Genomic DNA, 55,463 nt, shown 5'->3' on the forward strand with positions numbered 1-55,463 from the left:
GCCGTGCGCGGCGGCCCGTGCCGGCCACGCCCTCGTCCCCCGCAGCGGAGCGCGCGCGCCTGGTGATGGAGCCGCTCGATGTCTGGCTCGAGGCGCCGCTGCCCCTGCGCAATTCCGTCGAGCTCTCGCCCGCGTCCGCGGCGGCGCCGGCATCCGCCGAGCAGCGCGCCGAAGCCGCCGCGCTGTGGAAGGCCCTCAACACCCCGGTGGAGGACGTCCAGCGCGCCGCGGCGCGCACGGCCCAGCTCGAAGGCACCGTGGCGACCGAGCGTGCCCGCGCGGCATCCGAGCGCGCGGCCGCCGCCGACCTGCGCCAGCGCCTCGACAGCGCCGAATCCGACAGCTTCCCGGCCCTGGTCGTGTATGCACTCCTGGGCCTCGTCGTGCTGCTGCTCGCGCTCGCCGCCTGGCTGTGGGCCCGGGCGCGCCGCGAACGCGAAGCGGCCTGGACGCAGGTCGTGGTGAACCATGGCCAGCCGCCCCTGTCCGAAGGTGCCGCGCCCGCAGCCACGGCCACGGCCACGGCCGCGGCGGCGGACGACGCGGGGGCGGACACCCGGCCGCAAGGTGCGGACGTGCCGGCCGGCAAGCCCCGGCGCCTGCCGGTGCTGCCGCGCGGCGGCAAGGCCAAGACGCCGCCCGCAGCGCCCGCGGTGGCCCCGGCGCCCGTTCCGGCACCGGCCGGCCCGGCGCTGCGGCGGGACGACGGCCTCCACCTTCCGGCCTTCGCGGATTCGCTCTCGAGCGCCGTGCTGGTCGAAGGCCCTGCCTTCACGCGCAACGCTCCGCTGCAGCCGACGGATGCCGCGGCCCAGCCGCCGGCTCCGCCGCCGGTCCCGGCAGCGCCGCCGGCCTTCGCGCCGTCGGGCGCCGCGTCTCTGGCGTCCGCCGCGCCGGCCCGTGCCGCGGGCCCGCTTCCCGAGGACCTGTTCGACATCCAGCAGCAGGCGGAATTCTTTGTCTCGGTGGGCGAGCACGACCAGGCCATCGACGTGCTCCAGCAGCATATCGCCGCGCACGGCGACACCTCGGCCTTCGCCTACCTGGAGCTGCTGCGGCTCTACCACACGCTCGGCCGCGTGGAGCGCTTCCAGCAGCTGCGGGAGCAGTTCCGCACGCAGTTCAACGTGTTCGTGCCCGAGTTCGGCGCCTTCCACCGCGCCGGACGCAGCCTGCAGGGCTTCCCCGATGCCCTGGCCGCCATCGAGGCCGAATGGTCCTCGCCGGCCGTGGTCGGCACCATCGAGAGCCTGCTGTTCCGCCAGTCCGATGCGCTCCTGGCCACCCAGTTCGATCTGGCTGCCTTCGACGATCTGCTGCTGCTCCTGGCCATCGCCCAGACGACGCCGGCCAGCGCGCGGGGCGCGGCCCCGCCACGCCCCCGCACCACGCCGGCCGAACCGCCGGACGACGAAGTGCTGGCCGCCCAGTACCCCGCGCCCGCGCCGAGCCACGAACCCTCGCTGGAAGAGGAGCTGCGCTCGTTCGACACGCTGTCCGGGGGCCTGACCTGGGAATCGCTGCCGGCGCCGCTGCCGCCTTCGCCCCCGGCCGCGCCCGAGGCATCCCGGCCCGCCACCGCTTCGATGTCCACCGTGCCGCTGCACCTGGATCTGCACTCCGACCCGGATGCGATGCTCGATCTCGACCTGTCGGACCCGCCCCACCTGACGCTCAGCGACCTGCCGCCCCTGCCGGTCACGGAGCCGCCTGCGCCCGGGCAGCCCGTGGGTTTCGGGATGGACAACGACCGGATGGAGCTGCGGCTGGAACTCGACCAACTGCAGCGCAAGCGCCCGATCGATCCCCAGTGAGGCTCCGGCGCGGGGCGACGGGCGGTTCGCCGGGTCAGCGGCCGGCGCTGCCGCCCGCGGTGGCCGCAGCGGCCATGGGCGCACCGGGCTGCGCCGGCCGCAGGGCCATGCGCTGCATCAGGTCGCGCGCAGCCGCCTCCGGATCGGGGGCGTTCACCAGCGCGCGCACCACCGCGATCGAGCCGACGCCGGTCGCCAGCACCGCGCTGAACTGCTCCGCGCCGATCCCGCCGATGGCGACCTGCGGATAGCCGCGCATCAGGCGCGCGTAGCCGGTCAGCCGGGCCAGTCCCTGCGGCACGGTGGCCATTTTCTTCAGCGTCGTGGGAAAGACCGCGCCCATCGCCACATAGCTGGGCGAGGCCGCGTCGGCGCGCACCATCTCGGCGTAGCCGTGCGTGCTCACGCCCAGGCGCACGCCCGCGCCGCGCAGCGCCTGCAGCGCGCCGGGCGCCAGCGCGTCGAGGTCTTCCTGACCCAGGTGGACGCCGTAGGCGCCCGCATCGAGCGCCTCCTGCCAGTGGTCGTTGATGAACAGCAGCGCGCCGGTGCCGCGCACGGCGCGGGCCGCCGCCGCCACTTCGCGCCGAATGGCCGCCGCGTCGCCCGACTTGAAGCGCAATTGCACCGTCGGCACGCCGGCGCGGGCCATGCGCCCGACCCAGTCCGCGTCCGGCAGCACCGCATAGAGGCCCAGATCCGTGGGGCAGGGCGGGAAGGGCTGCGCGTGGGACCGCGCCTGCAGGCCGAAATCCTCCGGGGCGTCCGGCCACTGCACGGGGTCGAACGCGCCGGTGCGGTCCGTGCGGCCCTGCCAGGCGCGCGCGAGGCAGTCCGCGTCCACGGCGATGAAACCCAGCGCGCTGCAGGCCTGCAGCGCCGCGCGGTACACGCTGCCGCCCTGCGCGGGCGCCGGTGCGGGTTGCGGCGGGAAGTCGGCGAACGCGGCGGCATGCGCCTGCGTGATGGCATCGGCCATCGCCTGGATCGGTGCTTCAGCCATGGTCGTGGTGCCAGAAAGGGGTGCCGAGCACCGGCGTGCTCGGCTGGGCCGCGTCCTGCGCGGACATGGCGCCGGCATGGCGTGCCGCGCGGCCGGCCTGCACCGCGTCGGCGAACGCGCCGGCCATGGCCACCGGGTCCTGGGCGAGCGCCACGGCCGTGTTCAGCAGCACGCCGTCGTAACCCCATTCCATCACCTGGCAGGCATGCGAGGGCAGGCCCAGGCCGGCGTCCACCAGCAGCGGCACGTCCAGCCGTTCGCGCAGCGTGCGCAGCGCATACGGGTTCACGGGGCCGCGGCCGGTGCCGATGGGCGCGGCCCAGGGCATGACGGCCTGGCAGCCGATGTCCACCAGGCGCTGGCACAGCACCAGGTCTTCCGTGCAGTACGGCAGGACGTGGAAGCCGTCGCGCACCAGCTGCGAGGCAGCCTCCACGAGGTTGAGGGTGTCGGGCTGCAGCGTGTAGTCGTCGCCGATCAGTTCCAGCTTGATCCACGGCGTGCCGAACACCTCGCGCGCCATCTGGGCGGTGGTCACCGCTTCCAGGATGCTGTGGCAGCCGGCCGTGTTGGGCAGCACCGGCACGCCGAGCCGGCGCAGCAGTTCCCAGAAGCCGCTGCCGGACTCCGCGGGGTCGCTGCCCTGGCGGCGCAGCGAGGCGGTCACCATTGCGGGGCGTGCGCGCCGCACGGCGGCCTCCAGGATGGCGGGCGAGGGGTAGCGCGCGGTTCCGAGCAGGAGCCGGCTCTCGAAGCGCTGGCCGTAGAGGACCAGGGCGTCATCGGATGCGGAGGTGGACATGGCAGGCAAAAAGGGCAGGGGGCCGGACGGAGCCGGCGGCACGGTGAGGGACGGTGGTTGCGGGAGCGGCGCGGGTGCGTTCAGCCGCCCGTCACGGGCGCGATGATCTCGACGCGGTCGCCGGGCTGCAGCGCATGCTGCGCATGGCGGGCCTGGGGCACGAACACGGTGTTCACGGCGACGGCGAAGGGAGGGCGCGCCGCGATGGCCGCGACGGCGTGGGCCACGGTGGCGCCCTCCGGCAGTTCGGTGGCGTTCTGGTTGATGACGACGTTCATGGATGGATGGCGGCGGGTTCGGTCTCGGGCCGGGAAGGCATTGCGCCCAGCTCCAGCGCCAGGTCGAAGCGGGGGGCGAGGCGCGATTGTCCCTCGTTCAGCAATTCCATCACCACGTCGAGGATGGCCGGCGAGATCATGAAGCCGTGGCGGTACAGGCCGTTGACCTGCAGCACGCGCGGCGCCAGCTGCCGGACGGCGGGCAGGTTGTCGGGCAGGGTGGGTCGGCACTGCGTGGCGATCTCCAGGATGCGCGCCTCCGCGAAGCCCGGATGCACGGCGTAGGCGGCGCTCAGCAGCTCCAGGGTGGAGCGCACGCTGGCGGGCGAGAGGTCGTCGGATTCGATCTCGGTCGCCCCGATCACGAACACGTGGTCCTGCTTGGGCGCGATGTAGATCGGGTAGCGCGGGTGCACCAGCCGCGTGGGCCGGCGCAGGGTGACGCCGGGCGCGTGCAGCCGCACGACTTCGCCGCGCACGCCGCGCAACTGCTGCCACTGCGCGCGCGCGCCCAGGCCGCGGCAGTCCAGCACCCAGTCGGGCTGGCCCGGCGCGCCGGGCGTGAAGTCTTCCGGAGCGCGCGGGCTGTTCCAGTGCACGCGCACGCCGCGCGCCCGCATCGCCTGCTCCAGGGCGGCCAGCAGCTGGCGGTTGTCGAGCTGGCCTTCGCCCGGCAGGTAGAGCCCCTGGTGGAAGCGCCCGCCCACCGCCGGCTCCGCCTCACCGACCCCTTGCGCGTCGAGCGCCTGCAGGGCCGGCAGTTCCGGGACCGTGCGGGCCGTGCGCTCGAGCACGCCACGCAGCCGGACGGCCTCGGCGGCGTCCTGCCGGTGCCAGAGGATGAGGGTGCCTTCCTGCTGGAAGAAGACGGGCCAGTCGAGCCCGGCCAGCAATTGCGGCCAGCGCGTGAGCGCATGGTGGCCCATGCGTACCACGCCGGGCTCGGTGATGGCCGATTCCGCCAGGGGCGCGAGCATGGCGGCGGCGATGCGCGCCGCGGCGCCCTGGGCGTCGGGCCCCTGGGCCTCGTGCACCTCCACCGCGTGGCCCTGGCGTGCCAGCTCGGCAGCCAGCAGCCGGCCCACGAGGCCGGCGCCGAGGACAGTGATCGAGGAATGGGGGGAGAGCAGAGCGGACATGGGGCAGGTGGCGTGCGTTCTCATCGGAGGCGCCGGCCCGGGAGGGGCGCGGCGGATCGGCAGCGGAGGAGAACAGGCGGCGGTCCACCGTCGAAACTCCCCACGCCAGCATGACCTGGATCGGGTGCCGAGGGTTTTTCTCAGCCACGCCGGACGGCGCGGCACCCCTGTTTCGTCCGTGACGGGATTACAGCACAGGGTTGATAGCGAGGTTTTTGATGCCGCGCATGCGCCATAATTTTTGCCATGAATTCCAAGCCTCTTGATCCTCGGGCGCCGGCGGGCCCCGCGGACGGCCCCCGCTACGTGCGTGTGCTATCGATTGCAGGGTCCGACAGCGGCGGGGGAGCCGGCATCCAGGCCGACCTGAAGACCTTCGCGGCGCTCGGCTGCTTCGGCATGACCGCCATCACCGCCATCACCGCCCAGAACACCCAGGGCGTGCGCTCCATCCACGGCATCCCCCCCGCCATGCTGCGCGACCAGATCGACGCGGTGGTCGAGGACATCGGCGTGGACGCCGTCAAGATCGGCATGCTCCATGCGCCCGATATCGCCGAAGTGGTCGCCGACGCGATCCGCCGCCACGCGCTGCCGCACGTCGTGCTCGACCCCGTCATGGTGGCCACCAGCGGCGACCGCCTCATCGCGCCGGACACCGTGGCCGTGCTGGTGGAGGAGCTCTTCCCCCTGGCGGCCGTGGTGACGCCCAACCTCGACGAGGCCGGCATGCTGCTGGGCCGCGGCATCGCCGACGAGGCCGCCATGGAGGCCGCTGCGCAGGACCTGCTTGGCCTGGGCGCGAACGCGGTGCTGATCAAGGGCGGCCACCTGCCCGGCGACGCGCTGGTGGATTTGCTCGCGCGGCAGGGCGGCGAGCCGCCGCTGCGCCTGCGCGCCGCGCGCGTGGACACCCGCAACGGCCACGGCACGGGCTGCACCCTGTCGTCCGCGATCGCGGCCCACCTGGCGATCGGGCTGGCATTGCCGGAGGCCGTCTCGGCCGCGCACGCCTACGTGCAGGCCGCGATCCAGGCCGGCGCCGGCGTGCGCACCGGCCGCGGCTCCGGTCCGCTGGACCATGGCCACGCACCCGTGGTGCAGCGCATTGCGGAGCACGCATGGGCATGAGCTTCCGACCTCCCGATCCCGGCCAGATCCAGCAGGCGTTCACCGCCGACGCCGCGCTCGTGCAGCGCTATGCGCTGCAGGAGGTGATCGGCACCGGCTCCTACGGCATCGTCTTCTCCGCGCTGCAACAGCCCACCGGCCAGAAGGTGGTGCTGAAATTCGTCCGCATCGACGAGGACGAGCGGCTGTTCAAGCGCTTCCGCCGCGAGATCGGGGCCTGCGCGCGGCTGCACCATCCGCACGTCGTGCAACTGCTCGACGAAGGCGTCTGCGGCCCGTTCGTCTTCGCGGTCTTCGAGTTCGTGCCGGGCATGACCCTGCGGCAGTTGCTGCAGCAGCAGGGGGCGCTGTCCGCGGGCGAGGCCGGCCGCCTGATGCTGCAGGTGCTGGACGCGGTCGCCTGCGCGCACGACGCGGGCGTCGCGCACCGCGACCTGAAGCCCGAGAACATCATGATCAGCGCCTCGGGCCTGACGTCGCACGCCAAGGTGCTCGATTTCGGCATCAGCACGCTGCTGCCGGGCTTCGGCGACGCGCACGCGACGCAGCTCACGCGCGAAGGTGAATACGTCGGCACCCCGGCCTACAGCGCGCCCGAGCAGCTGCGCGGCGAGGTCGCCACGCCGCAGGCCGATCTGTACGCCTGGGGGCTCATCTTCCTGGAATGCCTCACCGGGCGGGTGGTGACGGGCGAGTCCACGGCCGAGATCTACCAGCGCCAGCTGTCGCCGCAGGAGTTCAGCCTGCCGCACGCGATCCAGGGCCACCCCCTGGCCGAGGTGCTGCGCAGCGCCCTGCGCAAGCGGCGCGAGGACCGGGCCACCTCCGCGCGGCAGCTTTGGGAGCGGTCCTCGGCCGTGCGCCTGGACGATCTGGTCGGCGTGCTGCGCACCCGGCCCGGTGCCGGCGCCGGCGGCATCGCTCCCACGGTGGCGGCGTTCGGCACGCCCCATGAGGAAAAGCGGCAGCTCACGCTCCTCTACTGCGGCGTGGTCTTCGCGCCCCCGCCGGACGGCGGCGACGAAGAGGCGGCCGAGCAGCAGGAGATGGCGCAACGCAACGTGCTGCGCCGCCTCATCGACGTGGCCGTGCAGCGCGGCGGGACGCTCGGCGGCACTCTGGGCACGCACTTCCTGGTGACGCTGGGCTATTCCGCCCACGCCGAGGCCGATGCGCGCCTCGCCGTGCAGATCGCGCAGGAACTGGTGCGATCCGCCGCGCAGCCGGTCGGCGACGTGCGCTGGGAGGTGCGCATCGGCCTGCACACGGGCTCGGTGCTGATCGAAAGCGGTGCCGTGGTTCCCTGCCGCGCGCTCAGCATCGCGATGGCGATGGAAGAGGCTGCGGCCGACGGGCAGGTGGTGGTCAGCGAGGCCGCGCGCCAGCGGCTGCGGCACCATGCCCAGTTCATCCCGCAGGGTGGCGTGCGCCTGCCCGGCGCCCCGGCCGAGCTGCCGTGCTTCGCCATGGCGCAGGACGGCGCCAGCGCGGTGCCGGCGCTGCCCCGCGAAGCGGTGGGCCGGTGGCGCGAGCTGCTGCTTCTGCGCCGCCGCTGGCGCGCGGCGTTGCTCGGCGAGGGCGGCGCGGTGCTGGTGCGCGGCGAGGCCGGGGTCGGCAAGTCGTGCCTGAGCGAAACCTTCCTGGCGCACGTGCAGGGCCGCGGCGGGCGGGTGCTGCGCGCCGCCTGCTGGCCCGAGCAGGAGAACAGCGCCCTGGCGCCCATGCTGGCGCTCATCCGCGCCCAGTGCGGCGGCCCGGACGAGGCGGATGCCGTGGTCGTGGAGCGCCTTGCGCGCATGCTCGGCGACGCCGGCTGCGACGTGGACCGCGTGCTGCCGATCTTCTGCGTCTGGCTGTCGCTGCAGGTGGGCATGCACCAGGTGGTGGACATCGCGCCCGCGCTGCAGAAGGCACTGCTGATGGAGGCCTCGCTCGGCTGGCTGCGCCACCAGTCCCGCGAGGCTCCCGTGCTGCTGTTCGTCGAAGACCTGCACTGGGCCGATTCGGCCACGCTGGAATGGCTCGCCGAACTGGCGGCGGCACTCGCCGGCGAGCGCTGCATGCTGCTGCTCACCGCCCGCCCCGAATGGGAGCCGCCGCTGCGCATGCAGGGCACGCTCGTGTCGCTGGAACTCGGCCGGCTCGGCGCGCGCCAGGCAGCCGCCATGGTGCGGCAGGTGCTGGCGCCGCGGCAGGTGTCGCAGGCCGTCGTGGACCACGTCGTCGCGCGCACGGACGGCGTCGCCCTGTTCATCCAGGAGCTGACCCGCACCCTGCTGGAGACCTGCCTGGAAGAGCGCGACGGCCAGTGGGACTTCCAGGAGGACGCCGACCTGAAGGGCATTCCGATCACGCTGCGCGATTCGCTGGAGAGCCGCTTCATGCAGCTCGGCCCGGCGCGCGAGGTGCTGCGCTGGGCGTCCATCTGGGGCCGGCGCTTCGACGGCGACTGGCTGCCCGACTGCGGCCTGCAGGACGTGCCTGCCGGACTGCGGTCGCTGGTGGACGTCGGGCTGCTCATGCCGGCGGATGCCGCGGGCCATTACCTGTTCCGCCATGCGCTGATCCGCGACGCCGCCTACGACAGCATGCTGGCGACCCAGCGCGCGCTGATGCACGGCGTGGCCGCGGAAGTCATCCTGCGCCGCCGTGCCCGGGTGCGCGACGAGGAGCCCGGCCTGCTCGCGCACCACTATGCGCTGGCCCGCGATTACGCGAACGCGGTGCCCGCCGGCCTGGCCCAGCTGCGCATGACGCAGCACCGCTCGCTGAACGACGAGACCATCACCTATGCCCGCACGGTCGAGGACTGGATCGACCGGCTGGACGAGCCCGCCCGCTGGGAGCCCCGGCTGGCGCTCAACGGCTACGTCATGCAGGCGCTGATGAACAAGCACGGCTGGGCGCATCCGCAGGTGGAGCAGCGCATCGAGCTCTCGCAGGGCCTGGTGGAGCGCGACATCTCCGTGGAGCTGCGCGTGCAGCACCTCTGGCTCGTGCTCACCTACCACCACGTGGCCAGCCACCGCGCGGAAGTGATGCGGCTGGCACTGCAGCTGGAAGAACTCGCGCGCCAGCGGGGCGATGCCGGCATCCTGGTGGCCGCCTGCACCTGGATCGGGCTGGCCCATTATTCCGAAGGCCGCTTCGATGCGGCGGAGCAGTACCTGTCGGAGGCCGTCGACGAGCGGCATGGCGACTTCTCCAGGCACCACCCGGCGCAGTTCGGGTTCGACACCGTCGCCTGGGCGCTGGCGGCGCGGGCCCTGGTGCGCTGGGGCGCCGGCCACGATGCGTTGGCGCGCGAGGATGCCGAACGCGCGGTGGAGCGCGCCCGCGCATTGGCGCACATTCCCTCGATCGGCATCACGCTGCTCTACCAGGCGCTGGGCTACCTGGGGCGGCAGGACGCCCCCCGCGCCGGCCAGGTCGTCGAAGAGCTGATCGAGCTGTCCGGACGCTACGGCCTGCCGGCGTTCCGCGGCTACGCGGAAGTGATCCGCGGCTGGGTGGCGGGGGAGCTGGCCAGCGCCGACGCCACCATCGAGGCGCTCTGGAGCATCGGCTGCAAGTACTGCCAGACCTACTACCGCGCCTTCTGCGCCGAGATCCTGGCACGCCAGGGCCGCTGGTCCGACGCCGTCGACCGCGTGTCGCACTGCCTGGAACTCACACACGAGCTCTCGGAGGGCATATACACTGCCGAGCTGTGGTTGCAGAAGGCCGAGTACCTGCTGCACGACGCGCGCACCGCCCATGACGCCCCGGCCTGTTTCCGCCAGGCCGCGGAAGTCGCGCGCGCGGGCGGCAAGCACCGTGTGGAAGCGCAGGCACTGTCACGCCTGCGCCATGTGGATCCTGCATCCTGCACCGTAGGCGACGCGTCGCGGCTGCAGGCCCTGCTGGGTATGCGCCCCGAACTCGGGGCATTTGTGTGTTGACCGATTGAAAGAGGGAGGACATCCGATGAGTTCCACTCACCAACAACCTTGCGACCCGCTGCTGGGATTCCGCCTGGCCTACCTGCGCGCCATCGCCAAGTCCTGGTACGAGCCGGAGTACCGCGACCACCTGCTCGCGCAGAAGGACATCCAGCCGCTGCTCGCCAAGGATTTCGGCCTGCAGACCATCTGGCCCTGGCTGGACGTGGCACTGGAGCGCAGCGACGACCCGAAAGACCTCACGCTGTGGAAGCCCGAGCTGACCGCCGGCTGGATCGGCCTCGACGACGGCTTCGAGATCGTCTTCCCCCAGGCCCCCGCCGACCACGCGGCCGAAGCGCTGGCCAGCTACTACCAGCTGTTCCCCACGCTGATGGGTGCGACCGCCGACGTGCCCGCCGAGGACGCACCGCAGCCGCACATGGTGGGCGGCGCGCTGCCCACGGGCCTGGGCATTCCCGGCGGTGACCCGGGCTCCCTGCTGGCCTTCGGCGGCGTGGTGCTGCGCGCCATCGCCCTGGCGTGGAAGTCGCAGGTGTTCCGCGACGAACTGCTGAACCCCGCGTGCGCCGATGCGGCCCCCCTGCTGAGCCAGTGGCTGGGCTACAACAACCCCTTCAACTTCTCCATCCGCTTCAAGACCGACCCGGCGCTGACCTGGGATGCGGACAAGGGCGCCTGGAACCAGTACGCCGCGGACGGCCAGCGGATCAAGAACCGCATCGTGCTGAACTATCCGAACGCGCCCGAGGCGAAGGATTTCTGGCCGATCTCCCTGACCTCCTACAACAACACCGGCAGCGCCTACCCGTTCACCTGCTGAAGCGCCCGCCGCAGTGCCTGAGCCGGAGCTTCCCGCGCCTGCGCGCACCGATGCCGCATGGCAGGCGCTGCGCGGCAGTTCGGCCACGCTGGCCCTGACCCTGGGCGCGCGCGCTTCGCCGCTCGCGCGCCAGGTCGATGCCGGCTGGGCCGATCCGTGGGCCGAACGCCTGCTGGCGCAGTGCCCCTGGGACCTGCGCCTCGCGGGCCAGGACGCATCGCTGGTGCGCGCCGTCGTGGTGCGCAGCCGCATCTTCGATGGCGCCGTGCGCGAGGCCTGTGCGCTGCAGGACGTGTTCGCGGTGGTGAGCATCGGCGTCGGCCTGTGCACGCGCCAGGGCCGCCTCGCGGCGGAAGGTCCAGGCGCGGATGGCAGCGGGCCGGCATGGATCGACGTGGACCTGCCCGACGTGATCGCACTGCGCCGGCGGCTGTTGCACCAGACGCTGGCTGCTGCGCCGTCCGCCAGCCTCCTGGTGGCCTGCGGCCTGCAGGACCCGGCATGGCTCGATGCCGTGCCGTGGCGGCGCGGGCAACGTTGCCTCGTGCTGGTCGAGGGGGTCGCGCCCTACGTGCCGGCGGCCGCCATGACCGGCATGCTGCGTGCGCTGGCCGCGCGGGCGCGTCGGGAAGGCTGCGCTTGCCGGGTGGTGATCGACTACCTGCACCGCGACTTCGTGCCGATCGCCGCCTTGCAGGCCGGGCCGGCCGTTCTGCCGGTGACCACCGGCTTCCAACGCGCCGAAGAGCTGGCGCCGGAAGACGCGGGGTTCCGCACGGTGCGGCAATGGGAGCCGTTCGGGGAGTTCTCCGAGGCGCACCGGCGGCTCGAGGGCGACTTCCGGACGCGCCACGGCCACGCGCCCTATGCCGTGGCCTGCTTCGATCTGCAGCAGCCCTGAAGCCGCTGAACCGGCCACCAAGCCCGGCGGCGCCGCCCGTGCCCCGGCCCCTGGTCCTTTTTCGATACGCTGATTTCCATGGACTGGTTCCACACCGTACCCCGCTGGCATCCCCGGTTCCGGCCCGTGCTGCGTGCGCCGCAGGCACCGCTGGCGCCGTCCTCGCTGCCCGAGCCTGTCCTGGTGGAAGACACCGGGGCGCTGCAGTTGCCTTTCGCCGAGGCCGGCGTGCTCGCCGGGCTGGTCGATGGCGGGCTCTCGCCCGCAGCCTGGTGCGCGGCCGGGGGGGACCCGCGCCATCTGCCCGGCCTGCTGATGGCCCTGGAATCGCTGTCGCGGCAGCGCTGCGTCGTTCCCTCGGGCCCGGAAGACCCGGGCCGGGGCTGGCGGATCCCGGACGTGCAGGCCGGCCCGGTGCGCATCGACGGCGCGACGGGCAGCCTCGGGCTGTTCTGCCGCCTGCCCGGCGCCCCGGAGGCGGGAAGCGGCGGGGACGGAGCGGGCAATGTGGCAAACCGCTGGGCGGAGATCGCGGAGGCGGGCGGCGCGGACGTGCTGCTCTGCAGCGACTATTTCGACCCGCGGCTGGCGGCGGCCTGGACGGAAGCCTGCCGCGCCGGCCGCGGGCGCTGGTGGCTGCCGGTGCGCCAGGCGGGGGCGCGGACCCTGGTCGGCCCGCTGCTGCGCCCGGGCGCCCCCGGTCCCTGCTGGCACTGCTTCATGCACCGGCTGCGCCGCAACAGCCCCGGTCGGAGCTGGCTGGAGCGGGAAGTGCCCGGCTCGCACGGCCTGGTGCCGCTCCGCGAGGAGGACCCGGGGTGGATGGCGCGGCACGAGAGGGCGCAGGAGGCCGCGCGCGAACTGCTGGCCGGCGCGGTGCCCGGCCGGTTTGCCGCCTGGGACGGCATGGAGCCGGACGCGGCGGTGCGGTGGGGCGCCGCGCCGCAGCGGCCGCAGTGCCCCCACTGCGGCGACCCGGACTGGATGGCCCGTCAGCTCCGCCGCCCGGTGCGCCCGGGCCCCGTGCAGGCGCTGCCGGGCGCCCGCGGGGGATCGCGCACCGTGCCGCCCGGCACCACGGTGCAGGCCCTGCTGCCCTGCGTCGACGGCGTGGCGGGCGTGGTGACGGAATGCACGCCGCTGCCCTTGCCGCAGGCCGGGGACATCACCGTCTACCGCAGCGGCTTCCATCCCCCGGGCGCGCCCGAAGGCATGCCGGCCTCGGCCCGGTGGTGCCTGGGCAAGGGCATGACCGCCGTGCAGGCGCAGGCCAGCGCGCTGTGCGAGGCGGTGGAGCGCTACGCAGCGGGCTGGCAGGGGGACGAGCCCTGCACGGTCGCACTCGAGGGCGACCTGCCCGGCCCGGCTTTCGGTCCGCAGGCGCTGGTGTTCATCAGCGAGGGGCAGCGGGCGCGCTCCGCCGCCGGGGCGGGGCCGCAGGACGACCGCGTGCGCCGCTTCGTGCCCCATGCCCCGCACGAGCCCCTGGCCTGGACGCCGGCCTGGTCGCTGACGCGCGATGCGCCGTGCTTTATTCCACTCGCCCAGTGCTACCTGGGCGTGCCGGATGCGTGGTCCCGCCACGGCGCCTGGAACTCCAACGGCTGCGCCGCCGGCAACTGCCCCGAGGAGGCGATCCTGCAGGGCCTGCTGGAGGTGGTCGAACGGGACGCGACGGCGATCTGGTGGTACAACGAACTGCCGAGGCCGGCCTTCGCCCCGGAGGCGGTGCCGGCCGGGCACGTCCGGCGCGTGCAGGGCACGCTGGGGCCCGACTGGACGTTCTGGCTGCTCGACCTGACCCACGATCTGGGCATTCCCGTGGCCGCGGCCGTCGGGCGGCACCGCGGCGGCGACTGGGCGCTCGGCTTCGGCTGCAGCTTCGATGCCGCGATGGCCTGCGAACGGGCGCTCACCGAGCTGGTGCAGCTCGTGGCGGTGGGCAAGACGTTGCCGTCACACTGGAATGGCCTGCGGGATGCATCCCCGGCGTTTCTGTGGCCCAATGGGCCCTACCGTGGATGGGCCGGGAGCGCCCGCCGGCCCCGGGAGGACGACCGCGGGAGTGGCGGCCTCCGGGCGGACATCGCGCAGTGCGTGGCGGCGGCCGGGAATTGCGGCATGGAAGTGGTGGTGCACGACTACACGCGGCCCGACATTCCGCTCCATACCATCAGGACCGTGGTGCCCGGCGCCTGCCACATCTGGCCCGAGTTCGCGAACCCCCGGCTGTACCGCGTGCCCGTCCAGATGGGCTGGCGCGAAACCCCGCAGAATGAGGGCCTTCTCAATCCATGGCCCCTGTACGTCTGATTTGAAAGCGTCCCGACGAGCACGATGGCGATCCTGCGAAATCTTCCGAGCGGCCGGAGCATCGTGCTCCGCCCCCTGCATACCTTCGGCCGGCATCCCGATTCCTGCCGCACGGTGCTGCAGGAGTCCGACGTGTCCAAGCTGCATGCGCTGGTCCGCTGGTCCGGCACGCAGTGGGAAATCAGCGACCAGAGCCGCAACGGCACCCTGATGGACGGCCGCCGCCTGGCGCCCGGGCACTGGCACGCGCTGGCGGTGGGAGCGGAGCTCCGCTTCGGCACCTCGACCTCGGCCGTCTGGCAGCTGGTGGATACCTCGTGCCCCAGGACGGGCCTCTGGCCGCTCGAGGGCGAGAAGGTGCTGCGGGTGCTCGACATGCAGGAAAACCTGCTGCCCGATCCGGCGGCGGCCGAGTCCAACGTGTTCCAGTCGGAGGGGCGCTGGTGGTGGGACCGCATGGACCACGTCGTTCCGCTGCTCGACGGCCACGTGGTGCAGGCGGGCGGGCGGCACTGGGAATTCGTGCTCTGCGAAGACCTCGGCGTCACGCAGGACCTGCCGCGCATGACCACCTCGCCCACCCTGGCGGCCCCGGTGTTCGATTTCGACCTGAGCCAGGACGAGGAGCACGTCTGCCTGGAGATCCACGTGGGTTCGCAGACGCTCACGCTCGGCGAGCGCATCCACCACTACACGCTGGTCACCCTGTCGCGCCAGCGCCTGCATGACGCGGAGCGGGGGCTGCCGCCCTCGAGCCAGGGCTGGCTGGGCATCGAGGCCCTGGCCCGCATGCTGGGCGTGGACGTTCCGTATCTGAACATCCAGCTCTTCCGGGCGCGGCGCCAGGTGCAGAACGCGCTCGGCTCGGCGCTGGCGGTGGTGGAGCGCCGCCGCGGCGAGGTGCGCTTCGGCGATTACTCGTTCCGCATCCGCAAATGCGGCCGGCCCGAAGGCGACTGGAAGGCCCCGGGGTTGTAATTCGATGTAATTGGCTGTTGCAGGCCGTCTCTTCAGATTACGGGTAACGCCGCAGAACGCGGATCACCCCGAACCCGATCGAGAGAGCCTGACCATGCAGCCCACCCCCATCTCGGCATCTGCCGGCGCACCCTTGCCGGAGGCCGCCGCCCCTGCAAGCGCCGGCAGTGCCCGGGGCCTGGGCTGCGCACCGTCCGGCGCCCTCGTCGCCCGGAGTCTGCCATGAGGTGCGTCACCGTGGCGTCCGACGCCGACCGGGCCGGCAGGCCCGCCACGTCCGGGGCCCTGTGGCAGCCGCAGTCCCTCTGGGAATCGTATTACCAGCACGTCATGGCTGCCGCCTCCGAAGAAGGCTATCTGTCGGCGTTCTGGCGGCACTACCACGGGGAGCCTGCCGAGATGCAGGTGGAGGGGCCCGACCTGCTGCGCTGGAGCACGGAGTGCGACTGCGTGATGCGCCGCCTGCCGTTCACGCCGCTGGGCGACTTCCTGCGCGATCTGGAACGGATGTGCATGCATGCCCACCGCGTGGGAGCTGCGCTGCGGGTGATCGCCGACTGATCAACGAAGACATGGCCGAGAGGCCAGGAGGAGAAGCGATTCCATCGCCTCGATGACAACAACAAGAAGAATCCGCGCCACCTCTGGGAGGGGGATGGCGCGGGGCAGCAAATCCCCCTGCGGACCTCGGACTGCAGGGGGATTTCGCCTTCTGGCGGCCCTCTCCCGACCCGCCGTGGCGTCAACTGTCGCCCGTCGCCCGTCGCCCGTCGCCCGTCGCCCGTCGCCCGTCAGGCCGCGGCCGGCCGGGCCGGCGCCACGCCGAGCCGCTCGTGCAGGCGGCTGCTGGTGGTCGTGTACTGCAGCGCGACCGGGGCGCCCGCCAGATGCTCGGCCGCGGCGAAGGCGGCCAGCGTGGCTTCATGGAAGCCGCAGAGGATGAGTTTGCGCTTGCCGGGATAGGTGTTGATGTCGCCCACGGCATACAGGCCCGGCACGCCGGCGGAGAACGTCGCCGTGTCCACCACGAGCTGCTTGCGCTCCAGCACCAGGCCCCAGTCGGCGATCGGCCCGAGGCGCGGGGAGACGCCGAGGCACAGCAGCAGCACGTCCGTGGGCAGGCGCTGCTCCGTTCCATCGGGAGTGAGAACGCGCAGGGCGGACAGCCGCGGCAGGGCGGAGCCGGTTCCCTCCGCCGCCTCCGCGCCCTCGATGCCCGTGGCCTGGCCCACCACGACGCGGATGCGGCCTTCCGCGCGCAGCGCCTGCAGCCGGGCGAGCGCCTGCGGCGGCGCCTGGAAGGCATCGCGGCGGTAGAGCAGCACCACGCTCGCGGCCGACTGCGGGCCGTGCTCGGCGCAGGCGATGGCGCGGGCCACGGCCGTGTCTTCGCCACCGTGCACCACCACATGGCGGCCGGCGGTGTCGGCCGGCGCATCGTGGTGGAACACCTGGGTGCCGTGGAAGCGTTCGATCCCCTCGATCTTGAGCGTGCGCGGCACGAAGGCGCCCACGCCCGCGGCGATGAACACGGTGCGTGCGTGAAGCGCCGTGCCGGCATCCGTGGACAGCAGGAAGCCGCCCTCGGGGCCCGGCTGCAGCGTCTCGACCCGCTGGGAGAGGTGCAGCTGCGGAGAGAACGGCGCGATCTGCCGGGCCAGCAGTTCCACCAGCCCGCGGCCGGTGCACATCGGCACGCCCGGAATGTCGTAGATGGGTTTGTCGGCGTAGAGCTCGGCGCACTGGCCGCCGACGTGGGGCAGGGCGTCGATCACGTGGGCGGCGATGCCCTGCAGGCCGAGCTGGAAGACCTGGAAGAGCCCCACGGGCCCCGCGCCGATGACCACGGCATCGGCTTCGATGGCGCGAGCGTTTTGCATCACATGTTCAAGAGAGGACTGCGGCGCTGGAACCCGCCACGGCCCAGGCGGGCAGACGCCGCGCAAGGGCCGCCCCGCCGCGCTGGCGTCGCCCCCCTTCCGGCCAGCGGAGCGCCGCCAGAGAAGGGGGGAGCGGCGCAGCCGCTCGGGGGGATGTGTTCATCTTTCAGCGGATGAGGTCGGCGACCTTGCCGGGCTTGCCGTTCCACTCGTCGGCGTCGGGCAGCGAGGCCTTGCGCTTGGTGATGCTCTTCCATTGCGGGGCGAGCTCGGCGTTGAGCTTGATGAAGGCCAACTGGTCGGCGGGCAGGTCTTCCTCGGCGTAGATCGCGTTGGCCGGGCACTCGGGAATGCACACGGCGCAGTCGATGCACTCGTCGGGGTCGATCACCAGGAAGTTCGGGCCCTCGCGGAAGCAGTCCACGGGGCACACGTCCACGCAATCGGTGTACTTGCACTTGATGCAGTTTTCGGAGACGACGTGAGTCATGAGAGGCAGTCTTTGGATCGGGGGTAACCCGCAATTTTAGGGCGGATCGGGCCGGAGGCGCCCGCCGCCCCTTGCGCCGTCGCAGGAAGGGGCGGCGCGGCCGGTCCGGATCAGTTCACGAGCACGGCCGCGGCGGTGCGGTGGCTCGCCGTATCCACGAGGATCAGGGAGCCCAGCACGCGGGCCTGCGTGAACGGCGCGGCGGGCAGGGCTTCCTGCAGCAGCAGGTCGACGTGGCCGATGGCATTGGGTTCGAGCTGCGTCGCTTCCTCTTCCTCCAGGGTGTGGATGTTCAGGCGGTGCACCACGCGCTGCACCTTGGCCTTGACCCAGCGGTGGCCGTGCAGTGCCCAGTAGACGCGGCCCGCCACCAGGGGCTCGTCGTCCATCCAGGCCACGGTGGCGCGCAGTTCGCGGCGCGCGGGCCAGGCGGGCACGGGGGCGGGCGTGTCGAAATCGTCCGCCGCGGCGGACGCAGCCGGTGCCGGGGCGGCCAGGATCCAGTCGCCGCGTGAGACGTCCACCTCGCGGTCGAGCACGATGCCGGCGCTCATGCCGGCCGGCACGTCCTGCGGCCTGCGCGCATGGTCCAGCACCTGCGCCACCTGGGCGAGCTGCCCGCTCGGGAAGATCCGCACGGCCGCGCCCGGCGCCACCTGCCCGGCGGCGACGCGGCCCCAGAACACGCGGCGGCCCTGCGTGGTGTCGGCCGACGACGAGAATTTCTCCACCCACTGTACGGGGAAAGCGAACGCCAGGCCCGTGTCGGCGGGCGTGTGGGGCAATTGCTCCAGGATCTGCAGCAGGCTGGGGCCTTCGTAGCCGCACCAGCCGGGCTTCGCATCCACCACGTTCCAGCCCTTGAGGGCCGAGACGGGCACCGTGGCGCGCACGGCGATGCCGGCGGCCCGGGCGAAGGTCTCCAGCGCGCCCTGGATGTGGCGCAGCGCGAGCGCCGGGTCTTCCACGGCGTCGAGCTTGTTCACGGCGAACACCAGCGAATGCACGCGCAGCAGGTGCACCAGCAGCGAGTGGCGGCGCGTCTGCGGCAGCAGGGTGAGCTGCGGGTCGCGCCAATCGAGCTTGGTGGCATCGACCAGCACCACGGCCGCATCGGCGCTGGAGGCGGCCGTCACCATGTTGCGCGTGTACTGCTCGTGGCCCGGCGCGTCGCCGATGATGAACTTGCGCGTCTCGGTGGCGAAGTAGCGGTAGGCCACGTCGATCGTGATGCCCTGCTCGCGCTCGGCCGAGAGGCCGTCCGTCAGCAGCGCCAGGTCGGTCTCGCCGCCGCGCGTCACGCCCGCGAGATGGTCCTGCAGCACCGCGCGGCTGTCCACCAGCAGGCGGCCGATCAGCGTGCTCTTGCCGTCGTCGACCGAGCCGCAGGTGATGAATTTCAGGGCAGAGCGGTGGTCTTCCTCGCCCTCGGCGTTCACTGAATGCGTGCCAGCAACTATCGAATCATTGGTGTGTGTCATGCAACTCTCTCCGTCACCCACGCGGGGCGTCAAAACTGGCGCGGTCCAGGCCAGAACCGCCGCGCAAGGGCCGCCCCGCCGCGCTGTCGGTGTCCCCCTTCCCGCTGGGCGCAGCCCGGCGAGAGAAGGGGGAAGGCGCGCAGCGCCACAGGGGGATGCCCATCAAAAATATCCGTCCTTCTTGCGCTTTTCCATGGAGGCATCGGACGTCTTGTCGTCCATGCGCGTCGCGCCGCGCTCGCTCACGTCGGCCGCCAGCGTCTCGATGACGATGTCGGCGGCGGTGGCGGCGGGGCTTTCGACCGGGCAGGTGCAGGTGATGTCGCCCACGGTGCGGAAGCGCACGTCGCGCGTTTCCACCGTCTCGCCCTCGCGCGGCGGCGTGAGTTCGGTCACGGGCACCAGCAGGCCCTTGCGCTCCACCACCTGGCGCTTGTGGGTGTAGTAGAGCGAGGGCAGGGCGATCTGCTCGCGCTCGATGTACTGCCACACGTCCAGCTCGGTCCAGTTGCTGATCGGGAACACGCGGAAGTGCTCGCCCGGGGCGAGGCGCGTGTTGAACAGCGTCCACAGCTCGGGGCGCTGCGCCTTGGGCTGCCACTGGCCGAAGCTGTCGCGGTGCGAGAAGATGCGCTCCTTGGCGCGGGCCTTCTCCTCGTCGCGGCGGGCGCCGCCGATCAGCGCATCGAAGCGGAATTCCTCGATCGCCTCCAGCAGCGTGACCGACTGGTGCACGTTGCGGCTCTCGCCCGGGTGCGCCAGCCGCACGGTGCCACGCGCCATCGAATCCTCCACGCTGCGCACGATCAGCTCGGCACCCAGCTCCCTCGCGCGGAAGTCGCGGAAGTCCGTGACTTCGGGGAAGTTGTGGCCGGTGTCGATCATCAGCAGCGGGTAGGGGATGCGGCCCCGGCTACCGGAGGGGCCCTTCGTGTCCATGAAGGCCTTCTCGGCGCACTTGAGCATCACCAGCGAATCCTTGCCGCCCGAAAACAGCAGGGCGGGGCGTTCGAAGGCGGCTGCCACCTCGCGCAGGATGAAGATGGTCTCTTCCTCCAGCGCGTCAAGGTGGCGGTTGCTGAGCTGGCTGAGCACGTGGGGTTCGGTGCGGGCGTTCATGCGATCGGTCTCTCGGTCGGTTCTCTTGTGCGGCGGCGCCTCAGGCGGCGTCCCGGAAATGCGGCAGCGGGTGGGCTACATCGCCCTGGTAGAAGGCGTGGAAGCGGTCGAACTGGCGCTGTGCGTCGGCCAGGTCCACGCCTTCGCGCAGCACGGCCACGTCGAAGCCGCAGCGCGCCATCTGCACGAGCTGGTCGATCAGCACGTCGCCCGTGGCGCGGATCTCGCCCTGGAACTTGCGGCGCTGGCGCAGCAGCCGTGCCTGGCTGAATGCGCGGCCGTCGGTGAACTTCGGGAAATGCAGGTCGATGCGGTCGATGCCGGCCAGGTCCTGCACGAGCGGGTCGGCGTCGTTCGGCATGTCGAGCACGGTCTGGCCGGCGGGCGCCGCCGTGTGGTCGTGGGAAGCGATGATTTTCATGGGGCTGATTTCGGTCGAAAGCGGATGCGGACTCAGGCGGACACGGCCTCGGACGGGTGCCGCGCGGCGTTCGCGGCGGCCTTGAAGGGCTCGATGCCGACGCGGCGCACCGTGTCGATGAAGTGCTCGTGCTTCTGGCCGCGCGCGCTGCCCGGGGCATCGGCCGGCAGCGCCTGGCGGTGCTCGCGGTAGGTGGCGAGCAGCGCCTCGATCACGCCGGGCACCTCGGCCGCGCTGAACGACGGCCCGATGATCTTGCCGGGCACGGCCGCGCCCGAGAGGTCGGTGCCGTCGGCGCCGCCCAGCGTGATCTGGTACCACTCCTTGCCGTCCTTGTCGACGCCCAGGATGCCGATGTGGCCGCTGTGGTGGTGGCCGCAGGAGTTGATGCAGCCGCTGATGTGCAGGTCGATCTCGCCCAGGTCCCAGAGCTCGTCCAGGTCCTGGTAGCGCTCGGTGATGGCTTCGGCGATCGGCAGCGAGCGCGCATTGGCGAGCGAGCAGAAGTCGCCGCCGGGGCAGGCGATCATGTCGGTCAGCAGGCCGATGTTGGGCTGCGCCAGGCCCAGCGCGCGCGCCTCCTCGTAGAGGGCCGGCAGCTGGTCGGCGCGCACCCAGGGCAGCAGCAGGTTCTGCTCGTGGGTCACGCGGGCTTCGCCGCACGAATAGCGGTCGGCGAGGTCGGCGGCGGCGTCCATCTGGTCGGCCGTGGCGTCGCCGGGCGCATGGCCGATGCGCTTGAACGACAGCACCACGGCGCGCAGCAGCGGGTGGCGGTGCGGCAGCACGTTGCGCGTGAGCCAGCGGCCGAAGCCCTGGTCCCCCTCGGCGGCCGCGCGCAGCAGCGACAGCGTCTGGCTCTCGGCGTCCGCGCCGCCCAGGTCGGGCACCGGGTCGTGGAAGCAGGCGGCCACGCGGTCGTATTCGGCCTGCGTGATGGTGTGGGGGCCGCCCTCCACCTCGACGATCTGGCGGAATTCCTCTTCCACCTGGTCCACGTAGGTCTGGCCTTCGGACTTCACGAGGATCTTGATGCGCGCCTTCCAGAGGTTGTCGCGGCGGCCGTAGCGGTTGTAGACGCGGATCACGGCCTCGAGGTAGTTCATGAGCTGGTTCCAGGGCAGGAACTCGCGCACCACCGGGCTGATGACCGGCGTGCGGCCCATGCCGCCGCCCACGCGCACCTGGAAGCCCAGCTCGCCGGCCTCGTTCTTCACGAGCTGCAGGCCCACGTCGTACCAGCCGAGCGCGGCGCGGTCTTCGCGGGCGCCGTTGAGCGACACCTTGAACTTGCGCGGCAGGAAGGCGAACTCGGGGTGCAGCGTGCTCCACTGGCGCAGGATCTCGGCGAAGGGCCGCGGATCGGCGATCTCGTCGGCGGCGATGCCCGCGAGCGCATCGCTCGTGATGTTGCGGATGCAGTTGCCGCTGGTCTGGATGCCGTGCATGTGCACGGACGCCAGCAGGTCCATCACCTCCGCGCTCTTGTCGAGCGGGATCCAGTTGTACTGCACGTTGGTGCGCGTGGTGAAGTGGCCGTAGCCGTACTTCAGGCGCGTGCCGATGCGGCGGCCGTCGGCGAGCGGGATGTCGCCGAGCTTTTCCTGCGTGGCCTGCGCTTCGGCCAGCAGCGAGGCCTCGGGCACGTCGTAGTCGCGGGCGATGCGCGCCAGCACGCGCAGCTGGCCGCTGGAGAGCTCGCCGTAGGGCACGGCCACGCGCAGCATTGGGGCGTAGCGCTGCACGTACCAGCCGTTCTGCAGCCGCAGCGGCTTGAACTCGTCGCCGGAGAGCTTGCCCGCCTGGAAGCGCTCCAGCTGGTCGCGGTACTGGTCCGCGCGCTGGCGGATGAACTGTTGGTCGAATTCTGTGTATTGGTACATGGTGGGGCGGTGCGCGTGGGACGCACTCAGATCAGAATCAGTTTGGCGCCCGCCCAGGCGAGCAGCACGGAAAGGGCGGAGCGGATCAGCCGCTCCGGCGCACGGGTGACGAGACGCGAGCCGAGCCAGATGCCCGGCAGCGAGCCCGCCAGCAATTGTGCGAGAAGCGGCCAATCCACGGAGCCGAGGGTGGCATGGCCCAGGCCCGCCACCAGCGTGAGCGGCACGGCGTAGGCGATGTCCGCCGCGACCACGCGCGGCAGCGGCAGCAGGGGGAAGAGCACCAGCAGCACCGTGACGCCGATCGCGCCGGCGCCCACGGAGGTGAAGGTGACCAGCGTGCCGATCAGCGCACCCAGCAGCACCGGCAGGCTCCAGTGGCGGGGCCGGTCGGCCCGCTCGCCCTGGCTCTGGCGGGCGGCGCGCTCGGCCGCCTGCCGGGCGGGCGAGAACACGAACGCCTTGTAGAGGGTGGCCGCCGCGGTGAGCAGCAGCGCGCCGCCCAGCGTGGTGGTCATGATCTGCTGGGCCACGGCGCTCGCCGGGCCGATGGCGCGCAGGGCCCAGAGCGCGGCGATGGACGCGGGCAGGCTGCCCGCGCACAGCAGGGCCACCACGCGCCAGGGAACGAGGCGCTGGCGGGCCAGGCTCACGGTGCCGCCCATCTTGGTGAAGGCCGCGAACAGCAGGTCGGTGCCGATCGCGAGGTGCGGCTTCACGCCGAAGAAAAAGATCAGCACGGGCGTCATGAGCGAGCCGCCACCGACCCCGGTGAGGCCGACGATCAGGCCCACCGCGAATCCCGCAAAAACGAACGCCAAGTCATGCATAGGCCGTGACTGTAGGGTTTCGCCTTATGGTTTCAAACTATTGTTTATTCCTTCATGTATATCGATATATGTATATGAACTGGCGCTGCGAAGACCTGCCGCCGTCCCATCCCGGCACGCGGACGGCGGCGCATCCGCGCTTCGCGTATCGTCGGCGGGGGGCATCGTTCCCCGCCATCGCCGCATGCCCATGACCGATTCCTCGTCTTCCGCCCCCCACACCTCTTCCGCCGCCGCTGGCGACGCCGCGTTCTCGTGGCGCCGGATCGCCCTGCCGGCCTTCGGGCCGTCGCTGCTGTTCGGGGTGGGCGAGGGCGCGATCCTGCCGATCGTTCCGCTGCTGGCGCGGGACCTGGGCGCCTCGGTGCCGATGGCGGCCTTCGTGGTGACGCTGATCGGGCTGGGATCGCTGCTGAACAACATCCCTGCCTCGGTGATCACGATCCGCTGGGGCGAGCGCTGGGCGATCGTCGCGGCGGGCGTGTGGAGCGCGCTGGGCATGGCCCTGGCCGTGCTGCTGCCCGGCGTGGTGCCGCTGGCGATCGGCTCCTGCATGGTCGGCATGTCGCAGGCCGTCTACAACCTCGCGCGGCAGAGCTACCTGACCGAGGCGGTGCCGCCCGCCTACCGTGCGCGGGCGCTCTCCACGCTGGGCGGCGTGATGCGCATCGGCATGTTCATCGGTCCCTTCCTCTCGGCGGCGGTGGTGCATGCCTTCGGGCTGCACGCCGCGTTCGCCGTCGGCATCGCGGGCGTGCTGGCGGCCGCGGCGATCGGCGCGCGCCTGCCGGACCTGCAGGCGCCGCCGCATCCCGAGGGCGCGCCGGCTCCGGCACCCGTGAGCCTGCGCTCCATCGTGGCGGACCACCGCAAGGTGTTCCTCACCCTCGGGCTGGGCGTGGCGCTCGTGAGCGCGGTGCGCGCGTCGCGCCAGGCGGTGATCCCGCTCTGGGCGGACCACCTGCTGCTGGCGCCCGCGGTCACGTCGGTGATCTACGGCATCGCGGGCGGCATCGAGATGCTGCTGTTCTATCCGGCCGGCCGCGTGATGGACTTGAAGGGCCGCCGCTGGGTGGCCGTGCCGTCGATGGCGATCATCGGCGTGGCGCTGCTGGCGATGCCGTTCACGGGCGGCTTCGTGACACTGCTGATCGCCGCGACCGCGATTGGTTTCGGCAACGGCATCGGCTCGGGCCTGATCATGACGCTGGGCGCGGATTTCGCGCCGCGCCACGGCCGGCCCTACTTTCTCGCGGTGTGGCGCTTTCTGTCGGACCTGGGCGGCTCCTGCGGGCCGGCGCTGCTGTCGGCGCTGGTGGCGACCGCATCGCTCGCGGGCGGGATCGCCGTCACCGGGCTGCTGTCGCTCGCGGCGGCGGCGCTGCTCGGCCTGTGGATTCCGGCGCGCAAGCCGAGCGCTCCGCAGGTCTGAGCGCTGGCGCTTCAGGCCCCCGGAAGCCGCTCGGCGGACAACGCCCTTGCCAGGCGCACCTCCACGGGCAGCGGCTCGCCCGTCATGCGGGCGGCCAGCAACTCCCCGCACAGCTGCGACAGCGTGAGACCGCGCGCGCCCATCGCCGCGCAGACCCAGAGCCCGGGCTGCGCAGCGGCATCCACCGGCCCCACGAACGGCAGCCGGTCGGGTGCGGTACAGCGCACGGCCGCCCAGTGGCCGGGCACGGCGCCCGGGCCGGCGATGGCGGGTGCGAGGCCCTGTGCCAGCGCCGGCAACAACTGCTGCAGCTTCGCGGCGTTGGTGGCATGGGCCTCGGCCTGTTCCTGCGGCGCAGGCGGCAACTCCGTCTGGCCGCGCTCGAAGGTCGAGCCCATCACCCAGATCGCTCCGCCCGCCGCGCCCGCGTGCGGAACGAGGTTGCCGTGGCCGTTGACGGGGAAGGGCGGCCAGGCGGCCTCCGGACCGTTCGCCCGCGTGCCCCAGCTCACCTGCCCGCGCAGGGGATGGATCGGGTAGCGGGCCGGCAGCCAGGGGCGGCTGCCGTAGCCGGCGGCCACCACCACATGGGGCGCTGCGGCGAGCAGCGTGCCGTCATTGCCGTACGCTTGCCAGCGCGTCGTGCCATCGGGGGCGGACACCGGCTCCAGCCGCGCCACGGCACTGCGGCCCTGCCACTGGATGGCAGGGTGCGCCAGCAGCGCGCGCACCAGCCGGGCGGGCCGCAGCCAGCCGCCGCGTGCGTGCCAGGTGCCGACGGTGGCATCGGGCAGGCCCGCGGCCTCCAGCGCCGCGGCATCGGCCGGCCGGCTCCATTCGGCGCCCGCCGTGGTGCCGCCGACCCAGGCGGCGGGCAGGCGGTTCTTGCCGTCCACCGCGTGCTCCAGCACGCCGCAGGCGCTCCAGTCCTCGCCCTCCGCCAGATCCGATGCCGCCAGGGCTTGCAGCGTGGCCCGCACGCCGCAGCGCGACAGGCGCGAGAGCAGGCTGTCGTCGGGCGACACGTGCGGCGCGAACACGCCCGCCGGCAGGCCCGAAGCGCCGGCCGCCGGTTCCGCGCCCTGGTCCAGCACCCGCACCTGCCAGCCGCGCCGCGCGAGGCTGGCCGCCACCGCGGCGCCCGACAGGCCGCCCCCGATCACCAGCGCGCGAGATGGCCCGCCCGCCACCTGCACGTCCGGCAGTTCCGGCTGCACCGGGCGCGGCTCCCAGGCCGGATCGAACACCGCCTGCAGGTTGCTGCGTTTGGGCGGCACGCCGGGCACCTTCCGCACCTGGAAGCCGCACTGCGCGAGCCCCTCGCGCACCGCGCCGGCCACGCTCCAGGTGGCCAGGCGCGTGCCGCGGCGGCAGCAGCGCGCGACCGCCTTGAGGGTGTGCACGTCCCAGAGTTCGGGGTTCGCCTGCGGGCTGAAGCCGTCGAGGTACACCGCGTCGGCCACGGGCTGCTGCTGGCGCAGCATGGCCTGCGCATCGCCGATGTAGAGCGTGAGCAGCACCTGGCCGCCCTCGAAGGCGAGCCGGTGCACGCCGGGCAGCAGGCCCCAGTACTGGGCGTGCAGGGCGCGGGCGAGCGGTTCCAGCTCGCCATGGCCTTGCAGGGAGCGCATCAGGTCGTCCGCGGAGACCGGGAACGCCTCGCACGAGACGAAATGCAGCAGGCGCGGCCGTGCAGGGTCGGCCCGCCACGCGGCCCAGGTGGTGAGGAAGTTCAGGCCGAAGCCGAAGCCGGTCTCCAGCACGCGCCACATCGCCTGGCCCGCCCATGCCTGCGGCAGCCCGCAGCCGTACAGGAAGACGTCGCGCGCCTGCGCGAGTCCGGTTTCGCTGTGGTAGCGGTCGCCGAAGCGCGGATTGAAGGGGGTGCCGTCGGGGAGCCAGTCGATGGGTTCGGACATGCGGCGATTGTCGGGGCGCCGGAGGGCGCGGCGGGTTGCGCCGCGTCAGCGACAGGGCGGGAGGGGCCGCCGGAACAGGGCCGGTCGATGCCCGGGCGGGGGGGCGGAGCGCAAAAAGGAAAGCCCGGCGGGGCCGGGCTTGCGGGGGGCGGGGGGGCGGCTTGCGCCGGAAGCGGCCCGGCACGGTGCCGGCCCGCCCTTGCGTCAGGCGCTGGGCGGTACGTAGCCCGCGGCGGCATCCGCGCCGCCGCCGAAGAAGTGCTGCTCCATCTGGCGTGCCAGGTACTGGCGGGCGCGCGCATCGGCGAGGTTCAGACGGTTCTCGTTCACGAGCATGGTCTGGTGCTTGAGCCAGCCGGCCCAGGCCTCCTTGCTCACGCTCTCGAAAATGCGCTTGCCCAGGTCGCCGGGGTAGGGAGGGAAGTCGAGGCCTTCGGCTTCCTTGCCGAGCTTGATGCACTGGACGGTACGTGCCATGGGGTGTTTCCTTGTTCTGACGGGATGGGAAATGGGGAGTCTCCGGGCGTTGCCGCAGGAGACAGGGTGAAGCGGTCCAGGTCCAAAGATGATTTGGAAATTTAAAACTGAAATTTCAGTAGTTTCAGTTTTGAGGGCGGGCTCACAGAATGCGCTGCATCGGTGCCGTGCTCTACCGCACCGTCCACGGATCTTCTCTGGAAAGCCCCTCATGAACCTTCGCCGCCACTTTATCAAGTTTCCCGCCGCCGCCGTCCTCGCGGGTTCCCTCGGCGCGCTGGCCCTGCCGGCCGTCGCCCAGCAGCCGGTGCAGCTGCTCAACGTGTCGTACGACCCGACGCGGGAGCTGTACGTGGACTACAACCAGGCATTCGCGAAGTACTGGAAAGGCAAGACGGGGCAGGACGTGCAGGTCAAGCAATCGCACGGCGGCTCCGGCAAGCAGGCGCGGTCGATCATCGACGGCATCGACGCCGACGTGGCCACGCTGGCGCTGGGCGGCGACATCGACGCGCTGGTGAAGAACGGCGGGCTGGTCAAGCCCGACTGGCAAAAGCGCCTGCCGCACAACTCGGCGCCCTACACCTCCACGATCGTATTCCTCGTGAAGAAGGGCAACCCCAAGGGCATCAAGGACTGGGACGACCTCGTCAAGCCCGGCGTGCAGGTGATCACGCCCAACCCCAAGACCTCCGGCGGCGCGCGCTGGAACTACCTGGCCGCCTGGGAATACGCCAAGCGCAAGTACGGCGGCGATGCGCAGGCCAGGGAGTTCGTCGGCAAGCTCTACAAGAACGTGCCGGTACTCGATACCGGTGCGCGCGGCTCCACCATCACCTTCGTGCAGCGCGGCGTGGGCGACGTGCTCCTCGCCTGGGAAAACGAAGCGTTCCTGGCGCTGAAGGAGTTCGGCGCCGAGAAGTTCCAGATCGTCGCCCCCTCGCTGTCCATCCTGGCCGAGCCCAGCGTGGCGGTGGTCGACAAGGTGGTGGACAAGAAGGGCACGCGCGCCGTGGCCGAGGAATACCTGAAATACCTCTATTCGGACGAGGGCCAGGACATCGCCGGCAAACACTTCTACCGCCCGACCGGCGAGAAGGCGAAGGCCAAGTACGAGGCGCAGTTCCCCCAGCTCACGCTGGTCACGATCGACCAGGCGTTCGGCGGCTGGGCGAAGGCCGACAAGGACCACTTCGCCGACGGCGCCAGCTTCGACCAGATCTACACGAAGAAGTGACCGCACCGGCCGCCCGATAACTACTCCAACGAAGGAAGCAGCCCATGTCCATCCTCCTGATCGCCGGAAGCCCCTCGGAGCGCTCGCGCTCGGCGGCCTTGCTGGATGCCGTGTCGCTGCGGCTCTCGGTGCGCGGCACGGCGGTGCACCGCCTGCACATCCGCGATCTCTCGCCGCAGGCGCTGCTGCTCGCCGATGCGGGCCACCGCTCCATCGCCCATGCGGTCGACCAGGTGGCCGAGGCCGATGCGCTGGTGGTGGCGACCCCGGTCTACAAGGCGGCCTACAGCGGCGTGCTCAAGGTGTTCCTGGACCTGCTGCCGCAGTCGGCGCTGCGGGGCAAGGCGGTGCTGCCGCTGGCCACGGGCGGCAGCCCGCACCACATGCTGGCGCTCGACTACGCCCTGCGGCCGGTGCTGCAGTCGCTCGGCGCCCGGCACATCCTGCCCGGCGTCTACGCCACCGATGCGCAGGTGGCACTGACGCCCGAAGGGGCCTATGCCATCGGCCCGGAGATTTCGCAGCGCCTCGACGAAGCGCTGGACCTGCTCGTGAACGACGCGTTGCGGCTGCCGGCCCATGCGGCGCGCTTCCCGCCCATCCCCTTCGACCAGGTGCGATGTAGCGTCTGACGGGGCAGGGGCCCGCACTGCTGGCGTGCCGCCGCCCCGCTTCCACCCTCCTTTTTTCCACGATTCGGTCCGTCCGTTTCCGCAGGGCAGGCGCATGCGCCCCCCGGCCGGGCGGAGCCCTGGCCGCCCGCATCCATTCATCGCATTTCTGGAGTCTCCGACATGGTCCCCTCGTCTCTTTCTTCCGCCGCCCATGCGTGGTCCCGCCGCCGCTGGCTGGCCGCTGGCGCAGGTGCCGCGGCGCTCGCCGCTTCCCCGGGCTGGGCGCAGTCCTCCGGCGCCGGCCGCACGCTGCGCGTGGGCCACCAGAAGGGCTGGCTGTCGCTGCTGAAGGCGCGCGGCACGCTGGAAAAACGGCTGGCGCCGCTGGGCGTGAAGGTGACCTGGACGGAGTTCAACGCCGGCCCGGTGCAACTAGAGGCGCTGAACGTCGGCTCCATCGATTTCGGCGACGTGGGCGAGGCCCCGCCGATCTTCGCCCAGGCCGCGGGTGCCCCGCTCGTGTACGCCGGAGCGACGGTCCCGCGCCCGCAACTGGAGGCGGTGGTGGTGCCCAAGGGGTCGGCCCTCCGCAGCGTCGCCGACCTGAAGGGCAAGCGCGTGGCCTACAACAAGGGCTCGAACGTGCATTACTTCCTGGCCAAATTGCTGGAGAAGAACGGCCTGCAGTACCGCGACGTGCAGTCGGTGTTCCTCGCGCCGCCCGATGCGCGGGCCGCGTTCGAGCGTGGCGCGGTGGATGCCTGGGTGATCTGGGACCCGTTCCTGGCCGCTGCCGAAAAGACCCTGGGCGCACGCATCCTGGCCGACGCCACGGGCGTGGTGAACAACCGCGCCTTCTATTTCACCTCGCGCGACTTCGCCACCCGCAACGCGGACGTGCTGCGCATCGCGATCGAGGAAGTGGACGGGGTCGACCAGTGGGTGTCGGGCCACAGGGCGGAAGCGGCCGCGGAACTCTCCCAGGTGCTGGGCCTGGACCGCGCCGTGACCGAGCTGTTCGTCGGCCGCGCGGGCTACGGCACGCGGGTCGTGAATCGCGAGATCCTGGCCGAGCAGCAGGCGATCGCCGACACCTTCTTCGATCTCAAGCTGATCCCGAAGAAGCTCAACGTGCTGCACGCCGCCCCGGTGGATCTCGCCTGACCGGCGGCCCGCTGCCCAGGAGCCACGCCATGCCCTTCGTCCCGTCCCCCTCGGTCCTCGCCCCCGGCGCCCGGCAGCTGCTGGCCGTGACGGCGCGCGCCTGGGGCCTGCGCCCCGCGGTGCGCGGGCCGCGGGCCACGCGCGCCCTGCGCTTCGCCATTTCCTACTGACCCTGCCGACTCTTTTCGAGAAAGCCCGCCATGCACGTTTTCTGGTTCATTCCCACCCACGGCGACAGCCGCTACCTCGGCACCTCCGAAGGTGCCCGCGCCGTCGATTACGACTACCTGCGCCAGATCGCCACCGCGGCCGACACGCTCGGCTACGAGGGCGTGCTGATCCCCACCGGCCGCTCCTGCGAAGACCCGTGGGTCGCCGCATCCGCGCTCGCGGCCGTCACCCGGCGCCTGAAGTTCCTCGTGGCGGTGCGGCCCGGGCTGCACCAGCCGGCCCTGGCCGCGCGCATGGCCGCGACCTTCGACCGGCTGTCGGGCGGGCGCCTGCTCATCAACCTGGTGACGGGCGGCGACCGCGTGGAGCTGGAGGGCGACGGCGTGTTCCTCGACCATGCGCAGCGCTATGCGCAGTCCGATGAGTTCATCCGCATCTGGCGCGAGATCCTGGCGCGCAGCCATGCGGGCGAGGCCTTCGATTACGACGGCGAGCACCTGTCCGTGAAGGGTGCGAAGCTGCTCTATCCTCCCGTGCAGACGCCGTACCCGCCGGTGTATTTCGGCGGATCGTCGGAGGCGGCGCACGACCTCGCGGCAGAGCATGTGGACGCCTACCTGACCTGGGGCGAGCCGCCGGCCGCCGTCGCGCAGAAGGTGGCCGACGTGCGCGCCCGGGCCGCCCGGCGGGGACGCACGGTGCGCTTCGGCATCCGGCTGCATGTGATCGTGCGCGAAACCGACGCGGCCGCCTGGGCCGCCGCCGAGGAACTCATCAGCCGCGTGAAGGACGAGACCGTGGCCCAGGCGCAGGCGGTGTTCGCGCGCATGGATTCCGAGGGGCAGCGCCGCATGGCCGCACTGCACGCCGGGGGCGCGAAGCGCAGCCGCGCCGACCTGGAGATCAGCCCCAACCTCTGGGCCGGCGTCGGCCTGGTGCGCGGCGGCGCCGGCACCGCGCTGGTCGGCGATCCGCAGACCGTGGCCGCGCGCATGCAGGAGTACGCGGACCTGGGCATCGATACCTTCGTGCTCTCCGGCTATCCGCACCTGGAAGAGGCCTACCGCTTCGCGGAGCTGGTGTTCCCGCTGCTGCCGCTGGACACCCGCGCGCGCATCGCCGGCGGGGGCGCTTCGTCGGGCCCGCTCACCGGCCCCTTCGGCGAGATCGTCGGCAACCAGTTCGTGCCGCGCGCCGCGCAGAGCTGAACCACCCCCGCAGGAGGAACACCGCATGGCCATCCATTCCATCAACCACGTGCAGTTGCCGTTCCCCGCGGGCGAAGAGGGCGCGATGCGCGCCTTCTACGCCGGGCTGCTCGGCCTTCCCGAAGTGGGGTACCCGGCGGAGGACGCCCTGCATTTCGCGGCCGGCCCCCAGCGCATCGCGCTGGTGCCCACCGCCCGCTGGCAGCCGGCGCCGGTGGCATCGCACCTGGCGTTCGAAGTCGACAACCTGCCCGAACTGCGGGGCCGCCTGCTGCAGGCCGAACTGCCGCTGGTGGAAAACCGCGCGCTGCCCGGCTACCTGCGCTTCTACGTGAAGGACCCGGCCGGCAACCAGCTCGAGTTCCTCGAACCCGACACGGAAGCGGGAGCCTTCGCATGACGAACCCCGCCGTGCCCTCCGCCGCATCGCCCACGGTGCGGGAACTGCAGGTGTCCGCCGCCACCGAAACGCCCGAAGCGCCCGGCGCGGGCCTGCCCGCCCCCGTGCGGCAATGGGCCGCCGCGGTGGGGCAGCGCCTGCTGCCCTGGCTCGTGCCGGTGGCGCTGATCGCGGCCTGGCAGGTGGCCTCGGCCCAGGGCTGGCTCTCCAGCCGGGTGCTGCCCGCGCCGTTCGACGTGCTCAAGGCGGCCTGGGCGCTCGCGGAATCGGGCGAACTCTGGACGCACGTCAAGGTGAGCGCCGGCCGTGCGCTGGCGGGGCTGGCGATCGGCGGCGGCCTGGGCCTGCTGCTGGGGCTGCTGACCGGCTCGCTGCGCTGGGCGGAAACGCTGCTGGATTCCACCGTACAGATGGTGCGCAACATTCCGGCGCTGGCGCTGATCCCGCTGGTGATCCTGTGGTTCGGCATCGACGAATCGGCCAAGGTGTTCCTGATCGCGGTGTCGGTGTTCTTCCCGATCTACCTCAACACCTTCCACGGCATCCGCAACGTCGATCCCGGACTGATCGAGATGGGCCGCACCTACGGGCTCTCGCGCCGGCAGCTCTACCGCGAGGTGATCCTGCCGGGCGCGATGTCCTCGATCCTCGTGGGCCTGCGTTTCTCGCTGGGGCTCATGTGGGTGATCCTGATCGTGGCGGAAACCATCTCCGCGCAGGCCGGCATCGGCTACCTCACGATGAACGCGCGCGAGTTCCTGCAGACCGACGTGGTGCTGGTGGGCATCCTGCTCTACGCGCTGCTCGGCAAGCTGGCCGACGTGTTCGCCCGCGGCCTGGAGCACTGGTGGCTGCGGTGGCACCCCGGCTACCAGGCCAAGGCATGAAGAAAGGACCTCGCCATGCCCCATGACACCCCATCTTCCAACGCGCACGGGCAGGCTGCCGGCGGCCTGCGCCTGCAGGCTCGGCGCCTGACCAAGCGCTACGGCGCGCGCGCCGTGCTGCGCGATGCGCAGATCGACATCGCGCCGGGCGAGTTCGTCGCCATCGTCGGCCGCAGCGGCTGCGGCAAGAGCACCCTGCTGCGCCTCGTGGCGGGGCTGGAGGCGCCCAGCTCCGGAGCGCTGGAAGTCGACGGCCATCCCGTCGCCGGTCTGCACGGCGACACGCGCATCATGTTCCAGGAGGCACGCCTGCTGCCCTGGCGCCGCGTACTGGACAACGTCACCCTGGGCCTGCCGGCCACCGAAGAGGAGCGCGGCCGCGAGGTGCTCGCCCAGGTGGGCCTGGCCGACCGCGCCGGCGAATGGCCCGCACGCCTCTCCGGTGGCCAGCGCCAGCGCGTGGCCCTGGCGCGCGCGCTGGTGCACCGGCCGCGCCTGCTGCTGCTGGACGAGCCGCTGGGCGCGCTGGATGCGCTCACGCGCATCGAGATGCACCGCCTCATCGAAGGCCTGTGGCAGCGCCACCGCTTCACCGCGCTGCTCGTGACCCACGACGTGCAGGAAGCCGTGGCCCTGGCCGACCGCGTGGTGCTCATCGAGGACGGCCGCATCGCCCTCGACGAGCGCATCCCACTGCCGCGGCCCCGATCGCATGGCGATGCGGCGTTCGCCGCCATCGAAAAACGCATCCTGGACCGCGTGCTGCAGAAGCCCGGGCAGCCCGAAGAGCCCGCCGGCGCGGGCGGCTGGCCCGGCGTGCCGGCGCACGGCCTGCGCTGGGCCGTCTGAGCGCTCCGCGCATCCGCACCAGGCCATCCGCACGTTCATCCATCCACCGTTCTCTTTTCTTTCACCACCACAGGAGCTACCCACCATGTCCATCCAGGCCATCAATGTGCGCAACCAGTTCAAGGGCAAAGTGCGCGAGATCATCCGCGGCGACGTCGTCTCGGAGGTCGATGTCGAGACGCCCTGGGGCATCGTCACCTCCGTCATCACCACCCGCTCGGTGGACGACCTGGGCCTGCAGGTCGGCTCGGACGTGGTGGCGCTGGTGAAATCGACCGAAGTGTCGATCGCCAAACTCTGAGGCGCGCGGCGGCGCATGAATTTCCAGCAACTGCGTTCCGTGCGCGAGGCCGTGCGCTCGGGTTTCAACCTCACCGACGTGGCCCGCACCCTCCACACCTCCCAGCCCGGCGTGAGCCGGCAGATCCGGGAGCTGGAGGAGGAACTGGGCCTGGAAATCTTCGTGCGCGCGGGCAAGCGGCTCACCGGGCTCACGCCACCGGGCACCACGCTGCTGCCGATCGTCGAGCGGCTGCTGCTGGAGGCCGCGAACCTGCAGCGCGCAGGCCAGGATTTCCGCGCCAGCGGGGAAGGGCGGCTGTCCATCGCCGCCACGCATTCGCAGGCCCGCTACGCACTGCCGCAGGTGGTGCGCGACTTCCGCGCGCTGTTTCCGCAGGTCACGCTGCACCTGCACCAGGGCTCGCCCCGGCAGGTGGCGGAGATGCTGCTCTCGGGCGAGGCCGACATCGGCGTGGCCACCGAAGCGCTCGCGGGCTACGGCGAGCTGGTCACCCTGCCGTGCTACCGCTGGTCCCACAGCATCGTGGTGCCGCCGGGGCATCCGCTGCTGGACCTTCCCGAGCCGCCCACGCTGCGGCAGCTGGCGCGCTTTCCCATCATCACCTACGAGCTGGGCTACACCGGCCGCGCGCACATCGACGAGGCCTTCGCGCGCGAAGGCCTGCAGGCCGACGTGGTGCTCACCGCCATGGACGCCGACGTGATCAAGACGTACGTCGAGCTGGACATGGGCGTGGGCATCGTCGCCTCGATCGCGCTGGATGCGGAGCGCGACCGCCATCTGCGCATGATCGACGCGCGGCATCTCTTCGAGGTCAACCTCACCCGGCTGGGCCTGCGGCGCGGCAGCTGGCTGCGCGGCTACGCCTACCGGTTCATCGAAACCTTCGTGCCCACCCTCACGCGCGAAGCGGTGGACGAGGCGCTGCGCAGCGAGCGCTGAACACAGGGGCCCGCCACCCCCGGTGCGCGGCGCTATCCCTTGTGGCGCTGCGCGAGGATCCACCGCGCCAGCGACCGCGCTTCCTCCTCGCCGATGCGCAGGTGCCGCGGCATCAGGGCCCGGCCCCATTCGCCCGCGCCACCGTTGCGGATGCGATCCGCCAGGTAGCTCTCGGCGTTCTTGTCGTCGCGGTAGCGCTCGGCGATCTGGGCGAAGCCGGGCCCCACGTAGGGGCGTTCCATCGCATGGCAGCGCATGCAGCCGTTGTCCCGCACCCCGCGGCCCTCGTCGGCCTGCGCCGGGGGATGGATGAGGACGGCTGCCAGACACCATGCCGCGGTCGCGGCGGCGCGGCGCAAGGGGTGGGGAAGCAAGCGTTGCGGCATGGTGATCGATCCGTCGGGTGCCGTCCTCGGGGCGGCCTGGCACCGAGTATGCCGCGGCACTGCGGGCGCGGGTGGCGTGCCCGGTGCTGCGTCCGCCTCCACGCTTGCTCGGTTTGCGCATGAGCAAGCGCGATCTTGTCGCTTACCACAGGCCCCACCGAACCCTAAAGTAGAGCTCAACCCGGCGCGACCTGTGCGCAGGGCCCACCCCGAGCCACCCACCGCACTGCCGAAAGGACGACAGATGACCCATGCCGCCCACCCCGCCAACGATCTCTCGGCTGCCGCGCCGGCGCAGCGCGGGCGCCTCCACACCGCCCGCAGGGGCCTGCGTGTCGCCGTCTGGGGCTGGCTGATCGCGGGCGGCAGCGCCGTGGCGTTCGCCGCCACCCCGATCCCCGATGGGCCGCTGGTGACCACCGACTGGCTGGCGCGGAACCTGGACAACGCCCAGGTGCGCATCGTAGAGGTCAGCGTGAACCCCGGCCTCTACGAGCGCGCGCACGTGCCGGGCGCCGTCAATTTCTCGTGGCACAACGACCTGAACGACAAGGTGCGGCGCGACATCGTCGGCAAGGAGGCGTTCGAGGCGCTGCTCTCGCGCTCCGGGGTCGGCCCCGAGACCACGGTGGTGCTCTACGGCGACACCAACAACTGGTTCGCGGCCTGGGGCGCCTGGGTGTTCGACATCTATGGCGTGAAGAACGTCAAGCTGCTCGACGGCGGCCGCAGGAAGTGGGAGGCGGAAAGCCGGCCGCTGAACAATCGGGTGCCGGAATACGCCGCCACCACCTACCGCGTCACGGCCCCGAATCCGCAGCTGCGCGCGCGTCTGGCCGATGCGCTGGCCGTGGCCGAAGGCCGCAGCGACGCGAAATTGGTGGACATCCGCTCGGCCGACGAATACTCCGGCAAGGTGTTCGCGCCGCCCGGCGTGCCGGAGCTCGCGCTGCGCGCCGGCCACGTGCCGGGCGCCGTGAACGTCCCCTGGGGCCAGGCCGTGCGCGAGGACGGCACATTCAAATCCGCCGACGAGCTGCGCAGGCTCTATGCCTCCGCGGGCGTGGACGGCAGCAAGCCGGTCATCACCTACTGCCGCATCGGCGAGCGCTCCAGCCACACCTGGTTCGCGCTGAGCAAGATCCTGGGCTACCAGGTCCGCAACTACGACGGCTCATGGACCGAATACGGCAATGCCGTGGGCGTGCCCATCATCAATCCGGCCGGCACGGTCTGGGCATCGAAATGATGCCCGTGCCGCCTCCAGGCGCCCCTTCCCCGGGCGGCTGACGGTTTGTCAGTAGGGGGTCTCCTTCACAGCCCGCCTCGTGCGGGCTTTTTTTGGGCTGAATGGCAAGGGCTGCCGCACCGCGGCGGAAAGGACGGACGCCAATGGCATCGACACCGATCGCATCTCCAGGCGCGGCCCCAGGCGCGGACCGGTCCCCGGGCGCGGCGCTTTCCGCGCTGGTGGCCGCGGTGCTGGCCGTGGGCATCGCGGCCACCGCGCACGCGCTGCAGCAGCATGCCGGCGGCGGGCGCACGCTCGCCTTCGCGCTGCTGGCCGGGGCGCTGCTGGGGCTGGTGCTGCAGCGCTCGCGGTTCTGCTTCTATTGCCATGCGCGCGACTGGATCGACGGCGGCGACCCGCGCGGGCTGCTCGCCATCCTGCTCGCCCTGGCCGTGGGATCGATGGGCACCACCGTGGTGCTCGGCAGCTGGGTGGCCGCGCCGGCGCCGGGCCTGCTGCCGCCGGACATGCACATCGGCCCCGTGAGCGTGGCGCTGGTGGCGGCCGGGCTGGCGTTCGGCACCGGCATGGTGGTGTCGGGCTCGTGCATCAGCGCGCACTGGTACCGGCTCGCCGAAGGGTCGGCCGTCGCGCCCTTCGCGCTGCTCGGCACCGCGCTCGGCTTCCTGCTCGGCTTCCGCACCTGGAACACCCTGTATTCCCAGGTGATCGCCGAAGCGCCGGTGGTCTGGCTGCCGGCGCACCTGGGCTACGGCGGAGCGCTCGCCCTGCAGCTGGCGGTGCTCGGCGGGGCGGCGGCGCTGCTGTGGCGCGGGTATGCGCGTCGCCAGGCCGGAGCGCCGGCCATTGCACCGGGCGGCCCCGCCGTGCGGCCCCTGGGCGCGGTGTGGCAGGGCCTCTGGACCGGCCGCTGGCCCTACTGGACGGGTGGCCTCGCCGTGGGCCTGATCGCCGCCTTCGTCATCGTGCGCATGCGGCCGCTCGGCGTCACCGCCACGCTGGGCGGCGCGGCCCGTGCGCTGGGCACGGAATGGGGATGGGTGCCGGTGCGCCTCGAAGGGCTCGACGGCCTGGGCGGCTGCGCGACCGCGCCCCAGGCGCAATGGCTCACTCCCAACGCCCTGCTCCTGGCGGGGCTGGTGGCGGGCGCGTTCGTCGCAGCACTGGCGAGCCGGCAATTCGCGCCCCGGTGGCCCACCGCGCGCGACGCCGTCCGCGGGCTGGGCGGTGGGGTGCTGCTGGGCTGGGGCGCCATGACCGGCCTGGGCTGCACCGTCGGCACGCTGCTGTCCGGCAGCATCGCGGGGGCGTTGTCGGGCTGGGTCTTCGGCGTGTCCGTGCTCGTCGCGGTGGGGCTGGGCGGGCGTGCGCAGGTGGCTCTGCGGGCGAGGGGATGACGGGGTAGGGGCATGAGGGCCCGGTTTGGCGGCATTGGCTGACGCAACGCCCGCCACGGCCGAGGCACCATCCGGCAAGGACATGCGCCGCGTGCCCGTGCGTCCGGCCGCCGGCCGGCGCTCTCCCGCTCCACCCACCGACACCATCCATGGCATCGAAAGAAAAGGAAGAATCCCCCGTATCCGCCGCCGCGACGGAGCGTGAGGAGAAAGCCCGGCTCGCGCTGTGCGCGGCCGGCCCCCACGGCGAGATGGAGCTGGCATCCGTCACCATCGACGACTACAGCCTCGAGCTGCGCGACGGCGACGGCTTCGCGGGCGACAACGCCAGCCGCACCGCCTTCCGCCACATGCTGGACGCCTGGCGTACGGTCTATGCCGACATGGCCGGCAAGGACCCGCTCGGCGACAAGCCCACGCGCGAGATCAGCAAGCAGCGCCTGGACGAGATGCTGCAGAAGGACGGCACGGCGGCACGGACGATCGAGGCCGCTTCCGAGGACTATGCGCAGCAGTTCGCGCACGTGGTCCTGCGCTTCCTGCAGCACAAGACCTGGAAGGGCGTGGAGCGCGTGATCGTGGGCGGCGGCTTCCACCAGAGCGAGGTGGGCGAGCGTGCCATCGCCCGCGCGTCGGACCTCGTCGCGGAGGAACTGAAGCGCAAGAAGAAGGACCCTATCGAGCTGCGCCTGCTGCACCACCATGCCGACGAGGGCGGCCTGATCGGCTGGGTGCACCTGGCACCGCCCGCGCTGCTGCAGAGCTACGACGCGATCCTGGCGGTGGACATCGGCGGCACCAACGTCCGCTGCGGCATCGTGCAGACGCACCTGCACTCCGCGCCCGACATGTCGAAGGCCGAGGTGCTGCGCCGCGAGAAGTGGGGCCATGCCGACGACTCCCCGCGGCGCGACGAACTCGTGGACGGCATCGCCGGCATCCTGGAAGACCTGGTCGAGTACGCCCGCAAGAAGGAACTCAGCCTCGCACCCTTCGTCGGCGTGGCCTGCCCGGGCCTCGTCTGCGAGGACGGCTCGCTCGCGGGCGGCACGCAGAACCTGCCCGGCAACTGGGAGAGCATCCGCTTCCACCTGCCGCGCGACCTGTGCGAGCGCCTGCCGACCATCAACGGCGGCCGCATCCAGGTCTGCCTGCACAACGACGCCGTGGTGCAGGGGCTCTCCGAACTGCCCTTCACGCAGGACGTGGAGCGCTGGGCCGTGCTCACCGTGGGAACCGGCCTGGGCAACGCGAGCTACACCAACCGCGCCCCGCAAAAGCGCTCCCGGCGGTGAGCGGCCCCGCGCGGGGCAGGGCCGGCCCCGCGGCGTGGCGAACGGCGGGCCCGGCTCGATAGAATCGGGGGTTACGCTTCACAAACCATCCCCGCGGCTGCTTTCACCGCAGCGCGCTCCACGCACTCGAGGCTCGCAGCCCTTTCGCCCATGACGAAACCGACCCCGCCGTCGTCCGTTGCCGACATCCGCAAGAGTTTTCTGGACTTCTTCGCCTCCAAGGGCCACACCGTGGTGCCGTCCAGCCCGCTGGTGCCGGGCAACGACCCCACGCTGATGTTCACCAACTCCGGCATGGTGCAGTTCAAGGACGTGTTCCTGGGCACCGACAAGCGCCCCTACGTGCGCGCCACGTCCGTGCAGGCCTGCCTGCGCGCCGGCGGCAAGCACAACGATCTGGAGAACGTGGGCTACACCGCCCGCCACCACACCTTCTTCGAGATGCTGGGCAACTGGTCCTTCGGCGACTACTTCAAGCGCGAATCGCTGAAGTGGGCCTGGGAACTGCTCACCGAGGTCTATGGCCTGCCGAAGGAGCGCCTGCTCGCCACCGTCTATGCCGAGGACGACGAGGCCTACGACATCTGGACGAAGGAGATCGGCCTGCCGCCCGAGCGCGTGATCCGCATCGGCGACAACAAGGGCGGCCGCTACAAGTCCGACAACTTCTGGATGATGGCCGACACCGGCCCCTGCGGCCCGTGCTCCGAGATCTTCTACGACCACGGCCCGCACATCGCCGGCGGCCCCCCGGGCAGCCCCGATGAGGACGGCGACCGCTTCATCGAGATCTGGAACAACGTGTTCATGCAGTTCGACATGGCCGAGGACGGCTCCGTGTCGCCGCTGCCCGCGCCCTGCGTGGACACCGGCATGGGCCTGGAGCGCCTCGCGGCCATCCTGCAGCACGTGCACAGCAACTACGAGATCGACCTGTTCGCCGCGCTCATCCAGGCGGCCGGGCGCGAGACCGGCACCGCCGACCTCGCCAACCCGTCGCTCAAGGTGATCGCCGACCACATCCGCGCCACCGCGTTCCTCGTGAGCGACGGCGTGATCCCGAGCAACGAAGGCCGCGGCTACGTGCAGCGCCGCATCGTGCGCCGCGCCATCCGCCACGGCTACAAGCTCGGCCGCAAGACGCCGTTCTTCCACAAGCTCGTGAAGGATCTCGTGGTGCAGATGGGCGACGCCTATCCGAAGCTGCGCGAGCAGGAGCAGCGCATCACCGAAGTGCTCAAGGCCGAGGAAGAACGCTTCTTCGAGACGCTGGCCAACGGCATGGACATCCTGGACGCGGCCCTGGGCGGCGGCGCGAAGGTGCTGCCCGGCGACGTGGCCTTCAAGCTGCACGACACCTACGGCTTCCCGCTCGATTTGACCAACGACGTCTGCCGCGAGCGCGGCGTGACGGTGGACGAGGACGGCTTCAAGGCCGCGATGGACCGGCAGAAGGCCCAGGCCCGCGCCGCCGGCAAGTTCAAGATGGACAAGGCGCTCGAGTACGCCGGCGAAGCCAACCGCTTCAGCGGCTACGAGGCGCTGAGCGAGAGCGCGAAGGTCGTGGCGATCTACGTGGACGGCACCAGTGCGCAGATGCTGGAGGCCGGCCAGTCGGGCGTCGTGGTGCTCGACGGCACCCCGTTCTACGCCGAGAGCGGCGGCCAGGTGGGCGACCAGGGCGTGATCCATGCGGGCGCCACGCGCTTCGCGGTGGACGACACTTTGAAGATCCGCGCCGACGTCTACGGCCACCACGGCCGCCTGGAGGCCGGCACGCTGCGCGTGGGCGATGCGGTGCAGGCCGACGTCGACACCGCGCTGCGCGCGGCCACCATGCGCAACCACTCGGTCACGCACATCATGCACAAGGCCCTGCGCGAAGTGCTGGGCGGCCACGTGCAGCAGAAGGGCTCGCTGGTGAACGCCGAGCGCACGCGCTTCGACTTCGCGCACAACGCTCCCGTGACCGATGCGCAGATCCGCGAGATCGAGCGCCGCGTGAACGAGGAGATCCTCGCCAACACGCCGACCGGGGCGCGCGTGATGGACATCGAATCCGCCCAGAAGACCGGCGCGATGATGCTGTTCGGCGAGAAGTACGGCGAGACCGTGCGCGTGCTCGACATCGGCACCAGCCGCGAGCTGTGCGGCGGCACGCACGTCGCCCGCACCGGCGACATCGGCCTCTTCAAGGTGGTGGGCGAGAGCGGCGTGGCCGCGGGCGTGCGCCGCATCGAGGCGGTGACGGGCGCCGGCGCGCTGGCCTACCTGCAGCAGCTGGAAGACACGGTGGCCAGGGCGGCGGGCGCGCTGCGCGCTCCGGCCTCGGAACTCGCCGGCCGCATCGGCCAGGCGCTCGACCAGGTCAAGGCGCTGGAGCGCGAAGTGGCGGCGCTCAAGGGCAAGCTGGCATCCAGCCAGGGCGACGAGCTGGTTGGGCAGGCCGTGGACGTCAAGGGCCTGAAGGTGCTGGCGGCCACGCTGCCCGGCGCGGACGCCAAGACCCTGCGCGACACCATGGACAAGCTCAAGGACAAGCTCAAGAGCGCGGCCATCGTGCTCGCGGCCGTGGACGGTGCCAAGGTGCAGATCGCGGCCGGCGTCACGCCCGACGTGATGGCGAAGGTGAAGGCCGGCGAGCTGGTGAACTTCGTTGCCCAGCAGGTGGGCGGCAAGGGCGGCGGCAAGCCCGACATGGCGATGGCCGGCGGCACGGATGCCGCGGCGCTGCCCGCGGCGCTGGCCTCGGTGGCCGGCTGGGTGGGCGAACGCGCCTGAGGGGATGGACGCGGGCCGGCTGGCCTGCCTCCCGGCAAAAAGGCCCGCTGTCGCGGGCCTTTTTGCATGGCGCCCGCCCGGCGGCGAGGCGGGGCGCCGGCGCGCTCAGAACAGCTCGACGTCGTCGTGCGCGACCTTGACGTGCAGGTGGCCCGCGTTCACCAGGTCGTCGTAGTAGCACACGCGGTTGCGGCCGTGCTCCTTGGCATAGTAGAGCGCCTGGTCGGCCTGGCCGAGGATTTCCACCGGCGCGCCGCGTTCGGTGCTGGCGAACCCGAGGCTCACCGTGACCTGCCCGACCTGCGGGAAGCGGTACTCCTGCACCGCGTCGCGGAAGCGGTTGAAGGCCTTGTGGGCCGTGGCGAGCGTGGTCGAGCGCAGCAGCACCACGAACTCCTCGCCACCGAAGCGGAAGATGCGGTCGTGGCTGCGGAAGGAGCTGCGCAGGATGTTGGCGATCAGGATCAGCACCTCGTCGCCGTAGAGATGACCGAAGCGGTCGTTGACCTGCTTGAAATGGTCGATGTCCACCACCGCCAGCCAGTGGCGCAGCGGTTCGTCGCGCTCCTGGGAGCCGTCCGCCTCCACGGTGGGCGCCGCCGCCGCCGCGGCGCTGGAGATGCCGCCGCGGCGCGCGAACTGCTCGTCGAAGGTCTTGCGGTTGAACAGGCCCGTGAGCGCGTCGCGCTCGCTGTAGTCCAGCAGGCTCTGGTAGTTCTGGTAGACCAGGAAAACGCTCTGGATCACGTCGAGCTTGTGGGCCGAGAACGGCCGCGACTGCGTGACCTCGATGCAGGCATGCACCTGGTCGTGCAGCCAGACCGGCATCCAGAGCATGTGCTCGCCGCGCCGCACCGTCTGCAGCGCATGCGGCTGCCGCTGGCCGATGCACTCGTGCAGGGCGGGGTAGGCCGACAGCGGCACCCGGCGGGGGTCGGCGGGTGCCTCGCAGTCGCTCGTCACCATCTGGCCTTTGTCGTGCCAGGTGCGCGGCCTCACGTAGGCCTCGTTGTGCGACTGGAACACCTCCAGCGCGCGCACGCTCTTGATGGCGGGCAGCTTCTGCAACGTGGACAGCACCGACACCTCCAGCCGCAGGTGATCGCGGTGGCCGGTCATTTCGACCAGATTGTCGAGGATGGGCTTCATGAAAGGAGTGCGGTGCGTTGCAGAGGGCGAAGCGACGGGTCAGGACGTTCGCCGGAACAGGATATCCCACACGCCGTGCCCCAGCCGCAGGCCGCGGTTCTCGAACTTGGTGCGGGGCCGGTAATCGGGCTGTGGCGCGTAGCCTTGCGCGGTGTTCGCCAGCAGCGGCTCGGCCGAGAGCACCTCGAGGATCTGCTCCGCATAGGGCTGCCAGTCGGTGGCGCAGTGCAGGTAGCCCCCGGGCCGCAGCCGCCGTGCGAGCTTGGCGACCAGGGGCGGCTGGATCAGCCGGCGCTTGTGGTGGCGCTTCTTGTGCCAGGGATCGGGGAAGAAGATGTGCACGCCGTCCAGCGACCCCTCGGGCAGCATGTGGTCGATCACCTCGACGGCATCGTGCTGCAGGATGCGGATGTTCGACAACCCCTGCTCGCCGATGCGCTTGAGCAGGGCGCCCACGCCCGGCTCGTGGACTTCGCAGCACAGGAAGTTGTCCTCGGGGCGCACGCCGGCGATGTGCGCCGTCGCGTCGCCCATGCCGAAGCCGATCTCAAGGATCAGCGGAGCCTCGCGCCCGAAGGCGGCCGTGGCGTCGAGCGGCGCGGCGGCGTAGTCGAGCACGAACTGGCCGCCGAAGGCCTCCAGCGCCTTGGCCTGGCCGGTGGTGGTGCGTCCGGCGCGCCGGACGTAGCTCTTGATGGCCTTGGGATAGGGAACGTCCGCGGGCGGGCCGCCGTGGACGGGCGGTGCGGGAAGGGTGTCGGGGCCGTTGTCGGCCGATGGAGAAGGCATTGCGATCACGATGGTCGATTGTAGGTTCCAGCCCACGCCTGCGCCCAGTGCCCCAGCGCCTCGGACACGCTACTGTCGTGTGGATGCTGCAGAGCTGGAAGCCCGAGCGCTGCCGCGGCAGCGCCCAGCGCCGCGATCGGGTCACGCGTATCGACGGCGGGAGCGCCGTGCTGCTTCGACAGCTTCTCGCCGTCGGCCGCCCGGACCAGCGGCGTGTGCAGGTAGGCCGGTGCCGGCAGCCCCAGCGCGTGCTGCAGCAGCAGCTGGCGCGGGGTGTTGTCCAGCAGGTCTTCGCCACGCACCACATGGGTGACCCCCTGGTCCGCATCGTCCACCACCACCGCGAGCTGGTAGGCCCACAGTCCGTCGGCCCGGCGCAGCACGAAGTCTCCGACGGCTTCCGCCACGTCCTGGTGGCGCGCGCCGAGCCGGCGGTCGTGCCAATCGACGCCCCATGCGGTGAAGCGGGGAGGATCGCCACCATGCCAGGCGGTGGAGGGCATGCCCTCCGGCGGCAGCCGCGCCTGGCAGCGTGCCGCGTAGAACCTCCAGGACCGGGGCGCACGTCCGCCCAGCCCCTGGCGGCAGGTGCCCGGGTAGGGGAGTTCGGCATGCCTGTCGCGCTCGCCGTGCTTCTGGAGGTGCGCGCGGGCGATGTCCGCGCGCGTGCAGGCGCACGGATAGGCGAGCCCGTCCTGCACGAGGCGGTCGAGCACCTCGGCGTAGCGCACGTGGCGCGCCGACTGCCAGAGCACCGGCCCGTCGGGGTGCAGGCCGCAGTCCGCGAGCTGGCGCAGGATGGTCTCGGCCGCGCCGGGCTGGCAGCGGGGCGTGTCCACGTCCTCGATGCGCACCAGCCAGGTGCCGCCGCGGCCGCTGTCCGCGGTGCGGGCATCCAGCCAGCTCGCCAGCGCCGCCACCAGCGATCCCGCATGCAGAGGGCCGGTGGGCGAGGGCGCGAAGCGGCCGACGTAGCGCCCGCTCATGCCACGGCGAGGGCGAGTTCGAGTCCGGAGATGAACGCGTCTTCCACCCGGTGGCCCAGGCACCAGTCGCCGGCCAGGCCGATGCCCGCCGCCCCATCCCAGACATGGCTGCGGCCGAGCGGGCGCAGCGTCTGCGCGTCGCGCCAGCACAGCACATCGGCATGCACGGGCGCGGCGCGCAGGCCCGTCACTTCCGCGAACGCCCGCAGCAGCTTGGCCTGCACGCGGTCGGGCGCGTCGTCCAGGTGTTCCTGCGACCAGGCGGGGCTGGCCTGCACGGTCCAGCGCTCCACCGCCGCGCGTCCGGGCTTGGAGGATTCGCGGGCCATCCAGGCGATGCGGTGGTGCGTGCTGCGCGCCGCGTTCCATTGCGGCCCGAGGGTGGTCAGGCCGGGCTGCACCGCATGCGGGTACGCCAGCATCAGCGTCCAGCACGGAGCGACCTCGACGTTCTCCAGGCCCTCGGCCGAGGCAGCGGGCAGGCCCGGACCCTCCAGCAGGGCGCGTGCCCGCGAGGCCGGCAGGGCGAGCAGCACGGCGTCGAAACCGGCATGCACCTGCCGGGCGCCGCCCGCGCCGAGGGTGTGCAGTTGCCAGCGGCCGGGCTGCAGCGGGTCGGCGCCGATGCGGTCCACCTGCAGGCCCGGCAGCAGCCGGCCGGCACGTGCCAGCGGTTCGGCCCAGGTGGCCACCAGCGACTGCATGCCCGGCGTGGCCACCCAGTGCGGCTCGCGGGGCGGCGGCGCGGCCGCGGCCTGGCGGCCCGCGGCGTCCAGCACGCGCACGCTGCTCGCGCTCCAGGGCCGGCACAGGCCGGGCACCGTCTCCAGCGCCCGGGCGAAGCGCGCATCGCGCACCGTGAAGTACTGGGCGCCCGCATCGAATCCGCCGAAGGGCGAATCCACCGTGGACATCCGGCCCCCCGGGCGGTCCGACCGCTCGAAGACCACGGGGTGGTGGCCCGCCTGCGCCAGCGTGCGCGCGCAGGCGATGCCGGCCATGCCTGCGCCGACCACGGCGATGCGCCGGGGCGCGTCGGCGGCGCCTCCTGCGGCAACCTGGGCGGCGGTGCCGCGGGCCCGTGAGCGGGATCGGGAAGGGGTCATGGTCCGGCCTTTCATGGAAAGCTTCTGGGTCGCGGAGCGCGTGGCGCCGTCCGCGCATGGGGCCACTCTACACGGCGCGGAAGGCCCCGGGCACCGGGAAAACGGCCTTTCCCGCGCTGCATCGCGCCTCCATCAGAAAGGGTGGTGGTTCTCCAGCAGGGCGGCGCGGGTGGTCGGGCTCTCGAGCTGCTGCAGCCACCACTGCAGCGCGCGGCCGGGCGCCGCATGTCCTGCGCCGCCCCATGCGTAGTGCAGCCGGACGCGCCGCGCCGGCCGCGCCACCTCGCGCACCACCAGGCGCCCCGCCTCCACGTAGGGCCGCACCATGGGTTCGGGCAGAAAGCCGGCGCCCAGGCCGCGCAACTGGGCCTGCAGCTTGGTCTGCATGCCGCCCACGGTGAACACGTCCTGTCCGCCCAGCAGGCCCATGGTGACACCGCCGCGCTGCGCGGAATCCGCCACGGCGATGGCGCGGTGCTGCCGCAGCACCGTGTCGGTCAGCGGGCCCGGCACGGTCGCGAGCGGGTGGTGCGGCGCCACGGTGAAGAGGAACAGCAGATCGCCGATCACCGCGCCCTGCAGCCCGGAGGCATTGGAGGCGTTCACCGCCACGCCGATGGCCAGGTCCGCACGGCCGGAGGTCAGCGCTTCGAGCGTGCCGGTGAGGATGTCGTCGCGCAGCTTCAGCCGCGTGGGCGGCGACTGCGCGTAGAACGCCTCCACCAGCTCCAGCATCGTCGTGGGGGCGATCACGCCGTCGACCGCGATCGTGAGCTGCGGCTCCCAGCCGGTGGCCACGCGGCGCACGCGGTGGGCCACGGCCTCCACTTCCTCCAGCAGGCGTGCGCCCTCGCGCAGCAGCTCGCCGCCCGCTTCGGTGGGCCGCGCCTGCCGGGCGCTGCGGTCGAACAGCAGCACGTCGAGCGCCTCCTCGATCTGGCGCACGCGGTAGGTGAGCGCGCTGGGCACCACCCCGAGCTGCCGTGCCGCCGCGGCGAAACTGCCGGTCTCCGCGATCACCTGCAACATGGCCAGGCTGTCGGGCGTGAGCACGTCGCGTGCGGGGGCGGGAATCGTCATGGGCAGCCAGGGTTCAAAGGTTTTGAATGATGCCTTCAATCGCGCTGTGCCCGCAAGCCAGGAGCGACTTCTACAGTGGCGTTTCTGCCCGATGCACCGCCCATGCTGACCGTCCGCAAATCCTGCGACCGGGGCCATGCCGACCACGGCTGGCTGCGATCGCTCCACAGCTTCTCCTTCGCCGGTTACCGCGATCCGCGGTACATGGGCTTCGGGAACCTGCGGGTGCTGAACGAGGACTGGATCGCCCCCGGCGCCGGTCTGGGCCAGCACGGCTACCGCGACCTGGAGATCCTGAGCTACGTCGTGTCCGGCGAGCTGGCCAGCCGCGACTGCAGCGGCCGGGTGCAGTCCGTCCCCGCCGGCTGCGTGCAGCGCATGGGCGCCGGCGCCGGGACCACCTGTGCCGAATTCAATCCGCTGCCGGACCGGGCCGCGCATTACCTGCAGATCTGGATCGACCCCGCCCCGCGGGATCGGGCGCCGGACGGCGCCCAGGTGCCCGGGCCCGCGCGCCGGCCCGCCGGCCGTCTCCATCTGCTGGCAGCCCCCGCGCACGCGGCGCTGGACGGCCCCGCCGAGCCTTCGGGGCCGGTGCTGGCGGTCCAGGCCGATGTGCGTCTCCATGCGGGCCTGTTCGATGGGCCGCAGGCGGCCGAACTGCCGCTGGATCCTGCCCGCAAATGCTACGTCCATCTGCTGCGCGGCAGCCTGGAGGCCAACGGCCATCCGCTCGCGGCGGGCGACGCGGTCTTCATGCTGCAGGAGGAGTGCCTGCGGCTGGGCCGGGGCTCGGCCGCCGAAGTGCTGGTGTTCGACCTCGCCGCGTGACGGCCGCGGTTACCCCCGAAAAGCGCCCCGCCGGCTGCCCGCTCCCATCCGTTTCTTTCCCTTTCTTCACCGCCGCTTCCATTCCATCTCAAGGAGTCTCTTCCATGGCAAAGATCGCAGTCGTCTACCACTCCGGCTACGGCCACACCCAGCGCCTGGCCCAGGCCGTCGCCGAGGGCGCCGACGCCCAGCTCATCGCCATCGATGCCGACGGCGACCTGCCCGAAGGCGCGTGGGACACCCTGGCCGAAGCCGACGGCATCATCTTCGGCACGCCGACGTACATGGGCAGCCCGAGCTGGCAGTTCAAGAAGTTCGCGGATGCGTCGTCCAAGGCATGGTTCAGCCGGGCCTGGCAGGACAAGGTGTTCGGCGGCTTCACCAACAGCGCCAGCCTGAACGGCGACAAACAGGTGACGCTGATCGCGCTGCAGACGCTGGCATCGCAGCATGGCGGCATCTGGGTGAGCCTCGGCATGCTGCCGAGCAACAGCAAGGCCGCCCAGCGCAACGACCCCAACAACCTCGGCGGCTCCGTGGGCCTGCTCGCGCAAAGCCCCTCGGATGCCAGCGTGCAGGAAATGCTGCCCGGCGACCTGGAAACCGGCCGCGCCTACGGCGCCCGCGTGGCGCAGATCACGCAACGCCTGCGCGGTTGAGGGCCGGCGGCGGGCGCCACGAGGCCCCGCCGCGTACATTCCGCTTTGGCCCGGCCCGCACCTGCGCGGCGCGGGCGATCACCGCACGGAGGCCCGCCATGGACACGAACACCTTTTCTTCCGCCGCCGATCCGGCGTCGCCCTTCCTGCTGCTCGGCGGCCATGCCAAGGACCTGGGCGGCGGCTTCCATGTGCGGCGGCTGCTGCCGGCGCTGCAGCGGCGGTCCGTCGGACCGTTCGTGTTCTTCGACCATTTCGGCCCGATCGCGGTGCAGCCGGAGTCCGAGTTCGACGTGCGGCCCCATCCGCACATCGGCCTGGCGACCGTCACCTACCTGTTCGACGGCGCGATCATGCACCGCGACAGCCTCGGATCCGGGCAGGAGATCCGCCCCGGCGCGATCAACTGGATGACGGCCGGGCGCGGCATCGTGCATTCGGAGCGCCGTCCGGACCGCCTGCGCGGCGCGCACTACGTGAACCACGGCCTGCAGCTCTGGGCCGCGCTGCCCGCTGGGCACGAGGATGTGCCGCCGGCTTTCGTCCATACCCCCGCCGATGCGATACCGGAGGTGCAGGACGCGCAGGGCGGCTGCGTGCGCGTGCTGATCGGCAGCGCCTTCGGCGCCACCTCGCCCGTGGCCACGCTCTCGCCCACGCTCTACCTGGACGTGCGGCTGCCTGCGGGCGGCGCGCTGGAGCTGCCCGCGCTCGCGCCCGAAATGGCCGTCTATGTGGTGGAGGGTGCGCTGCGGCTGCAGGACGCGGCGGGGCAGGCGGCTGTGGACCCGTCCGCCGGCATCCTGGCCGTGCTGCAGCGGCCTGGCCCGGTGCGGCTGCAGGCCACCGGCAGCGACCCGGTGCGCTGCGCGGTCATCGGCGGCGCGCCACTGGACGGCCACCGGCACATCTGGTGGAACTTCGTGTCCAGCAGCAAGGAGCGCATCGAGCGGGCCGCGGACGACTGGGAGGCCGGACACATGGGCGCCGTGCCCGGCGATCCGGAACGCATCCCGCTGCCGGAACGCCATTTCAAGCGCTGAGCGCGGGCCTTCAGCGGTCTTCGGTGGCGGACGACGCCGTGCCGGGTGCCGAGAGGTCGCTGGCCAGCACCTCGCGTTCGTCGAACACGAAACAGCCGCCGCGGTAGTGCGCGCCGTCCGTCTGCTCGAAGTACTTGAGGATGCCGCCCTCGAGCTGGTAGACGTTCTCGATGCCTTCCTCGCGCATGAGGATCGCCGCCTTCTCGCAGCGGATGCCGCCCGTGCAGAAACTCACCACCGTCTTGCCCGCCAGCTCGGACTTGTGGGCGCGCAGCGCGGGCGGGAACTCGGTGAACTTCCCGATGCGCCAGTCGATGGCGCCCTCGAAGGTGCCGTGGTCCACCTCGAACGCATTGCGCGTGTCGAGCGTCACCACCGGCCGGCCCGCATCGTCGTGGCCCTGGGCGAGCCAGCGATGGAGCGTGGGCGCATCCACTGCCGGCGCGCGCCCCTCGGCGGGGCGGATGGCGGGATGGTCCATGCGGATGATCTCGCGCTTGACCTTCACCAGCATCTTGCGGAAGGGCTGGCTGGCCGACCAGCTCTCCTTGGGTTCCAGCGCCGCGAAGCGCCCGTCCATGCGCCGGAGCCAGTCCACGAAACCGCGCACCGTGCCGGCGGGCCCCGCCAGGAACAGATTGATGCCTTCCTCGGCCAGCAGGATGGTGCCTTTGAGTCCGTCGGCCAGGCAGCGTTCGTGCAGCCGGTCGCGCAACGCCGCGGCGTCGGGCAGCGGCACGAACAGGTAGCTGGAGATGTTGAGGATGTCGGGCTGGTTCATCGCGGGAGACGGGGCCGGGACGCACCGGACGGCGGGGCCGTGCGCGCCCCGGGCCGTCACCGTCAGGTCGCCGGCGAGAGCAGGGTGGTGTCGATCTTGTTGGCCAGCTGCGCAATCGCCAGCGCGGCGGGGCATCCGGGCATCTGCAGCAGCAGCAGCTGGCGGCGCATGACCGCGTCGCGCACTGCCGTGTCGGCCGGGATGTCCCCCATGTGCAGCAGGCGCATCGGACGGCCGGAATCGGTGCTCACGAAGCGCTCCAGCACCTGCTGCAGCTGGCCGGTAATCGCCCGGCCGTCGCCCGGGCGGGCGGCCTGGTTGACGACGATGCGCACGTAGGGTCGCTTCTGCTGGGTGGCGAGCACCTTGATCGCGGCATAGGCGTCGGTGAGCGAGGTGGGCTCGGGCGTGGCCACGATGAGCACCTCGGAGGCGAGCGACACCGAAAACAGCACGACGTCGGAGATGCCGGCGCCGGTGTCCAGCAGCAGCACGTCGAAACGCGGCGCCAGCGTCTGGATCACGTTGAGGAACTCGCTGCGCACCTCGGGGGTGAGCCGCGAATACTCGACCATGCCGGAGCCCGCGAGCACGACGGAAAAGCCGCCGGGTGCCTGGATCACGGCATCGTCCAGGTCCGCCTTGCCGGTGAACACGTCGTGCAGCGTGACCTTGGGATGGAGATTGAGCACCACGTCGAGGTTGGCGAGGCCGAGGTCGGCATCGAGCACCAGCACGCGGTAGCCGCGGCGGGTGAGGGCGGCGGCGAGGTTGGCGGAAACGAAGGTCTTGCCCACGCCGCCCTTGCCGCTCGTGATGGCAATGATGCGTGCGCCGGCCGCCGGAGCAGGAGGCCGGCCCGGACCGGGCGCCTGGGGCGCCGGGGGCGTGGAGCGGGGTGACAGCGCGTCGGTCATCTCTGTGCTTTCAATAGGCGCTGCCTGTGGAATCCAAAGCCGGGGGCAGATCGCCCCAGCCCGAGGGAGTGTACAGCGGGCCGAAGAGCAGGCTCTTCTCTTCCGCCGTCACGGTGCTGTCCGGCTGCTCCTCGATGCTGACGCGGTTGCGGCCCGCCACCTTCGCCTTGTAGAGCTGGCTGTCGGCGCGCTCGGTCCACAGCAACGTCGTGCTGCGGATCCACTGGAGCGCGAACGCGCCGCCGATGCTGACGGTGACGTTGAGCTCGACGGTGGGCGAGATGCGGACCGGGGTGCGCTCCACCGCGCGGCGGATGCGCTCGGCCACCACGCGCCCGAACCCGGCGTGGCAGGCGGGCAGCACGACGGCGAATTCTTCGCCGCCGTAACGCGAGAGGGTGTCCATGGGGCGCACGCAGCGGCTCAGCGTGCGGGCGATCGACTGCAGGACGATGTCCCCGGCCATGTGGCCGTAGGTGTCGTTCACCCGCTTGAAGTGGTCGATGTCCAGCATCAGCAGCAGCGCGGCCTCGCCTGCGCGCGTCACCCGGTCGATCTCGCGCTCCAGGACGGTGCGGAAATGCCGCCGGTTGGCCAGCCCGGTGAGGGGGTCCTTGAGGGAGAGCTCGCAGAGGCCGTCGATCAACCCCTGCAGGTAGTGCAGCGGTGTCTCACTGGGGATCGCGGATTCGGAACCCAGCGCCTGCGCGACCAGGGCATGCGCAGTCGTCAGGCGCAGGTCGCGCAGGTCCACAGTGTGAGGGGTCTCAGATTCAGACACAAAATGCAACAAGCAAGGTATCGGGAGTGTATCAGCCTCAGCCCATCCATAGCCGGCTACGAACAGAATCGTTGCAAAGCCGTCAGCGCTTCCGCGTCCGTCCGGTAGAGCACGAGGCCCGGCCCGTCGAGCAAGCCGCCGCGGCGCAGCACCTGCTCCACGGGCAGCTTCATGCCGCTCACGTGCAGCGCGCCGCCCTGGGCGCGCGCCATCGCCCGCAAGCGGGCGAAGCACTCAACGCCCGTCACGTCGATCCGGTTGATCGGCAGCGCGAAAAGACAGACATGCCGCACGGCCGGGTGCGCCGCGAGGTGGTCGGCCACCCGGCGTTCCAGCGCCGCCGCCGAAGCGAAATCGAGTTCGGCATCCATGCGCAGCGCCAGCAGGTCCGGGGCGAGCGGCGGCAGCAGCCAGAGGTGGCGGTCGCGCAGGCTTCCGTCCGGGTGCAGCCCCACCTCGATGATGCGGGGGTGCAGCCGCTGGTAGAGGAAGTGGCCGAGGTTCATCACCAGCCCCGCCAGCACGCCCCAGTACATGCGCGGCGCGGTGGCCAGCGTCAGGAAGAACGTCATCCCGCCGATCAGCGCCTCGACGCGCGAGACGCGCCACAGGCGCAGCAGCACCCCCGGCTTGATGAGGCTGGTCACGGCCGCGACCACCACCGCCGCCAGCACCGACTGCGGCACGTGGTAGAGCGCCGGCGTCAGCCAGAGCAGCACCGCGAGCACCAGCGCCAGCGCGAACAGCGTCGCCCAGCCGCTTTTCGCGCCGGCATACAGGTTGATCGCCGAACGCGAGAACGACGCGCTGGTGGCGAAGCTCCCGCACAGGCCCGAGCTCACCTTGGCCATCCCGTGGGCGATCAGGTCCTGGTTCTCGTTCCAGCGCGTGCCTCCCTGCTGGTGCTCGACCTTGGCCGACGAGGCCGTTTCCAGGAAACTCACCAGCGTGACCACGAGCACGGGCATCAGCAACTGGCCGAACTGGTCCCAGCCCAGCCAGCCCGGCCAGTAGGGCTGCGGCAGCCCGGAGGGCAGGTGGCCCACCACGGCGCCGTCGTGGTCGGCATAACCGATCCACCAACTGGCCAGCCCGGCCAGCCCCACGATGATGATGGCCGAGGGAAAGCCCGGGCGCCAGCGGCGCGCGAGCATCAGCAGGGCGAGGCTGCCGAGCCCGAACGCCGCTGCCGTGCCGTCGAAATGGTGGATCGACGGCGCATCGGACAGCGCCTGCCAGCTGGTGCGCAGCCCCAGCAGCGCCGGCAGCTGCGAGGCGAGGATCAGCAGCGCCGCCGCCTGGGTGAAACCGTTCAGCACCGGCGACGTGACGAGATTGAGCAGCCAGCCGAACCGCGCCACGCCCAGCGCGAGCTGCAGCAGCCCGGACAGGATCGCCATCCAGGCGGCCAGCGCCACCCAGTCGGCGCTGCCGGGCTCGGCCATGCCGGTGAGCGATGCGCCGATCAGCAGGGCGGTGAGCGCCGTGGGGCCCACGCCCAGCCGCGTCGAGGAACTCCACAGCACCGCCACCAGCGCCGGGACAAGCGAAGCGTAGATGCCCGTCACCAGCGGCATGCCTGCGAGGGCCGCATAGGCGACGCCCTGGGGCACCAGCATCAGCCCCACCGTCATGCCGGCCCAGAACTCGCCGCGCAGCAGTCGCGCATCCGGCCGGGGCCAGCCGAGGAAGGGCAGCCAGTGCAGCAGCAGGGCGCGGAAGCGGGCGGAGCGTCCGGCGCTCGCGGACGGCTCGGGGGAGGGAACGGAGGGCATGGGGGGATTCTCGCCCCAAGCGTCCTACACCCGCTTCGGCGTTGTCTGACCACCCCGCGCCTATGGTCGAGCCTACATTTCGCTCATCACCCGATTTCCGAACGTTTTTCCGAGGACGCTGCCATGGCCCACGCTGCCCCCACCCGCTCCGATTCCCGCGCACGCCACACGCCCCGCGCCATCGCCATCCTGACGGCCACCGCGCTGGCTTTCGGCCTGGCCGCCTGCGACCGCCAGGACGGCCAGACCGTCGGCCAGAAGATCGACGCCACCATCGAGCGCACGGGCGATGCGGCCTCGGACGCGCAACGCCGCATGGAGGCCGCAGCCACCGAGGCCGGCCAGGCATCGCGCCAGGCCGCGGCCCGCGCTGCGGAGGTGATGGACGACGCCGGCATCAGCGCCAAGGTCAAGGCCGGACTCGCGCAGGACGCCGAGCTGAGCGCCATCAAGATCGATGTGGACACGCGCAACGGCATCGTCACGCTCAATGGCCCGGTGAAGAACGAAGTGGCCCGCGAGCGCGCCGCCCGCATCGCCCAGGAGGTCAAGGGCGTGAACTCGGTGGTGAACCAGCTCACCGTCAGTCCGGGCGCGGTGGGCTGACCCCGGGTGCCGGCGGCGATACCATCGCCGCATGACTTCTTCCACCCACGACGCCCCCCCGGGCGCCGGGCCGGACACCCGGCTCATCCACCATCCGTATGTTCCGCCGGCGGGGTTCTCCGCGCCCCAGCCCGCGGTGCACAAGGCTTCCACCGTCATCTTCCCCGACGTCGCGGCGATGCGCGCGCGCGAGTGGAAGGACAAGACCGGCTACACCTACGGCCTGCACGGCACGCCCACCACCTACATGCTGGAAGAGCGGCTTTGCACGCTCGAAGGCGGCCTGCAGTGCGTCCTGGTGCCCAGCGGCCTCGCCGCCATCGCCAACGTGGCGCTCTCGCTGCTGCGCACCGGCGACGAAGTGCTGATTCCCGACAACGCCTACGGCCCCAACAAGTCGCTGGCCGAGGTCGAACTCGCGCGGTACGGCATCCGCCATGCCTATTACGATCCGCTCGACCCCGCCGACCTGGCCGCGCGCATCACCGACGCCACGCGGCTGGTCTGGCTCGAAGCGCCGGGCTCGGTCACGCTGGAATTCCCGGACCTCGTGGAGCAGGTGCGCATCTGCCGTGCGCGCGGCGTGACGACGGTGCTGGACAACACCTGGGGCGCGGGCATCGCGTTCCAGCCGTTCGACCTGCTGGGCGACGGCCAGCTGGGCGTGGACATTTCCGCCCACGCCCTCACCAAGTACCCGAGCGGCGGGGGCGACGTGCTCATGGGCAGCGTCATCACCCGCGATGCGGCCCTGCACCTGCGGATCAAGCTCACCCACATGCGCCTCGGGCTCGGCGTGGGAGCCAACGATGCCGAAGCCGTGCTGCGCTCGCTGCCCAGCATCGGCCTGCGCTACCGCGCCCACGACGCGGCCGCCCGCGACCTGGCGCGCTGGATCGGCGGGCACCCTGCGGTCGTGCAGGTGCTGCACCCGGCACTCGAAGACTCGCCTGGCCATGCGCACTGGGCAGCGTTGTGTGCCCGCGAAGGCGGCGAGGGCGCAGCGGCGGGCCTCTTC

General features: G+C 71.8%; 51 protein-coding genes and 1 riboswitch (1 of these 52 running past the window's edge). Of the genes, 28 read left to right on the top strand and 23 right to left on the bottom strand.

Annotated features, from left to right (window positions below; translation table 11 throughout):
* On the top strand, positions 1–1,814 hold a 1,814-nt coding region (locus Q9R47_RS12035; RefSeq protein ID WP_311233434.1), incomplete at its 5' end, for a hypothetical protein.
* Between the two features lie 34 nt (positions 1,815–1,848).
* On the opposite strand, the gene Q9R47_RS12040 is transcribed toward Q9R47_RS12035, so the two are convergent.
* The 4 genes from Q9R47_RS12040 to Q9R47_RS12055 all read right to left on the bottom strand — a co-directional run bounded on the left by Q9R47_RS12040 (position 1,849) and on the right by Q9R47_RS12055 (position 5,036).
* Positions 1,849–2,817: a thiamine phosphate synthase gene (locus tag Q9R47_RS12040; protein ID WP_311233435.1), complete on the bottom strand. Its 969-nt coding sequence runs from the start codon at positions 2,815–2,817 to the stop codon at positions 1,849–1,851.
* The gene (locus Q9R47_RS12045) at positions 2,810–3,619 is read right to left on the bottom strand and encodes a thiazole synthase (RefSeq protein WP_311233436.1); all 810 of its coding nucleotides are present in this window, start codon (positions 3,617–3,619) and stop codon (positions 2,810–2,812) included. The genes Q9R47_RS12040 and Q9R47_RS12045 overlap by 8 nt, the downstream gene beginning before the upstream one ends.
* Before the next feature lie 80 nt (positions 3,620–3,699).
* Entirely contained in the window at positions 3,700–3,897 is a 198-nt protein-coding gene (gene thiS / locus Q9R47_RS12050; protein WP_159968038.1) for a sulfur carrier protein ThiS, read from the bottom strand.
* Complete coding sequence (locus tag Q9R47_RS12055; RefSeq protein ID WP_311233437.1) at positions 3,894–5,036, bottom strand: FAD-dependent oxidoreductase; 1,143 nt, start codon at positions 5,034–5,036, stop codon at positions 3,894–3,896. Before Q9R47_RS12055 ends, thiS begins: the two co-directional genes overlap by 4 nt.
* Before the next feature lie 80 nt (positions 5,037–5,116).
* Positions 5,117–5,215, bottom strand: a riboswitch (TPP riboswitch).
* A 67-nt stretch (positions 5,216–5,282) separates the two neighbouring features.
* Here Q9R47_RS12055 and thiD point away from each other — a divergent pair.
* The 7 genes from thiD to Q9R47_RS12090 all read left to right on the top strand — a co-directional run bounded on the left by thiD (position 5,283) and on the right by Q9R47_RS12090 (position 15,684).
* On the top strand, positions 5,283–6,167 hold the full coding sequence (gene thiD / locus Q9R47_RS12060) for a bifunctional hydroxymethylpyrimidine kinase/phosphomethylpyrimidine kinase (RefSeq protein ID WP_311233438.1): 885 nt from the start codon (positions 5,283–5,285) through the stop codon (positions 6,165–6,167).
* The gene (locus Q9R47_RS12065) at positions 6,164–10,108 is read left to right on the top strand and encodes a TOMM system kinase/cyclase fusion protein (protein ID WP_311233439.1); all 3,945 of its coding nucleotides are present in this window, start codon (positions 6,164–6,166) and stop codon (positions 10,106–10,108) included. Before thiD ends, Q9R47_RS12065 begins: the two co-directional genes overlap by 4 nt.
* 25 nt (positions 10,109–10,133) lie before the next feature.
* Complete coding sequence (locus Q9R47_RS12070) at positions 10,134–10,931, top strand: BMA_0021/BMA_0022 family TOMM bacteriocin (RefSeq protein WP_311233440.1); 798 nt, start codon at positions 10,134–10,136, stop codon at positions 10,929–10,931.
* Between the two features lie 13 nt (positions 10,932–10,944).
* On the top strand, positions 10,945–11,832 hold the full coding sequence (locus tag Q9R47_RS12075) for a class I SAM-dependent methyltransferase (protein ID WP_311233441.1): 888 nt from the start codon (positions 10,945–10,947) through the stop codon (positions 11,830–11,832).
* Between the two features lie 78 nt (positions 11,833–11,910).
* A complete protein-coding gene (locus Q9R47_RS12080) occupies positions 11,911–14,145 on the top strand; it encodes a TOMM precursor leader peptide-binding protein (protein WP_311233442.1) in 2,235 nt (744 codons plus the stop codon).
* 63 nt (positions 14,146–14,208) lie between these two features.
* Positions 14,209–15,123 carry an FHA domain-containing protein gene (locus tag Q9R47_RS12085; RefSeq protein ID WP_311233443.1) on the top strand — a complete coding sequence of 305 codons (915 nt, stop codon included), beginning with the start codon at positions 14,209–14,211 and terminating at the stop codon, positions 15,121–15,123.
* Positions 15,124–15,345: 222 nt separating this feature from the next.
* A complete protein-coding gene (locus tag Q9R47_RS12090) occupies positions 15,346–15,684 on the top strand; it encodes a hypothetical protein (RefSeq protein ID WP_311233444.1) in 339 nt (112 codons plus the stop codon).
* Between the two features lie 230 nt (positions 15,685–15,914).
* On the opposite strand, the gene Q9R47_RS12095 is transcribed toward Q9R47_RS12090, so the two are convergent.
* From Q9R47_RS12095 to Q9R47_RS12125, 7 genes are all read right to left on the bottom strand, one after another.
* Complete coding sequence (locus tag Q9R47_RS12095) at positions 15,915–17,003, bottom strand: NAD(P)/FAD-dependent oxidoreductase (RefSeq protein ID WP_311233445.1); 1,089 nt, start codon at positions 17,001–17,003, stop codon at positions 15,915–15,917.
* A gap of 166 nt (positions 17,004–17,169) precedes the next feature.
* A complete protein-coding gene (fdxA, locus tag Q9R47_RS12100; protein WP_311233446.1) occupies positions 17,170–17,493 on the bottom strand; it encodes a ferredoxin FdxA in 324 nt (107 codons plus the stop codon).
* 110 nt (positions 17,494–17,603) lie between these two features.
* Positions 17,604–18,974, bottom strand: coding sequence for a GTP-binding protein (locus Q9R47_RS12105; protein WP_311233447.1), 1,371 nt, complete (start codon positions 18,972–18,974; stop codon positions 17,604–17,606).
* Between the two features lie 162 nt (positions 18,975–19,136).
* The gene (gene cysD / locus Q9R47_RS12110; protein WP_311233448.1) at positions 19,137–20,093 is read right to left on the bottom strand and encodes a sulfate adenylyltransferase subunit CysD; all 957 of its coding nucleotides are present in this window, start codon (positions 20,091–20,093) and stop codon (positions 19,137–19,139) included.
* A 40-nt stretch (positions 20,094–20,133) separates the two neighbouring features.
* On the bottom strand, positions 20,134–20,514 hold the full coding sequence (locus tag Q9R47_RS12115) for a DUF934 domain-containing protein (RefSeq protein WP_311233449.1): 381 nt from the start codon (positions 20,512–20,514) through the stop codon (positions 20,134–20,136).
* A gap of 32 nt (positions 20,515–20,546) precedes the next feature.
* Entirely contained in the window at positions 20,547–22,397 is a 1,851-nt protein-coding gene (locus Q9R47_RS12120; RefSeq protein ID WP_311233450.1) for a nitrite/sulfite reductase, read from the bottom strand.
* A 26-nt stretch (positions 22,398–22,423) separates the two neighbouring features.
* Positions 22,424–23,227, bottom strand: a complete 804-nt coding sequence (locus Q9R47_RS12125) for a sulfite exporter TauE/SafE family protein (protein WP_311233451.1) — start codon at positions 23,225–23,227, stop codon at positions 22,424–22,426.
* A gap of 190 nt (positions 23,228–23,417) precedes the next feature.
* Here Q9R47_RS12125 and Q9R47_RS12130 point away from each other — a divergent pair, with 190 nt between their 5' ends.
* Entirely contained in the window at positions 23,418–24,659 is a 1,242-nt protein-coding gene (locus Q9R47_RS12130) for an MFS transporter (protein WP_311233452.1), read from the top strand.
* Positions 24,660–24,670: 11 nt separating this feature from the next.
* On the opposite strand, the gene mnmC is transcribed toward Q9R47_RS12130, so the two are convergent.
* Together mnmC and Q9R47_RS12140 are read right to left on the bottom strand one after the other, a co-directional pair.
* Positions 24,671–26,578 carry an FAD-dependent 5-carboxymethylaminomethyl-2-thiouridine(34) oxidoreductase MnmC gene (gene mnmC / locus Q9R47_RS12135; RefSeq protein WP_311233453.1) on the bottom strand — a complete coding sequence of 636 codons (1,908 nt, stop codon included), beginning with the start codon at positions 26,576–26,578 and terminating at the stop codon, positions 24,671–24,673.
* A 204-nt stretch (positions 26,579–26,782) separates the two neighbouring features.
* Positions 26,783–27,055 carry an oxidative damage protection protein gene (locus Q9R47_RS12140; protein WP_092950976.1) on the bottom strand — a complete coding sequence of 91 codons (273 nt, stop codon included), beginning with the start codon at positions 27,053–27,055 and terminating at the stop codon, positions 26,783–26,785.
* Between the two features lie 211 nt (positions 27,056–27,266).
* Between Q9R47_RS12140 and Q9R47_RS12145 the strand changes: the two genes are divergently transcribed.
* The 10 genes from Q9R47_RS12145 (at position 27,267) to Q9R47_RS12190 (ending at position 34,831) form a co-directional block, all read left to right on the top strand.
* Positions 27,267–28,292 carry a sulfate ABC transporter substrate-binding protein gene (locus Q9R47_RS12145; RefSeq protein WP_311233454.1) on the top strand — a complete coding sequence of 342 codons (1,026 nt, stop codon included), beginning with the start codon at positions 27,267–27,269 and terminating at the stop codon, positions 28,290–28,292.
* A gap of 44 nt (positions 28,293–28,336) precedes the next feature.
* The gene (gene ssuE / locus Q9R47_RS12150; protein ID WP_311233455.1) at positions 28,337–28,924 is read left to right on the top strand and encodes an NADPH-dependent FMN reductase; all 588 of its coding nucleotides are present in this window, start codon (positions 28,337–28,339) and stop codon (positions 28,922–28,924) included.
* Between the two features lie 162 nt (positions 28,925–29,086).
* Complete coding sequence (locus Q9R47_RS12155) at positions 29,087–30,070, top strand: sulfonate ABC transporter substrate-binding protein (protein ID WP_311233456.1); 984 nt, start codon at positions 29,087–29,089, stop codon at positions 30,068–30,070.
* Between the two features lie 29 nt (positions 30,071–30,099).
* Positions 30,100–30,240 (top strand): hypothetical protein, encoded by a 141-nt coding sequence (locus tag Q9R47_RS12160; RefSeq protein ID WP_311233457.1) that lies wholly within the window; start codon positions 30,100–30,102, stop codon positions 30,238–30,240.
* Between the two features lie 30 nt (positions 30,241–30,270).
* Positions 30,271–31,449 carry an FMNH2-dependent alkanesulfonate monooxygenase gene (ssuD, locus tag Q9R47_RS12165; RefSeq protein ID WP_311233458.1) on the top strand — a complete coding sequence of 393 codons (1,179 nt, stop codon included), beginning with the start codon at positions 30,271–30,273 and terminating at the stop codon, positions 31,447–31,449.
* Between the two features lie 25 nt (positions 31,450–31,474).
* A complete protein-coding gene (locus Q9R47_RS12170) occupies positions 31,475–31,849 on the top strand; it encodes a VOC family protein (RefSeq protein WP_311233459.1) in 375 nt (124 codons plus the stop codon).
* On the top strand, positions 31,846–32,736 hold the full coding sequence (gene ssuC / locus Q9R47_RS12175; protein ID WP_311233460.1) for an aliphatic sulfonate ABC transporter permease SsuC: 891 nt from the start codon (positions 31,846–31,848) through the stop codon (positions 32,734–32,736). The genes Q9R47_RS12170 and ssuC overlap by 4 nt, the downstream gene beginning before the upstream one ends.
* A 15-nt stretch (positions 32,737–32,751) precedes the next feature.
* Positions 32,752–33,585, top strand: a complete 834-nt coding sequence (locus Q9R47_RS12180; protein ID WP_311233461.1) for an ATP-binding cassette domain-containing protein — start codon at positions 32,752–32,754, stop codon at positions 33,583–33,585.
* Between the two features lie 85 nt (positions 33,586–33,670).
* Positions 33,671–33,886 carry a molybdopterin-binding protein gene (locus Q9R47_RS12185; RefSeq protein ID WP_011796117.1) on the top strand — a complete coding sequence of 72 codons (216 nt, stop codon included), beginning with the start codon at positions 33,671–33,673 and terminating at the stop codon, positions 33,884–33,886.
* 15 nt (positions 33,887–33,901) lie between these two features.
* Entirely contained in the window at positions 33,902–34,831 is a 930-nt protein-coding gene (locus tag Q9R47_RS12190; protein WP_311233462.1) for a CysB family HTH-type transcriptional regulator, read from the top strand.
* Positions 34,832–34,863: 32 nt separating this feature from the next.
* On the opposite strand, the gene Q9R47_RS12195 is transcribed toward Q9R47_RS12190, so the two are convergent.
* Positions 34,864–35,217: a c-type cytochrome gene (locus Q9R47_RS12195; RefSeq protein WP_311233463.1), complete on the bottom strand. Its 354-nt coding sequence runs from the start codon at positions 35,215–35,217 to the stop codon at positions 34,864–34,866.
* Positions 35,218–35,461: 244 nt separating this feature from the next.
* Between Q9R47_RS12195 and Q9R47_RS12200 the strand changes: the two genes are divergently transcribed.
* The 4 genes from Q9R47_RS12200 to alaS all read left to right on the top strand — a co-directional run bounded on the left by Q9R47_RS12200 (position 35,462) and on the right by alaS (position 41,942).
* Complete coding sequence (locus Q9R47_RS12200) at positions 35,462–36,466, top strand: sulfurtransferase (RefSeq protein WP_311233464.1); 1,005 nt, start codon at positions 35,462–35,464, stop codon at positions 36,464–36,466.
* A gap of 143 nt (positions 36,467–36,609) precedes the next feature.
* Positions 36,610–37,866, top strand: a complete 1,257-nt coding sequence (locus Q9R47_RS12205) for a YeeE/YedE family protein (RefSeq protein ID WP_311233465.1) — start codon at positions 36,610–36,612, stop codon at positions 37,864–37,866.
* A 149-nt stretch (positions 37,867–38,015) separates the two neighbouring features.
* Positions 38,016–39,161: an ROK family protein gene (locus Q9R47_RS12210; protein WP_311233466.1), complete on the top strand. Its 1,146-nt coding sequence runs from the start codon at positions 38,016–38,018 to the stop codon at positions 39,159–39,161.
* A 150-nt stretch (positions 39,162–39,311) separates the two neighbouring features.
* Complete coding sequence (gene alaS, locus Q9R47_RS12215) at positions 39,312–41,942, top strand: alanine--tRNA ligase (protein WP_311233467.1); 2,631 nt, start codon at positions 39,312–39,314, stop codon at positions 41,940–41,942.
* Positions 41,943–42,047: 105 nt separating this feature from the next.
* Here alaS and Q9R47_RS12220 read toward each other — a convergent pair whose 3' ends face one another.
* The 5 genes from Q9R47_RS12220 to Q9R47_RS12240 all read right to left on the bottom strand — a co-directional run bounded on the left by Q9R47_RS12220 (position 42,048) and on the right by Q9R47_RS12240 (position 47,052).
* Positions 42,048–43,091, bottom strand: a complete 1,044-nt coding sequence (locus Q9R47_RS12220; RefSeq protein WP_311233468.1) for a GGDEF domain-containing protein — start codon at positions 43,089–43,091, stop codon at positions 42,048–42,050.
* A 39-nt stretch (positions 43,092–43,130) separates the two neighbouring features.
* The gene (gene trmB, locus Q9R47_RS12225; protein WP_311233469.1) at positions 43,131–43,880 is read right to left on the bottom strand and encodes a tRNA (guanosine(46)-N7)-methyltransferase TrmB; all 750 of its coding nucleotides are present in this window, start codon (positions 43,878–43,880) and stop codon (positions 43,131–43,133) included.
* 5 nt (positions 43,881–43,885) lie between these two features.
* On the bottom strand, positions 43,886–44,866 hold the full coding sequence (gene gluQRS, locus Q9R47_RS12230) for a tRNA glutamyl-Q(34) synthetase GluQRS (protein ID WP_311233470.1): 981 nt from the start codon (positions 44,864–44,866) through the stop codon (positions 43,886–43,888).
* Positions 44,863–45,972, bottom strand: coding sequence for an FAD-dependent oxidoreductase (locus Q9R47_RS12235; protein WP_311233471.1), 1,110 nt, complete (start codon positions 45,970–45,972; stop codon positions 44,863–44,865). The genes gluQRS and Q9R47_RS12235 overlap by 4 nt, the downstream gene beginning before the upstream one ends.
* A gap of 132 nt (positions 45,973–46,104) precedes the next feature.
* Entirely contained in the window at positions 46,105–47,052 is a 948-nt protein-coding gene (locus tag Q9R47_RS12240; protein ID WP_311233472.1) for a LysR family transcriptional regulator, read from the bottom strand.
* A 102-nt stretch (positions 47,053–47,154) separates the two neighbouring features.
* Here Q9R47_RS12240 and Q9R47_RS12245 point away from each other — a divergent pair, with 102 nt between their 5' ends.
* The 3 genes from Q9R47_RS12245 (at position 47,155) to Q9R47_RS12255 (ending at position 49,585) form a co-directional block, all read left to right on the top strand.
* Positions 47,155–47,883 carry a pirin family protein gene (locus Q9R47_RS12245; protein ID WP_311233473.1) on the top strand — a complete coding sequence of 243 codons (729 nt, stop codon included), beginning with the start codon at positions 47,155–47,157 and terminating at the stop codon, positions 47,881–47,883.
* Positions 47,884–47,987: 104 nt separating this feature from the next.
* A complete protein-coding gene (locus tag Q9R47_RS12250) occupies positions 47,988–48,542 on the top strand; it encodes a flavodoxin family protein (RefSeq protein WP_311233474.1) in 555 nt (184 codons plus the stop codon).
* Between the two features lie 98 nt (positions 48,543–48,640).
* Positions 48,641–49,585 carry a pirin family protein gene (locus tag Q9R47_RS12255; protein ID WP_311233475.1) on the top strand — a complete coding sequence of 315 codons (945 nt, stop codon included), beginning with the start codon at positions 48,641–48,643 and terminating at the stop codon, positions 49,583–49,585.
* Positions 49,586–49,595: 10 nt separating this feature from the next.
* On the opposite strand, the gene Q9R47_RS12260 is transcribed toward Q9R47_RS12255, so the two are convergent.
* The 4 genes from Q9R47_RS12260 to Q9R47_RS12275 all read right to left on the bottom strand — a co-directional run bounded on the left by Q9R47_RS12260 (position 49,596) and on the right by Q9R47_RS12275 (position 53,839).
* Entirely contained in the window at positions 49,596–50,366 is a 771-nt protein-coding gene (locus tag Q9R47_RS12260) for a sulfurtransferase (RefSeq protein ID WP_311233476.1), read from the bottom strand.
* A 62-nt stretch (positions 50,367–50,428) separates the two neighbouring features.
* Positions 50,429–51,283: a MinD/ParA family protein gene (locus Q9R47_RS12265; RefSeq protein WP_311233477.1), complete on the bottom strand. Its 855-nt coding sequence runs from the start codon at positions 51,281–51,283 to the stop codon at positions 50,429–50,431.
* Between the two features lie 10 nt (positions 51,284–51,293).
* Positions 51,294–52,037, bottom strand: a complete 744-nt coding sequence (locus tag Q9R47_RS12270; RefSeq protein ID WP_404977136.1) for a GGDEF domain-containing protein — start codon at positions 52,035–52,037, stop codon at positions 51,294–51,296.
* Positions 52,038–52,120: 83 nt separating this feature from the next.
* Entirely contained in the window at positions 52,121–53,839 is a 1,719-nt protein-coding gene (locus Q9R47_RS12275) for a SulP family inorganic anion transporter (RefSeq protein ID WP_311233479.1), read from the bottom strand.
* A 123-nt stretch (positions 53,840–53,962) separates the two neighbouring features.
* Between Q9R47_RS12275 and Q9R47_RS12280 the strand changes: the two genes are divergently transcribed.
* On the top strand, positions 53,963–54,445 hold the full coding sequence (locus Q9R47_RS12280) for a BON domain-containing protein (protein WP_311233480.1): 483 nt from the start codon (positions 53,963–53,965) through the stop codon (positions 54,443–54,445).
* 31 nt (positions 54,446–54,476) lie between these two features.
* Positions 54,477–55,463, top strand: the 5' portion of a protein-coding gene (locus tag Q9R47_RS12285; protein ID WP_311233481.1) for a PLP-dependent transferase. The gene runs 255 nt beyond the window's last position; 987 of the gene's 1,242 nt are visible here — the first part of the coding sequence; it begins with the start codon at positions 54,477–54,479; the stop codon falls past the right edge of the window.

It is taken from the genome of Acidovorax sp. PRC11 (assembly GCF_031844105.1).
In the GTDB taxonomy this organism is placed as follows: domain Bacteria; phylum Pseudomonadota; class Gammaproteobacteria; order Burkholderiales; family Burkholderiaceae_C; genus Paracidovorax.

Excerpts from the sequence above, each read along its gene's own strand:
- Q9R47_RS12040 (WP_311233435.1), bottom strand. The coding sequence starts at position 2,817 with ATGGCTGAAGCACCGATCCAGGCGATGGCCGATGCCATCACGCAGGCG.
- Q9R47_RS12045 (WP_311233436.1), bottom strand. The coding sequence starts at position 3,619 with ATGTCCACCTCCGCATCCGATGACGCCCTGGTCCTCTACGGCCAGCGC.
- thiS (WP_159968038.1), bottom strand. The coding sequence starts at position 3,897 with ATGAACGTCGTCATCAACCAGAACGCCACCGAACTGCCGGAGGGCGCC.
- Q9R47_RS12055 (WP_311233437.1), bottom strand. The coding sequence starts at position 5,036 with ATGTCCGCTCTGCTCTCCCCCCATTCCTCGATCACTGTCCTCGGCGCC.
- thiD (WP_311233438.1), top strand. The coding sequence starts at position 5,283 with ATGAATTCCAAGCCTCTTGATCCTCGGGCGCCGGCGGGCCCCGCGGAC.
- Q9R47_RS12065 (WP_311233439.1), top strand. The coding sequence starts at position 6,164 with ATGAGCTTCCGACCTCCCGATCCCGGCCAGATCCAGCAGGCGTTCACC.
- Q9R47_RS12070 (WP_311233440.1), top strand. The coding sequence starts at position 10,134 with ATGAGTTCCACTCACCAACAACCTTGCGACCCGCTGCTGGGATTCCGC.
- Q9R47_RS12080 (WP_311233442.1), top strand. The coding sequence starts at position 11,911 with ATGGACTGGTTCCACACCGTACCCCGCTGGCATCCCCGGTTCCGGCCC.
- Q9R47_RS12090 (WP_311233444.1), top strand. The coding sequence starts at position 15,346 with ATGAGGTGCGTCACCGTGGCGTCCGACGCCGACCGGGCCGGCAGGCCC.
- Q9R47_RS12095 (WP_311233445.1), bottom strand. The coding sequence starts at position 17,003 with ATGCAAAACGCTCGCGCCATCGAAGCCGATGCCGTGGTCATCGGCGCG.
- fdxA (WP_311233446.1), bottom strand. The coding sequence starts at position 17,493 with ATGACTCACGTCGTCTCCGAAAACTGCATCAAGTGCAAGTACACCGAT.
- Q9R47_RS12105 (WP_311233447.1), bottom strand. The coding sequence starts at position 18,974 with ATGACACACACCAATGATTCGATAGTTGCTGGCACGCATTCAGTGAAC.
- cysD (WP_311233448.1), bottom strand. The coding sequence starts at position 20,093 with ATGAACGCCCGCACCGAACCCCACGTGCTCAGCCAGCTCAGCAACCGC.
- Q9R47_RS12115 (WP_311233449.1), bottom strand. The coding sequence starts at position 20,514 with ATGAAAATCATCGCTTCCCACGACCACACGGCGGCGCCCGCCGGCCAG.
- Q9R47_RS12120 (WP_311233450.1), bottom strand. The coding sequence starts at position 22,397 with ATGTACCAATACACAGAATTCGACCAACAGTTCATCCGCCAGCGCGCG.
- Q9R47_RS12125 (WP_311233451.1), bottom strand. The coding sequence starts at position 23,227 with ATGCATGACTTGGCGTTCGTTTTTGCGGGATTCGCGGTGGGCCTGATC.
- Q9R47_RS12130 (WP_311233452.1), top strand. The coding sequence starts at position 23,418 with ATGACCGATTCCTCGTCTTCCGCCCCCCACACCTCTTCCGCCGCCGCT.
- mnmC (WP_311233453.1), bottom strand. The coding sequence starts at position 26,578 with ATGTCCGAACCCATCGACTGGCTCCCCGACGGCACCCCCTTCAATCCG.
- Q9R47_RS12140 (WP_092950976.1), bottom strand. The coding sequence starts at position 27,055 with ATGGCACGTACCGTCCAGTGCATCAAGCTCGGCAAGGAAGCCGAAGGC.
- Q9R47_RS12145 (WP_311233454.1), top strand. The coding sequence starts at position 27,267 with ATGAACCTTCGCCGCCACTTTATCAAGTTTCCCGCCGCCGCCGTCCTC.
- ssuE (WP_311233455.1), top strand. The coding sequence starts at position 28,337 with ATGTCCATCCTCCTGATCGCCGGAAGCCCCTCGGAGCGCTCGCGCTCG.
- Q9R47_RS12155 (WP_311233456.1), top strand. The coding sequence starts at position 29,087 with ATGGTCCCCTCGTCTCTTTCTTCCGCCGCCCATGCGTGGTCCCGCCGC.
- Q9R47_RS12160 (WP_311233457.1), top strand. The coding sequence starts at position 30,100 with ATGCCCTTCGTCCCGTCCCCCTCGGTCCTCGCCCCCGGCGCCCGGCAG.
- ssuD (WP_311233458.1), top strand. The coding sequence starts at position 30,271 with ATGCACGTTTTCTGGTTCATTCCCACCCACGGCGACAGCCGCTACCTC.
- Q9R47_RS12170 (WP_311233459.1), top strand. The coding sequence starts at position 31,475 with ATGGCCATCCATTCCATCAACCACGTGCAGTTGCCGTTCCCCGCGGGC.
- ssuC (WP_311233460.1), top strand. The coding sequence starts at position 31,846 with ATGACGAACCCCGCCGTGCCCTCCGCCGCATCGCCCACGGTGCGGGAA.
- Q9R47_RS12180 (WP_311233461.1), top strand. The coding sequence starts at position 32,752 with ATGCCCCATGACACCCCATCTTCCAACGCGCACGGGCAGGCTGCCGGC.
- Q9R47_RS12185 (WP_011796117.1), top strand. The coding sequence starts at position 33,671 with ATGTCCATCCAGGCCATCAATGTGCGCAACCAGTTCAAGGGCAAAGTG.
- Q9R47_RS12190 (WP_311233462.1), top strand. The coding sequence starts at position 33,902 with ATGAATTTCCAGCAACTGCGTTCCGTGCGCGAGGCCGTGCGCTCGGGT.
- Q9R47_RS12195 (WP_311233463.1), bottom strand. The coding sequence starts at position 35,217 with ATGCCGCAACGCTTGCTTCCCCACCCCTTGCGCCGCGCCGCCGCGACC.
- Q9R47_RS12200 (WP_311233464.1), top strand. The coding sequence starts at position 35,462 with ATGACCCATGCCGCCCACCCCGCCAACGATCTCTCGGCTGCCGCGCCG.
- Q9R47_RS12205 (WP_311233465.1), top strand. The coding sequence starts at position 36,610 with ATGGCATCGACACCGATCGCATCTCCAGGCGCGGCCCCAGGCGCGGAC.
- Q9R47_RS12210 (WP_311233466.1), top strand. The coding sequence starts at position 38,016 with ATGGCATCGAAAGAAAAGGAAGAATCCCCCGTATCCGCCGCCGCGACG.
- alaS (WP_311233467.1), top strand. The coding sequence starts at position 39,312 with ATGACGAAACCGACCCCGCCGTCGTCCGTTGCCGACATCCGCAAGAGT.
- Q9R47_RS12220 (WP_311233468.1), bottom strand. The coding sequence starts at position 43,091 with ATGAAGCCCATCCTCGACAATCTGGTCGAAATGACCGGCCACCGCGAT.
- trmB (WP_311233469.1), bottom strand. The coding sequence starts at position 43,880 with ATGCCTTCTCCATCGGCCGACAACGGCCCCGACACCCTTCCCGCACCG.
- gluQRS (WP_311233470.1), bottom strand. The coding sequence starts at position 44,866 with ATGAGCGGGCGCTACGTCGGCCGCTTCGCGCCCTCGCCCACCGGCCCT.
- Q9R47_RS12235 (WP_311233471.1), bottom strand. The coding sequence starts at position 45,972 with ATGACCCCTTCCCGATCCCGCTCACGGGCCCGCGGCACCGCCGCCCAG.
- Q9R47_RS12240 (WP_311233472.1), bottom strand. The coding sequence starts at position 47,052 with ATGACGATTCCCGCCCCCGCACGCGACGTGCTCACGCCCGACAGCCTG.
- Q9R47_RS12245 (WP_311233473.1), top strand. The coding sequence starts at position 47,155 with ATGCTGACCGTCCGCAAATCCTGCGACCGGGGCCATGCCGACCACGGC.
- Q9R47_RS12250 (WP_311233474.1), top strand. The coding sequence starts at position 47,988 with ATGGCAAAGATCGCAGTCGTCTACCACTCCGGCTACGGCCACACCCAG.
- Q9R47_RS12255 (WP_311233475.1), top strand. The coding sequence starts at position 48,641 with ATGGACACGAACACCTTTTCTTCCGCCGCCGATCCGGCGTCGCCCTTC.
- Q9R47_RS12260 (WP_311233476.1), bottom strand. The coding sequence starts at position 50,366 with ATGAACCAGCCCGACATCCTCAACATCTCCAGCTACCTGTTCGTGCCG.
- Q9R47_RS12265 (WP_311233477.1), bottom strand. The coding sequence starts at position 51,283 with ATGACCGACGCGCTGTCACCCCGCTCCACGCCCCCGGCGCCCCAGGCG.
- Q9R47_RS12275 (WP_311233479.1), bottom strand. The coding sequence starts at position 53,839 with ATGCCCTCCGTTCCCTCCCCCGAGCCGTCCGCGAGCGCCGGACGCTCC.
- Q9R47_RS12280 (WP_311233480.1), top strand. The coding sequence starts at position 53,963 with ATGGCCCACGCTGCCCCCACCCGCTCCGATTCCCGCGCACGCCACACG.